Annotated in this window: 39 protein-coding genes and 4 pseudogenes; 11 read left to right on the top strand and 32 right to left on the bottom strand. The window is 45.9% G+C overall.

All coding sequences use genetic code 11. The annotated features are described in order from the left end of the window. Positions 1-221: 221 nt before the first annotated feature. The 6 genes from DW793_RS07535 to DW793_RS07510 all read left to right on the top strand — a co-directional run bounded on the left by DW793_RS07535 (position 222) and on the right by DW793_RS07510 (position 6,761). On the top strand, positions 222-1,511 hold the full coding sequence (locus tag DW793_RS07535; RefSeq protein ID WP_157864625.1) for a sensor histidine kinase: 1,290 nt from the start codon (positions 222-224) through the stop codon (positions 1,509-1,511). A gap of 118 nt (positions 1,512-1,629) precedes the next feature. Then, positions 1,630-2,220, top strand: a complete 591-nt coding sequence (locus DW793_RS07530; RefSeq protein ID WP_022127259.1) for an accessory gene regulator ArgB-like protein — start codon at positions 1,630-1,632, stop codon at positions 2,218-2,220. After that, positions 2,201-2,374, top strand: a complete 174-nt coding sequence (locus DW793_RS15920) for a cyclic lactone autoinducer peptide (protein WP_227220844.1) — start codon at positions 2,201-2,203, stop codon at positions 2,372-2,374. The genes DW793_RS07530 and DW793_RS15920 overlap by 20 nt, the downstream gene beginning before the upstream one ends. Next, positions 2,374-2,529: an AgrD family cyclic lactone autoinducer peptide gene (locus DW793_RS07520; RefSeq protein ID WP_022127260.1), complete on the top strand. Its 156-nt coding sequence runs from the start codon at positions 2,374-2,376 to the stop codon at positions 2,527-2,529. The genes DW793_RS15920 and DW793_RS07520 overlap by 1 nt, the downstream gene beginning before the upstream one ends. 34 nt (positions 2,530-2,563) lie before the next feature. Beyond that, positions 2,564-5,881, top strand: coding sequence for a lecithin--cholesterol acyltransferase (locus tag DW793_RS07515; RefSeq protein ID WP_022127261.1), 3,318 nt, complete (start codon positions 2,564-2,566; stop codon positions 5,879-5,881). A 16-nt stretch (positions 5,882-5,897) separates the two neighbouring features. After that, a complete protein-coding gene (locus tag DW793_RS07510) occupies positions 5,898-6,761 on the top strand; it encodes a hypothetical protein (RefSeq protein ID WP_022127262.1) in 864 nt (287 codons plus the stop codon). Between the two features lie 38 nt (positions 6,762-6,799). On the opposite strand, the gene DW793_RS14455 is transcribed toward DW793_RS07510, so the two are convergent. The 4 genes and pseudogenes from DW793_RS14455 to mobC form a co-directional block, all read right to left on the bottom strand. Beyond that, positions 6,800-7,039 carry a hypothetical protein gene (locus DW793_RS14455; protein ID WP_147337900.1) on the bottom strand — a complete coding sequence of 80 codons (240 nt, stop codon included), beginning with the start codon at positions 7,037-7,039 and terminating at the stop codon, positions 6,800-6,802. After that, the gene (locus DW793_RS07505; protein WP_015558960.1) at positions 6,999-7,592 is read right to left on the bottom strand and encodes a recombinase family protein; all 594 of its coding nucleotides are present in this window, start codon (positions 7,590-7,592) and stop codon (positions 6,999-7,001) included. Before DW793_RS07505 ends, DW793_RS14455 begins: the two co-directional genes overlap by 41 nt. 18 nt (positions 7,593-7,610) lie before the next feature. Beyond that, positions 7,611-9,200: pseudogene (locus DW793_RS07500) on the bottom strand (relaxase/mobilization nuclease domain-containing protein); the annotation flags it as partial. Further along, positions 9,098-9,769 carry a plasmid mobilization protein gene (mobC, locus tag DW793_RS15915; RefSeq protein WP_015558958.1) on the bottom strand — a complete coding sequence of 224 codons (672 nt, stop codon included), beginning with the start codon at positions 9,767-9,769 and terminating at the stop codon, positions 9,098-9,100. The pseudogene DW793_RS07500 and the gene mobC, both read right to left, overlap by 103 nt. A 947-nt stretch (positions 9,770-10,716) precedes the next feature. Between mobC and DW793_RS07490 the strand changes: the two genes are divergently transcribed. The 4 genes from DW793_RS07490 (at position 10,717) to DW793_RS15335 (ending at position 13,207) form a co-directional block, all read left to right on the top strand. Then, positions 10,717-11,148, top strand: a complete 432-nt coding sequence (locus tag DW793_RS07490) for a hypothetical protein (protein WP_118157525.1) — start codon at positions 10,717-10,719, stop codon at positions 11,146-11,148. A gap of 104 nt (positions 11,149-11,252) precedes the next feature. After that, the gene (locus DW793_RS07485) at positions 11,253-11,450 is read left to right on the top strand and encodes a hypothetical protein (RefSeq protein ID WP_038670326.1); all 198 of its coding nucleotides are present in this window, start codon (positions 11,253-11,255) and stop codon (positions 11,448-11,450) included. 93 nt (positions 11,451-11,543) lie between these two features. Further along, the gene (locus DW793_RS07480; protein WP_252967634.1) at positions 11,544-12,668 is read left to right on the top strand and encodes a recombinase family protein; all 1,125 of its coding nucleotides are present in this window, start codon (positions 11,544-11,546) and stop codon (positions 12,666-12,668) included. Further along, positions 12,629-13,207: a DUF4368 domain-containing protein gene (locus tag DW793_RS15335; protein WP_252967633.1), complete on the top strand. Its 579-nt coding sequence runs from the start codon at positions 12,629-12,631 to the stop codon at positions 13,205-13,207. Before DW793_RS07480 ends, DW793_RS15335 begins: the two co-directional genes overlap by 40 nt. Here the strand turns inward: DW793_RS15335 and DW793_RS15330 are convergent. From DW793_RS15330 to DW793_RS07450, 5 genes are read right to left on the bottom strand one after another with little or no spacing between them, the layout of a single operon-like run. Then, complete coding sequence (locus DW793_RS15330; protein WP_390624665.1) at positions 13,141-16,161, bottom strand: hypothetical protein; 3,021 nt, start codon at positions 16,159-16,161, stop codon at positions 13,141-13,143. The genes DW793_RS15335 and DW793_RS15330 overlap by 67 nt on opposite strands. After that, complete coding sequence (locus DW793_RS07465) at positions 16,065-20,174, bottom strand: YodL domain-containing protein (RefSeq protein WP_118157522.1); 4,110 nt, start codon at positions 20,172-20,174, stop codon at positions 16,065-16,067. Before DW793_RS07465 ends, DW793_RS15330 begins: the two co-directional genes overlap by 97 nt. Positions 20,175-20,177: 3 nt before the next feature. Further along, positions 20,178-22,223: a DUF4316 domain-containing protein gene (locus DW793_RS07460; protein ID WP_252969732.1), complete on the bottom strand. Its 2,046-nt coding sequence runs from the start codon at positions 22,221-22,223 to the stop codon at positions 20,178-20,180. Beyond that, the gene (locus tag DW793_RS07455) at positions 22,220-22,732 is read right to left on the bottom strand and encodes a hypothetical protein (protein WP_118157521.1); all 513 of its coding nucleotides are present in this window, start codon (positions 22,730-22,732) and stop codon (positions 22,220-22,222) included. The genes DW793_RS07460 and DW793_RS07455 overlap by 4 nt, the downstream gene beginning before the upstream one ends. Then, the gene (locus tag DW793_RS07450) at positions 22,725-24,749 is read right to left on the bottom strand and encodes a DNA topoisomerase 3 (RefSeq protein WP_118157520.1); all 2,025 of its coding nucleotides are present in this window, start codon (positions 24,747-24,749) and stop codon (positions 22,725-22,727) included. Before DW793_RS07450 ends, DW793_RS07455 begins: the two co-directional genes overlap by 8 nt. A 170-nt stretch (positions 24,750-24,919) precedes the next feature. Between DW793_RS07450 and DW793_RS07445 the strand changes: the two genes are divergently transcribed. Next, on the top strand, positions 24,920-26,017 hold the full coding sequence (locus DW793_RS07445; RefSeq protein WP_118157519.1) for a Fic family protein: 1,098 nt from the start codon (positions 24,920-24,922) through the stop codon (positions 26,015-26,017). A gap of 118 nt (positions 26,018-26,135) precedes the next feature. Here the strand turns inward: DW793_RS07445 and DW793_RS15325 are convergent, their stop codons facing one another. The 23 genes and pseudogenes from DW793_RS15325 to DW793_RS07340 form a co-directional block, all read right to left on the bottom strand. Continuing rightward, the gene (locus DW793_RS15325; RefSeq protein ID WP_252969730.1) at positions 26,136-26,801 is read right to left on the bottom strand and encodes a hypothetical protein; all 666 of its coding nucleotides are present in this window, start codon (positions 26,799-26,801) and stop codon (positions 26,136-26,138) included. Positions 26,802-26,816: 15 nt separating this feature from the next. After that, the gene (locus DW793_RS15320) at positions 26,817-27,668 is read right to left on the bottom strand and encodes a fibronectin type III domain-containing protein (RefSeq protein ID WP_252969729.1); all 852 of its coding nucleotides are present in this window, start codon (positions 27,666-27,668) and stop codon (positions 26,817-26,819) included. 5 nt (positions 27,669-27,673) lie between these two features. Continuing rightward, positions 27,674-28,252: a phosphoadenosine phosphosulfate reductase domain-containing protein gene (locus tag DW793_RS15910; protein ID WP_390624664.1), complete on the bottom strand. Its 579-nt coding sequence runs from the start codon at positions 28,250-28,252 to the stop codon at positions 27,674-27,676. 272 nt (positions 28,253-28,524) lie between these two features. Beyond that, positions 28,525-28,728: pseudogene (locus DW793_RS15905) on the bottom strand (phosphoadenosine phosphosulfate reductase family protein); the annotation flags it as partial. Between the two features lie 76 nt (positions 28,729-28,804). Then, the gene (gene dcm, locus DW793_RS07420; protein ID WP_118157517.1) at positions 28,805-29,860 is read right to left on the bottom strand and encodes a DNA (cytosine-5-)-methyltransferase; all 1,056 of its coding nucleotides are present in this window, start codon (positions 29,858-29,860) and stop codon (positions 28,805-28,807) included. Between the two features lie 84 nt (positions 29,861-29,944). Then, entirely contained in the window at positions 29,945-30,217 is a 273-nt protein-coding gene (locus DW793_RS07415; protein ID WP_118157516.1) for a hypothetical protein, read from the bottom strand. 18 nt (positions 30,218-30,235) lie between these two features. Further along, positions 30,236-31,138 (bottom strand): CD1107 family mobile element protein, encoded by a 903-nt coding sequence (locus tag DW793_RS07410; protein WP_118157515.1) that lies wholly within the window; start codon positions 31,136-31,138, stop codon positions 30,236-30,238. Continuing rightward, positions 31,119-31,430 (bottom strand): hypothetical protein, encoded by a 312-nt coding sequence (locus DW793_RS07405; protein ID WP_009983786.1) that lies wholly within the window; start codon positions 31,428-31,430, stop codon positions 31,119-31,121. Before DW793_RS07405 ends, DW793_RS07410 begins: the two co-directional genes overlap by 20 nt. A 10-nt stretch (positions 31,431-31,440) precedes the next feature. Beyond that, positions 31,441-34,218, bottom strand: a complete 2,778-nt coding sequence (locus DW793_RS07400; RefSeq protein ID WP_118157514.1) for a hypothetical protein — start codon at positions 34,216-34,218, stop codon at positions 31,441-31,443. 21 nt (positions 34,219-34,239) lie between these two features. Next, positions 34,240-36,683: pseudogene (locus tag DW793_RS15900) on the bottom strand (VirB4-like conjugal transfer ATPase, CD1110 family). Between the two features lie 63 nt (positions 36,684-36,746). Further along, positions 36,747-37,121, bottom strand: coding sequence for a PrgI family protein (locus DW793_RS07390; RefSeq protein WP_118157513.1), 375 nt, complete (start codon positions 37,119-37,121; stop codon positions 36,747-36,749). Positions 37,122-37,143: 22 nt separating this feature from the next. Next, positions 37,144-38,085 (bottom strand): VirB6/TrbL-like conjugal transfer protein, CD1112 family, encoded by a 942-nt coding sequence (locus tag DW793_RS07385; protein ID WP_118157512.1) that lies wholly within the window; start codon positions 38,083-38,085, stop codon positions 37,144-37,146. Further along, a complete protein-coding gene (locus tag DW793_RS07380; RefSeq protein WP_252969724.1) occupies positions 38,085-38,474 on the bottom strand; it encodes a hypothetical protein in 390 nt (129 codons plus the stop codon). The genes DW793_RS07385 and DW793_RS07380 overlap by 1 nt, the downstream gene beginning before the upstream one ends. A 45-nt stretch (positions 38,475-38,519) precedes the next feature. Continuing rightward, a complete protein-coding gene (locus tag DW793_RS15640; protein ID WP_290126979.1) occupies positions 38,520-38,654 on the bottom strand; it encodes a hypothetical protein in 135 nt (44 codons plus the stop codon). A gap of 133 nt (positions 38,655-38,787) precedes the next feature. Beyond that, entirely contained in the window at positions 38,788-39,003 is a 216-nt protein-coding gene (locus DW793_RS15300) for a Maff2 family mobile element protein (protein ID WP_117904712.1), read from the bottom strand. Positions 39,004-39,463: 460 nt separating this feature from the next. Beyond that, positions 39,464-41,333 (bottom strand): annotated as a pseudogene (locus DW793_RS07370) (VirD4-like conjugal transfer protein, CD1115 family); the annotation flags it as partial. Positions 41,334-41,466: 133 nt separating this feature from the next. Beyond that, a complete protein-coding gene (locus DW793_RS07365) occupies positions 41,467-41,940 on the bottom strand; it encodes a PcfB family protein (protein ID WP_118157511.1) in 474 nt (157 codons plus the stop codon). Then, positions 41,940-42,218, bottom strand: a complete 279-nt coding sequence (locus DW793_RS07360) for a hypothetical protein (protein ID WP_002851722.1) — start codon at positions 42,216-42,218, stop codon at positions 41,940-41,942. Before DW793_RS07360 ends, DW793_RS07365 begins: the two co-directional genes overlap by 1 nt. After that, positions 42,211-42,342 (bottom strand): hypothetical protein, encoded by a 132-nt coding sequence (locus DW793_RS15630; protein WP_290126977.1) that lies wholly within the window; start codon positions 42,340-42,342, stop codon positions 42,211-42,213. Before DW793_RS15630 ends, DW793_RS07360 begins: the two co-directional genes overlap by 8 nt. 54 nt (positions 42,343-42,396) lie before the next feature. Continuing rightward, complete coding sequence (locus DW793_RS07355) at positions 42,397-42,660, bottom strand: hypothetical protein (protein ID WP_002851718.1); 264 nt, start codon at positions 42,658-42,660, stop codon at positions 42,397-42,399. A 20-nt stretch (positions 42,661-42,680) separates the two neighbouring features. Further along, positions 42,681-43,094, bottom strand: a complete 414-nt coding sequence (locus tag DW793_RS07350) for a DUF6017 domain-containing protein (protein ID WP_118157510.1) — start codon at positions 43,092-43,094, stop codon at positions 42,681-42,683. Further along, positions 43,091-44,077 (bottom strand): hypothetical protein, encoded by a 987-nt coding sequence (locus DW793_RS07345; protein ID WP_118157509.1) that lies wholly within the window; start codon positions 44,075-44,077, stop codon positions 43,091-43,093. Before DW793_RS07345 ends, DW793_RS07350 begins: the two co-directional genes overlap by 4 nt. Before the next feature lie 15 nt (positions 44,078-44,092). After that, positions 44,093-44,377 carry a hypothetical protein gene (locus DW793_RS07340; protein ID WP_029534795.1) on the bottom strand — a complete coding sequence of 95 codons (285 nt, stop codon included), beginning with the start codon at positions 44,375-44,377 and terminating at the stop codon, positions 44,093-44,095. Between the last annotated feature and the right edge of the window lie 510 nt (positions 44,378-44,887).

Here is a 44,887-nt window from a genome sequence, read left to right as displayed (position 1 = left end):
CCCAGCGTCCCTTTGGGGATGCACAGCTCATCTGCTGCTGCCTTGGTGCCAATCTCCTTTGCGAGCTTTATTGCCTGCTTTTTAAACTCTTCATCATATTGTTTTCCTGTTCCCATTGATGACACACTCCTTTGTTTTTATTATACTTTGATTGTTTTGTATGTGTCAAGTTTTATTATACAGGATTACTATCTTAACTATGCAACAGGGAGATGATCGAGTTGCCCGTATTGATTGAAAATATCATTGAGATTGTCAATGTAGCAATTGAAATGATGTTGGTATTCTTATACTTTTCCTTGTTGAGTAAGGCAAAAGTTAATAAAGCAGTTCTTTATCTGTCGTATCTTCTTTCTACTGTAATACTGTCAGCGACAGTTTTGTTGACAGATAATATTTTAGTGTATCTGATTACAACCATTATTCTTATTAGCTCCATGTCCTTTATTTGTTATGATGATTCAATCCGTCATAAAATATTTTGGAACATATTGTTTTTACTGATTATATCTATATCTGAACCTATTGTGATTGGATTACTTTGCATTGCTAATATGGGAACACCAGATGAATTCTTAGAGTCTGGTTTAGGACGTTATCTCGGAATGGTAGGCACAAATATAATTTATTTATGGCTTATAGGATTGATGCACCGCATAATAAACAAAAAAATTCGTGAACTGCCGATAAAATATTGGATATTGATAATAGTTATTCCAATCATAAGTATTTTTCTTTTACAAACAATGCTTGATGGATTTGTTGGCAGCAACACTTATAGTTATGTTTCTTTGGGCGTTTCTCTTGCAGGAATTATCTTTATAAACCTTGCTATGTTTAATTTCTTTGAAAGTTTTGAAGATAAGATAAAGTTAAAATACCTTGAAACAATAAAGCAACAGGAACAGGAAAACTATAAGCTGCTTACCCTGTCATACAAGCAAGTACGAGAGTTTAAACACGATATTGAAAATCAATTTTTAGTTCTGAATGATATGTTGGAAAACAATGATACTGATTCTGCTAAGGAATATCTTGTCAAGCTAAGCTCATTTGTAAGGCTTGCTAACAGACTCTGCTATACTGGTAATAATGCCGTCGATTCTATTGTGAACATCAAGGGTTCTCTTGCTCAGACATACGGTATAGAGTTTATTTGCAAGGTCAATATCATAACAAATATCAAGGCAGACGAATTGGAGTTGTGCCGTATCATCGGAAACGCTCTTGACAATGCAATAGAAGGTTGCCAGAGAGCTGGTGTATCACATAAGCATATTTGGATAAGCCTAATGGAAGAACGAGAGAAGCTATTTATTGTCATTACAAATACATCAGATAAGGTAGATACATCTGTTTTAACATCAACAAAGAAAGAACAAGGGCTTCACGGCATAGGGATAAACAGTATCAAATCCTCCGTTGATAGATTGGGTGGGTTAGTAAGTTTCGATTATGATGACGGAATTTTTAAGCTGAACATTATGGTTCGTAATTGTTTACAAATTTAACTATTTGCATTTCGGGACAAGAAGACGACATTTGGGGACACTTTGAGACCTTTTTTCTCAAAACCTATTGAAAAAATTTGCAACTTGTGTTATGATTTTTGCAGGAAGTGATTCAGAAATGATTTCAAAACTTGCAAAAAGCATAGCACACTTTTTTGTGGTTCAGAACATAACGGAAGAATCCAAAGAGGTGATCTACGCATATGGAATGGAGCTGCTGATCTCTGATGTGCTGAATACCATTATCGTCCTGCTGATTGCTCTGTTTTCCCATACGCTGCCTGCGGTTGTTGTATTCATAGCCGTATTTATGGGGTTGAGACAGTTTGTAGGTGGGTTTCACGCTAACAGTCATCTTAGTTGTATGTTCACGCTTGTCATGGTGATGATGGTTTTCTCTTACGGCATTTGCAATGTAAGCGGACATATTACGCCAATATTCAGCATCAGTTTCATAATGATAGCATTACCAATCATTCTATGTATTGCTCCCGTTCCGCATCCGAATAAACCGATGTCAGAGGAAAAGAGTGTCAAGCTAAGGAAAAGAAGCTGCATCTTAGCTGTTACCCTATCCGTTGTCACGATTGCACTGCTTGTATTCCAATATCAAAAACTAAGCCTTTATGTATCAAGCGGAATGCTGCTGTCAGCAATCATGGCACTGCTCGGTCACTTTTTGAATCGGGGTGATAACAGTAAACGATGATAAGGAAAGAGAAAAACGGAGTATTTTGGCGATTGTAATTCTTGCTCTTGTAAGGCTGGTGCTGTATATCTCAAATGGCAGCGTTTGCGGTATTACGTTTTATCAACCGAAAGAGCCTGACTTATCTGAACTGTTTGAAAGGAGGGATTTGTAATGAAAAAGCTGATGAGCATAGCAAAGAAGGCTTCTACGGCACTGGCGGCTCTTGCGCTGGTGGTAGCTACCACATCAGTTCCGAGTGCTTGCTTCCATTGGTTCGCACAACCTGTAGAGCCAGAAGAGCTGAGAAACTATGTAAACAAGAAATAATTGGCAACTGTGTGTTGCAGAAAGGTGGTATGAAATGGTTAAGAATAAGATTTTGAAACGTATCGTGGCAGGTCTTAGCTGTATTGCGTTATCTACAACTATGCTTACGAGTTTACCTGCTTTTGCCGATGATTATGTTGACGAATATCAATATTACTCAACGTTAGATCCTAATGGTGAAGAGTACCAAGAATGGAAATCAAATCTGGCAAGTTCTGCTGTAAGTGTTCCCCAAAATAGAATGCTTAAAAGTATTCTCAAAAATAATACTTTAATAGCAAATGACTACATTGAGTTCAACACTGCAAGTAATGGTCACTATACTATTGGTACAATAGGAGGAAACCCTAACAGTTCAACTGATGATAATAAAAAGATGCTTTTCGGTCATCCGGGTGGAGGAACATCAAAAACAACAATTGTTGTTGGTGAAAGCATAAATGAGTTTACATCATCAAATGTAACTTATGATGCTGATGGTTCTAAAAGTGTTTCCAAAGCTTCTTATGATGGTGTTGATGTCACACAAGAACTATCTATTATTGAGAATTCGGCGACTGGACGAGATGATGTTGTTAAGATTAAGTATATCGTCAAAAATGATACAGAATACGCCAAACAAGTGGGCATAAGAATTATGATGGACACTATGCTCGGTGGTAATGATGCTGCGCCATTCAGAGTAAACGGATCTGATGTAACAACTGAAACCGTATATTCAGGTTCTAATATTCCGCAAATATGGCAAGCCTTTGATTCCGCAACTAATCCCGGTGTAGTAGCACAAGGTACATTCTACAAATCGGGAGACAGAAAACCTGATAAAGTACAATTTACTAATTGGGGAAATGTAACAAGTACGCTATGGGATTATGTGACTCAGCCAGGACGATCTAATGGAGATAGTGCAGTATCCATCACATGGAACAAAGATACTTTCACCAGTGGTGAAACACGAGAATTTGTTACCTATTATGGATTGAGTGAGTTAGAACAGAATTTAATTCCTCCGTTAGCATTAAGTGTATACGCTGATAATAAGGTTAGTATTTCCAATTTTAATTATGATGATATAAATGCAAATGTATATTTGGATAATATTGGAGATGGCGATGCGACAGATGTATCGATAAAAATCACTGCTGATAACCTTGAACCAAAGTATGGAACCTCACTTACACACAATTATTCGGTAATAAAGCCAAGTAAAAGCTATTCAATTCCTTTGAAATTTATAGTTCCAACAGATTCAAAACATAATTCTGATATAAATGCAAAATTGGATTTTGAATTATCATACAAAGTTGCCAAGACCGGTGATACAGAAGTAAAGCGAATAACCAAAAACATAACAATTCCTAAATTGAAAAGAGCCGTTGTAGTAGTACCGGGAATAATGGGAATAGATCTTGCAAAAACATCAAATGATGAAAGTGTATGGGGATCTTGGATTGAACAGCCAAGTAACTTTGATGATGTTAAAAAAATTCACAATGCGTTCCAGTCGCTCAAATGCGATTACTACGGTAATAGTAATATTGAATTATATCCTGTTAATAATTATGGATATGATGATACTTATAAAGGAATAATTGAATCACTAAATAATGATACTGATATTTCTGATAAGTATGATATCTTATTTTTCCCGTATGATTGGAGAATGGGAGCGCAAATAACGGCTAATAATCTTCATGATCTTATTAGTGATTATAATGAGGTAGTTTTTGTTGCACATAGTATGGGTGGTATTGTTACAGAAAAATACATTTCGGAATATGGTGCTGATAATATTTCTAAACAAATAACTGCCGGAACACCATTTTGGGGTGCGCCAACGATGCTTTGCGTTTTAAGCACTGGTGATTTATCATATATCATAGGAGGACTCGGGGTAGCAGAATCATTATTTACTTCATTTGAACTTCCAAGTGTTTTGGTGAATTTAGGCAGTTGTTATGATTTGTTGCCAAATAAAGATTATACAGATGACTGGCAGTGGATATATTCATATAAACGAACTTATGATCATTGGTATGATTATTTTATAGATAACGGCAATTTTACGTATTTTACATTTGACGAATTTGATGAGCTGATTTCTGATGATTATAATAATTATCTTTGGATAGATGGAAAATATAACCATAGCCGCATAAAAATATCCCAAAACAATACTAATAATCTGAAAAGAATAGCATTAGTAGGAAGTAATAGAAATACCATTTCAACTATTCAACATTGTCCTGGCGATAGAGGATTGCAATTCGTTCCAGAATATGGTATTGGCGATAGTGTAGTTCCAATTGAAAGTGCAACAATGAATTTTAATCACGATCTTTTGGATATAAAAATCTTTGATCAAGATCATATGGGGTTAATACAGAGTCAGGAATGCATAGATGAGATATTAAAAAACATAAAAGATACAAAATCATTTATGAAGCTGCCCATGAGAACAAAAATGGCAAATAACAATCTTACATCTAATGCCATAGAAGAAACCAAGACACTTTCAAATAAGCTTGCTATTTCAGGTTATTTTGATTTATTCTTTTCAAACGAAACCTGTTCATATTATTACACAAATTCAGAGGTTCATGAAGGGAATAATTTTAAATTTGACCCTTTAACATCAGTTGGCAATCCGATTTTACTGGCTCAATTTGCTGATGATAATTATGATTGTAAAATCAATTCACTTGCTGATCAAAACACTGATATTATGTGCAATATTGATGGAAACATCTATTTGTATACCAATATCTCTGTGAATAGTGGATCTGTATTATTCTTAAATTTATCAGATGGTTCATTTTTTATTAACATTGATCTTGATAATGATGGTGAAATAGATACAACTGTTACGCCAACTATCAATCCAGGGGTAATTCAAGATGATGAGAAATCACCTGAAATAACAGTAGAATCTTGCAATGCAGGTATTAGTAACTCAAATACTATAAATCCCAATATAGTTATAACTAACAACTCTGACAAGCCTTTAAAAATGAGTGATATAACTATAAATTATGTATTTAATGCAGACAATAAAGAAAACCTTGAATACCATTGCGACTGGCTTGCTGTAGATAATCAATACTTAGGTAATACTTCGGTTTGTGAATTTGTTAATGACGATTACGGAAATACATATGCAAAAATCAAATTTAATACCGATGTTGAACTTCAACCTAATAAACAGTTTGTAATCCATTTTAGACTAAATGCAGCAGATTGGTCTAATTGGGATACATCGAATGATTATTCAATGGGAACAGAACAGCTATTGCCAAATGATAAAATAATTGTTTTTTATAATGAACAGCTTATAAGCGGTGTCCAGCCTTGAAGTAGAGGTTGAAGCAATGAAAAAAACAATTATAATTATAATTATATCATTATTAGTTACGGCAGGCACTTTTGTTTTATCTAAGTATCACAACAGAGATAAAATGATGACTCAAATGAATAAAGATATACAAGATTATTATTATATAAGCTGTCCAAATGGAAATGAGCTTGACATCAAGCAAAAGAGCAGTAATGAATATCAATACTCTATTCTTAGTTATCCTTTTAGCACAACAGAATACACTAACAAATTTACATTCAGATTAAAAGTGAGTCTTGATCAGAAATTCATATTTGAAAAAATCGGCTTATTGACAGGCACAAGCGGAGTAAACGCAAATACAGACTTTCCTAATTGTCTTATTAAAGAAAATGATTCTTCTCAATATCAACGTTTTTTTCTCCCCACGCCAGAAGAAGATAATGATGTTTCAACAATCCTTGGCGAAGGCAAAATATATGTATCATTCAAGAATGCAATCAATTCATCAGATATATCATCTGTAATAGATGAATATAGTGAATACGGAACAGTGACATGGCTTTGGGTCGATACTTACAATGATTCTGATTCAACACTACCAACGATTCAAAATCCTCAAAATGACGAAAGAGGAGTGTATGGTATCCCGTTGTTCTATGCTGGCGAAAAGCTCATTTCACCATTAGATAAGTTTGTTAATATAATAAATGATAAACACGCTTATTTGGAAGACGAATTTGAAAACATAAGAAACGGTATTAATACAGGTAAAGATACTATTAAGCAATCTGATATTAATATTATAGGTATTGTTTTATTGTCCCAAAAAGATTTGAACCGTAGTGCCATAATAAACGAAATCGCCATAAAGGGAAATGTCTATGTAGTTAACTAAACTATAAATTTATTGTTATCTTGTTTTATTGCCAAATACTATATTTTTCGTTCCACACAAGTCTGAATAGGCATTGTGGGGCACACCACAACAGGCACAAACTCTATTGGAACTGAATAACCGCAAGCCCTCGGAAATGCTCTTGTAAGCGTTTCTGAGGGCTTTTTCTTTTCAGCGGTTAGAATTCCGCTCCGCAGGCTCGGATAGTGATGTGTGGCATTTCCGTTCGCCTGACGGTCAAGCTGAGGTCGGCTCGGTGATGCCGTGACGGAGTTCATACTCACGCACACGGCGGTAGAAAGTATTTGCTGACATATTCATTCTCCGCATAAAGTCCCTGCCCGTGATGTGCTTGGCTCTCCATTCCCCATAGAGCTGACCGAACCTCGTCCAGTCGGTGGGGATAGGCTTTCGCCCGGTGTACTTGCCCTGAGCCTTAGCGATCTCGATGCCCTCACGCTGTCGCTGTTTGAGCTGCTCACGCTCCAACTGTGAGAGTGCAGCGAACACGGTGAGCATAAATTTGCCCGCAGGAGTGTCGGTGTCAATTTTCTCCTTGTGGCTGATGAGCGTTACTCCCTTGTCTGTGAGGGTGTCGATGATGTTCAGCAAGTCCTTTGTGGAGCGTCCCAGACGGCTGATACTCTCGATGTAGAGGGTGTCACCCTCACGCACATAGTCAAGCATTGCCCTGAGCTGAGGGCGGTCGGTGTTCGCTCCTGACAGCTTCTCGGAGAAGATGCGGTCAACCTGATAACTGCACATGATCTCCTGCTGTCTCGCTGTTTCCTGATGCTCCGTAGAAACACGGATATAACCTATTTTGCTCATAGTTGTTGTTTCCTTTCTTTATTCAAGTGTATTTTTATTTCTATGTTTAGCCTGTGTCCTCTGACGGCTTTTCTCACGCTCACGCTTCATCTGCTGTTCGTTGATGTACTGGCGCACCTGTCGGGTGTACTTCTTCGCCGTTTCACGCTTGGTGAGGAATGCGGTATGCTCGACATTAAGCCTGTTCCACTTCGATTTCAGCTTGTTGGACTTCTCCAAAAGGTCAAGCATCGTCGGCGGTTTGCCGTCAACAGCATACTTCTTGATATGCTCCTTGATGTACTTGACCGTCTGCTCGTAGTCCTCGATAGTGGCGGCATTTTTCTTCTTGAAACGGCTCTGCGACCAGCCCGATTTGCCCTGATACTCCTTGTAAACAGGCTCCAGCTCGTCACGGTGCTTCATCTTTGCAATGAGCGTGTCGATAGCTGTAAACTTCTTTTTCAGATCGGCACGCTCAGTTGTGTGGTCATCGGAGTGAGGTGTATTGAAGAAGAATCCAGACAGCTCGCTGAATGACATAACGCCACCAGCTTCAAGGTCTGCGATGATTTCGTTTGCTCTGCCCATACCTCTGATAGCTTTCCACGGATCTTCTTTCTTTTCAGGTGCTTTACTCTCCGTAGGTGTGGGCTGTGGTGTCCGGGCAGACGGTTCAGGCTTCGGATTGATAGCAGTTGCGTTAAGCATATCAAGCTGTGCCTGCCGTCTTGCTCGTCGGGCTGCAAAGAACTTCTCCACCTGTTCCGCAGCAGCTTTTCTCTTTGCGGTTTCACTTGTTTCGGTGATAGTTTCAGGCTCGGCAGATTGTTTCGGCTTTGTCGGTGCGGTGACTGTCTGTGTCGGCTTCGGCTCGGTCTTTGGAACAACAGGCTTCGGCGCTTCGATAAGCATATCGGGAGTGACATTCGCCGCTGACAGCTTTTCCTGTATCTCCGCTATCTGCTCGGCTATGCGTTCGGGGGTGAAGTCTGCGCCCAGGGTGTCGGCTCTTGTAAACTTCTGTTGACCGTCACCTGATAAACGGAATTTCAGCTTGACCTTATTGCTTGGCTTGTAAACATATTCGATACTGCACTCCGAACATTTTTCAAGAAAATCCTTGAAGTCACGGCTGTAAAGCATGACCTCCGCAATCCTGACACGGAGCTTATCTTTCCACGACTTGCCCTCTTTCTGCATATTCCTCTCAAAGTGAGATACCCCATGTCCCTTTTCAGGCTCGGAGATAACAGATATACCGTGTTCAGCACATATCTCGTCCGAAATCTCACGCAACTCTGCCCACGCTCTTTCAGACTTTCTGCCTTGATTATGCTCGGTGGTAAAGCTCAGACCGTTATACAGATTTGTGTTGTTGAAAATGATGTGGCAATGCAGGTGCGACTTGTCATGATGAACAGCAATGACATACTGATAATCGCCTTTCAGATAACGGTCGCACAGCTCCTCTCCGATCTGCATAGCTTGTTCGGGCGTGACTTCACCGGGGGCAAAGCTCTGTATCATGTGGTAGGCAAGGATTTGGGTGCGTCCTGTTCCTGTGTTTCGGACGGCTCGGAAGTCCTCGCTTGCTCCTGCGCTATCGGCTCGGCAAGCATAAGAGTTGACATATAAACCGTCGATGGTCTTATCATCTCTTGTGATGTAAGCGATCGCTGCGCTGACTGTTGCCCTGATCGTATGGATAGAAGTGTATGCCAAATTTCGTTTACCCCTTTCTTTATCTCGGTAATATCCTCGGCATAGATGTGACCTGTGCTGTAAAGTCGGACAAGTATCTGGTTGATGTTTGCTCCGATGCGTTTCATCAGACGGTTACACTCGGCAATTTCGGAACGGTCGGGCGTGAGATCAACCCTCGCCCGAACACAATCACGGATATACTCGGTCTTGTTCTTGTAACCGTACTGCTCACACTTGGAAAGAATGTCCTGCATTTCCGATTCGGTGAAACGAACATTGAGGGTGTAGGACTTCTTCTCCTTCTTGCGTTTCAGGTACTTGCGTTCATCGTCGGTAAGCTGGCTCTCGTCCTTGTCGGCAAGGCACTTGTCAAGGTCGGCTCTGACCTCTTTGTCAAGTGCGTGATTGATTGCTCCCTCGTAGGTCATACCCTCAAACTCCATAGCCTTGTGTTTGGGCGGTCTTCCACGCTTCTTTTTCTCGGTTTTCATAGTGGTGTCTCCTTTGTTTGTATTTCGGCGTTAGCCGATTTTCTTGACCGCTGTGCGGTCGTTTCGGGGCTTGGGGTGTCCCTAACAAGCATTTGGTATTTTCGCTCGCTGTGCGGCGCAAAATACAATGCTTGTTATTTTTGTTGCGCTGTAGCGCTATTTTCCAGCCTGTGGGATTTTCATATCACTCAGGCTTTCGATGCTCCGTCAGCGAATTTGGAGCTATGCGACTTAAACTCTCCGCCGCTTAGGTCGGCGGTCATACTCGCTCACGCTCCTGCGTGATGCACTCAATATCATCACTCTTGAAATTGTAAACTGGCTCAGCGCAGTTATTGCGCAGTCTGGGCGGCAGTCCTATGAAATATGCTCCCATAAGTTAATACCAAATTATTGACCGCTTCGTTAAGTATACCGCAGAAAAATTTTATGATGAAAATGATATGCAGGGGTGCGTGTGATCGTCACAACGTCAAAGCCCTTCACTTTTCTACCGGTGTTTTTGAGAAAATGGCGTTGTTTTTCAGAAAAGTTTACACTTTGTTCATGACGGTTCTCCCTTGTGCCTAAATTCAACAGCATATTTCTATACAGAATGTGAATAGGTCACGGCGGCACTCGGATAAAACCCCCTCTATATATACAAGCACGTTCAATCAGGAAACGGGCATGATTTTTATAAAAATAGTTGCTCCGTGATAATAATTCTCCGTATTGAATAAATCAGAAATGGTGACCTATGCAGTATGCAGTCAATGTGATATGGCTCGGATTTGCAATGCTCGGTCTGCTTTCTGCAAAATTCCCCATAACAATTTCACGAATGAAGAAGTTTTATGGCGCACTCAACTTCTTGCGCAATGCGAATAGACTTTTGCTGTCCGAGAATGCTATAATATTAGCATAGGGTATTATCCCTAAATCCAATACATTGGGAGGTGATGAGAATGAGTAAGAAAGCTAAGACCGAGGTTGATGAGAAGTCCGCTGTTATCATTACGGATGCTGTTCTTGCGGAGAATCAGGCAAAGCTCGACAGCTACGAAAAGTCTATCAAAGCTGTGCAGGAGCGCAGGCGCAAGGTCATCATTGATAGCAAGCTCTACACCTACGATAAGCTCTCACAGCTTTACGGCGGTGCGGAGGGACAGGCACTTCTCGATGCTGTGACTGCGGAGCATACGCTGATCGGCAAGCTGACAGCAAGCGGTATGACCTATGAGCAGATTGGTGAGCTGGCTGACGATAGTTCTGCCGATGCTGACAACAGCTCGGACGAAAGCTATTCCGAAAAGTACGCTAAGCAGATGAGCTTTTCAGAAACAGATCATCCTATTCGGAGTAACATATATTCCGACAACAAAACGATTGCTGTGTAAGGGACGGCTCTGCCGTTCCGTACAGCACCTGTGCAGGCGTAACGCCCCTGCAACAAAAAGCCATTGCGTGTAGAGATAGATAATCGCAGGCGGAAAGGAGACACTTGCCAAGAAAAGATACAGGATTTACTTTGGCTGAGCTGAATGAGAGATATAAAGATAAGCCGACCAGCAAAGCCGTGTACGAAGTGGACGGTCAGCGTTATGCTGTGACAAGTCATTTCGTGGGTGAAAAAGACCTTGATAAGGTGCTTTATGAACTTGCTTTCAAAAGAGCGTTTCAGAAAACCGAAAAGAACTAAAAAGTTTTGAAAAAAGACTTGCCATATTCGGTTTTCTGCGCTATAATAGTTGTATCATCGAATATGGTTTGCTTTGATTGGAAAGGAGTTATTATGGCAAAGCAAACTACTTACAATGTCGGGATCTATGTGCGTTTGTCGCAGGAGGACGAACGTGCGGGCGAATCCCTTTCGATTGAAAATCAGAAGAAGATGCTGACGGAATATGTCAGCAAGCAGGAGGGGTGGAATCTTATCGAGATATGCGAGGACGATGGCTATTCGGGAACAAGTTTCGATAGACCAGGTATCAAGCAGATTCTTGATGATGCAAAGTCGGGAAAGATAAATCTTATCCTCTGTAAAGACCTTTCACGTTTCGGAAGAAATTATATCGAGGTCGGTCAGTATATAGATTACATTTTTCCTTCATTCAATATCCGCTTCATCGCCCTGAGCGACAATGTAGACACGCTTGACAGAAACAGTTCGGCAATGGATCTTATGCCTGTGATGAATTTATTCAACGAATGGCACGCCGCCAACACGTCAAAGAAGGTACGCAGTGTCATGGCAGCAAATTCTCGGCAGGGCAAGTATCTGGCGGCTTCAGCTTCTTATGGTTACATCAAGGCAGATGATGAAAAGCATACGCCCTTGATTGATGAAGATGCCGCCGTTATCGTAAGACGTATATTTGAGCAGAGGGCAAGAGGGTTAAGTCCGAAGCAGATCGCTATACAGCTTAACAAGGACGGCATCGCAACTCCCTCGGATCATCGTTATCAGCTTAAAGGCAAAGATAATCCCCTTGTGACTTCACATCTGTGGAATGATTGTATGGTGCGTGGCATTCTTAACAATGAGATTTATATCGGAAATCTCGCACAGCAGAGAGTGACAACGGTATCCTACAAAAATCACAAGCAGATACGCAAGGACAGGTCGGAATGGATAGTGATTGAAAATAATCATGAACCTATCATTTCAAGAGAGCTGTGGGACAAGGTTAGAGAGGTTGACGCATCGGTGAGTATCGGCAAGACAACAAAAGAAGGCGTGATTCTTCCGCTGTCAGGATTTATGTACTGCCCAGACTGCGGTTACAAGATGAAAATGAACAGAACCATGCACACCTCTAAGAAGCGTGGAACATATGAGACTGTCAGCTATCGCTGTGTACTTATGTTAGAAGCGGAATGGACGGCTGCACTCCTCATTCCATTTTGGAAAGAGTAATTTCACAGATTGTTGTTGACGATATTAGAGCAAAGGCACGACTTGCCGTTGAGGACGAGGACGCACTCCGTGAAGCCGTTAGAAAACGCAGACAGGCTACTGCCGATGCGGAGAGCCAGCATAACAGCAAGGAACTCCATGAGGGTGAGAAAAGGCTTGCACAGCTCGAAACGCTTATCAGTAAGACCTATGAAGAAAAGCTCCTCGGTACTGTACCCGAAGAACTCTGCGTGAAAATGCTGAATCAGTATCTTGATGAGCAGAAGATGCTGAGAGAGAAAGTCGCTGTACTGAAAGAAAAGTGCGAAACCGCTGAACAGGCTGAAAAGGATATTGACAGATACATTGAAAATATCAAGAAGTATGTCGATATTCAGGAGCTTACCCGTGAGACTTGTTTGGAGCTTATCGAGTACATCGTGATTGGTGATCGTCCCGAAAGCAAGGACGAGGACAGGCAGATTCACATCTTTTACAAGTTCCTTGACAAAGGGCTTACGGAGAAAAGAAACATTCTGCTTCCGCAGAATGTGGAGTAAATAATATTTGGGTGTACTTTTATGGGGTTCTCCTCACGGAAACCAAGCTCACCGAACGGGACATTACCGACCGCTACATCAAAGCTGCCGTTCTGAAAACGATTCTTCTCAAAACCCTGAATTGCAATATCCGCATCGGGATAGAGAGCCTGAGCAATTCTGCCCGATAAGCTGTCGATCTCCACGCCGTAGAGATGAGAGTTAGCCTGCATTGCTTCGGGCATACGTCCGAAAAAGTTTCCGATACCCATTGCAGGCTCTAATACGTTGCCGCCCTCAAAGCCGAAGTTGCCGAGTGCTTCATAGATACCGTCAATAACCGTGGGGCTGGTGTAAAACGCATCATTGACCGTTGAACGTGCCTGAGCGTATTCCTGCGGAGTCAGCAGCTCAGAAAGCTCCTTATACTCTGCGGCCCACTTATCGTCAGTCTTATCGAAAGCCTTAGCCAAAGCACCCCAGCCGACATATTTCGACAAGGTTTCCTTTTCCTCAGACGTTGCAGGACGCTTTTCCGCTTCAAGTGTTTTCAAAGTCTTGATAGCTTCGACATTGCCTCTGAACTTAGTCTTAGCACCGCCGTCACCGAGGTTATCATCGGTAATAGTGAAGTTATCGCCTTTATCGGGAGTAGGTGCAGGAACAGAGATTTCGTCAGTAATTGCTTCATCTGTATCGCTGATCTCAGGTGTTACAGTCTCACGCTCCGGCTCTTTTGTACGCTCCAAGCTGTCAATGAAATGAAAGCTCATCAGCATATCGCCGTTGTCGAGTCTGGAAGTCAGCTCACCGCCGTCAAATGTCCAGTTCTTTGCACGGTCAAACTCCATGTGAAGGTCTTTGCCCGTAGGTGCGCCGTTTTCATCGAGCTTTCTGGAAGTAAAATCAACGGTGCTTACGCCCGTGACGATTCTGCGTTCTCCGATACATTCAGGACGGAGATGATCGGTGATCTCAAACATCATTCCCGGCTTCAAAGCCTTTTTGAGCTGAGATAGGTTCTTGATTGTCGGAATATCAGTCTTTTCTGTTTCAGGAGCGACCGCAGTATTATCCGGTGTTACCTCAGCAACAGGCTCAGGCTTCACGGGTTCTGATTTTTCCTTTTCGGGTTCAGCCCTGCCAATGTATTCATACAGACCGCTGCTCAGGAGCTTATCATAAGAGATATTCTCCTCGATCTCAAAAGCACCGCTTCTGCGTTTGACCGTGCAATCGTCCGTATAATACGGCAAAGCCCCCGTCAGTGCAACAACCTCCGAAACCACGCCAGTAGCCTTGTTGCGAAATCGGTCACCGATTTCCACCTTATACGGCTCTGCGTTTTCCTCCGGAGAGCGTTCCGCTTTCATAGCCTGCCACTTTGCCTGCTGTTCAGGGGAGAGATAGGTATTGCTTCTCAGCTTTGATTCAACTGCGGTTGCAACATTGAACCACGAATGACGGAACTTCTCGCCATTCTCAAATGAAAAGACAAGCCCCTTGCTGTTGTAGTCAACAAGCGTGATCTTGCCGTCACCGCTATGACCGCCTGTTCCATACTCCTTTTTCAGAAAGTCAGCCAGTTCCTGCGTTGTGGGGTGATTCGGCTGGCTTCTCATTTTTTCATAGAACTCCTGCACACGGATTTTGCCGTCAACAAAGCCTGTCCCACGTTCAATTTCCGCATAGAGAGCTTCATAGACCTGAACACCGTCCACAACCGGACCTGCGGAAAACTCAGACTTCGGCTTCTGCGGTGCAGGCTTTGAAGTAGTCAGCGGTTCGGGATCACCAAACAAAGAAAGCTGTTCGCCCTCAATGTCAGGCTTCTCCCAAAACGGAACATCGTCATTCACGCTGCGCTGAATCTCGTCAATGATCGCTTCATCGGTGAATAACGGCTTGTCAATATCCTCTGATACCGCAGGAGCATCATCGACCGCCATAAGACCAAGTTCATAGGCTGCGCCATCAATCTCCGCCTTGTGATTTTCATAGGTGTCAATGGAGATAACACCCTCGGCATTGTCGATAATAACAGTCGCACCGAGGGAAAGTGCCTTTTCCTTGATCTCGTTAAGGCTTTCAGCATCGCCCTTGTATTTCAGAGTTACCGTAGGAACATCATCGGCAGGAGAAGAAGTATCGGAAATATCGGCGGCATCGCTCATAAGGTCAACCGTCTGTTCGTCCTTGCCAGTGTGCCTGTCAATGACTTCATTGGGAACGGAAACAAGGTCAGAAAAGTCAAGTCCTGTCAGTCCGTTTTCGATCATATCCTCTATACTGTCAAACTGCTCTGTATCGAATACTTCACCGTCAAATTCGTGAGTGATCTTGAAGTCCATAAGGTCAGCCGTCACCTGAATGGGCAGCTCATCGTCCGTCAGCGTGGTAAACGCAAGACCGACACTATGCAGATCGGAGAAATCCGCTTCTTCACGGTACTCAGCTTCGCAGAAATCGTTGATAAGCCACTTTGCCTTGTCGAGAGGAGTTTCAAATGTACGCTGGAAGTCCATGATCTCCACAGGCTTATCAGGATTATGCTCAAGCATTGCCGTTTGCAGGAGCTTCGGGAAAGTGGACAGCTCACGGTATGGCTCGATCTCCATTTTATCGCCACGATTATAGATACCGCAGACAGGTTCTCCGCCGTAGAACAGTTCTCCGACCTTATCGCCGTCAGCAATAGCCAGTTTCCATGTGCCGTGTTCCGTTTCAGCAGACTCGCAGTCCGTGCCGAAATATGTGTCAACGACCTGCTGTAACGTCTGGAGCTTTTCAGGCTCACGCTTCGGAGGATTCAGCTCAAATGCCTGTTCGATCAGGACGGAATATCCTGCATCACTGAGCTTTTTAGAATACTCGTCCTTTACATGGTCAGGGAAACCGACCATAGGCTGACCGTGCTTTGACAGCATACGCAGTCCGAGGACTTCCGCTCCGATCTCCGCATTTTTGCCGTACATTTCATAGAAGTCACCGACCTTGCGGAGCGATACCGGACCTTTGTCCTCCGGCTCTGCCTTTTCTGCTGTCTGACCGCCCTTAGACAGAATCTCAAAGCCCTTTTCTTCCATATCTGCCTGCCAGCCTCATAAGCGAATACATCGGAAGTTCCGAGCAGAATACCGCCGTAATCGGGTGCATCGAGGCCTTTGAGAGAAATGCTCTTTTCGCTGATCTTCTCGACTTCACGGCGTTTGCCCTCATACATGATAACGTCACCGACATCAAGATCAGCGACCGTAGGTGCAGACTTCTCCTGAGAAAGCTCTTTCTCTTTGAAGAACTCAGGCATTTCCGTAAAGCCGAAACTGTCGCAGAAATACGCTGTATCCTTGCCGTCAACGGAAATGACGATAACATCGCTTACTGAAAGAGAATGACCAGTGAAGTCCGCAGGGTGTGCTGTATTGAACTGAGCAAAGAGAGCTTCAAGGGTTGCATTACCCCTGAACTCTCCGACCTCGCCTTCATAGACAAGGCTGTAATCGTCTTTATTGAGCTGTACGCCGTCCTTTTTAAGCTGTTCCATAGCCTCAAAGCGGATACCGTGATATTCTTCACTGCTGGGAAGCTGATAGATCTGGAACTTGCCCTGAGCCTTTTCTACATCATCATAGGTGCGGATCGGGTGCTGTTCCTTGAAATCGTCAAAGATACGCTGTTCCTCTGCGGTTAGCTCTGAGTGTGCTTCAAGGAAAGGAACGAAAATGTCAAGCATTCTCTGCGCTCTTTCCTTATACTCAGGCTGATTGAACGGGTGCTGCGTATAGCTGAGTATGCCCTCGTTATATGTGCGGATATGGTCAATAAGCGAACCGCCGCCCGTACCTTTTCCATCCCCAATATCAAAGCGTCCGTCATAATTGAACTCCTCGCCGTTGATTATAGCGGTAATGGAGAAATCCGTCTTTTTATACCAGCCCGCTTTCAGCTCAGGGATATTGCGCTCCGAGTGCTGTTTCTCATCGAGGTATTCAAGGACAGCATTGCCGAGGGCAAAACTGCAATCAGGGTGTGCAAGAGCAAAATCGTGAACGATGTCGCTTTCGCTAACCCATTCATCACCGTCACCCTTGCCGAAGTGGAATGTCAGGCTGTCAGGCTGTTTTTCAGGCTGTTCAGCTTCAAAGGTCACATTATACTTTTCCTTTGCGATGATAGCAAACGCCTTTTCGGTCTGCACTTCATCACCGAGAATATCATAGAGAGCCTTTTTGATACGGTTGAGCTTCGGGATATTATCGCCATTTTCCCAATCCGCCATTGCAGCACCGTCAAATGCTGTCAGAAGGTCAGCTATCTTTTCATCGGAAATATCGGGAATAGCCTCCTGCAAATCGTCACGAACCCACCAAAAAGCGAGATCGTCAAATTCCTCATGGATACGGTCAATGAAAGCCTGTCCGATCTCCTCAAAGGAAACAAAACGCTCCATACCGCCGAAACTGCAATTATATCCGTCCTCAGTCCTATCCAAATGCAGCGAGTGACGGAGATTTTCGGCATAATAATAGGTGCGGTCAGAAATCTTGCCGTCCTCAAAGACGAACTCAATATCAGAAGACGTACCGCCCTCTAAAAGACCGAGAGCAAGCTCCTTGCGAATATCATCACCGTCATGGTAACGCTGGGCGAGGTCATAGAACGCAGGCTCACTCAGATGATAACCAAAAGCCGCCTTGTCGCTGGGCTGGTGCTTTTCAAGATACCCACGCTCAAACAGCGGAGATGCCATATCCTCCCACTCATCACTTGAAAGCGTATGCTCTGCAAGGAAAAGGGCAAGGTCAGCCTTGGGGAACAGCACTTCTTCCTCAGTGGGAACTCTGTTTTCGTTCTCTCTGTCGATGACCGCCTGCTTATGGGCAGTCAGAAAGTCTGCAACATCGGATTCCTGCAAAGCATTATGCAGAATCTCGTCATACGCCTGAATATCCTCAGCCGTGAAAGTCTCGTCAATGCTGTCGATCTGTCCTCTTGTCACATCACCCACGAACATCGCCGTAATAGCGGCCCTCTGTTCATCGGAAAAATCGTGCTGAGAAAAGAAATCCGAAAGCTCGATACTGCGGTCAAAACTGGACTTTGCTTCAAGCATATCCGTGAGCTTGCTGTTTTCGCCGTAGCGTTCAGCCGGAGCCTGAGCGATATATGCGTTCACAAGCGAGAGCATCTCGCCAAACTGTGCTTCATCGTATCTACTGTCAAAGAAATCAGCAAGGTCAAGCTGCATATCCTCAACGGCAAGGCGGTGAACTACGGGCGAAAGTGCGATATTCTGCTCCATAGACAGACCGAGGTCAGCCATTTTGCGGAGCATATTCGTCTCACGGACAGCGTTCTCCAAAGCCCTGTGAAATGCAGGAGCATTCTCCTTATCGACCGCAAATGCGACCTTGCCGTCACGGACAACAGCATGATAGCTCACGCTTGTTTCAAGGAAAGGCTTGACCTCTCTGAATTGTTCAGGTGTGAGCTTGCTCATATAATAATGAGTATCACGGTTTGCCCGATAATCACGGTTGCCGACTTCCTGTGCCTTATCGGGACTTGCGAACTGCTTACGCATATTCACAACCTCGTCCCTGATGTTGCGGACTGCGAAAAGATCAGCGTGAGAAACCGTCAGCGTTCCCTTGCCGGACGGATAGACTCTGCCCGAAAACTGCATACCACGGGCTTTCATGATCTCAGCCATTTTCAGCACAAGGTCACGGTCAGCGGAGAGGTACTCCTTCTGCGGGATATAACGATACTCCGCACTTCCGAAGATGTTTTTTTCGGGCGGAGAGTAAGGTCTGTTGGATTTTGTAATGCTCACATTGCCGAGGATATTTCTCAGCCAGTCGGTGTCCTTATCATTTACCGCCATACGAACAGTACCGTTCATTTCATAGGCATAGTAATTGATACCCGATCTTTCAAGTGTGCCTCGCACACGCTGAAAGTCTGCAAGCTGCATAGAGATCAGCGACTTGTCTCTGTTATCAGTCGCATCATTCCACATTCTGTTGCCGAATGTAACAATGTCAGCCACGCTGTCAACCTCCTTTTTCTCAGTCTCATGTTCTACTGCTTTTGGGATACCACGAAGCATATCATTCCAGTCTTTATATGTATCGGGAGTGATAACACGCTTCATGTCGGGATACTGCTCCTGCAAACGCTGGGCAAAATCATTGCCTGCGGTATCATTGTCGGAGCATAAAAATACATTCTCAGGGGAAATATTGTGACGGAGCATCGTGTCAAGCACGATATTCGGCTTCACGCCCATCATGGAAACGAGCCTGCAATCGGTCAGCTCTTTATTGTGCATTTGCAGATAGGAGAGCATATCAATAGCCGACTCAAAGAAAAAAGCCTTTTCTCCCGTGCCGCGGACTACTTCAAAGCCGTGTCCTGCTGCCGAGCCTGTTGCAATGCCTTTGAATTTATGGTCAGTTGATGTGCCGACCTTTTCAGCACCGATCACTTTGCCCTGATCGTCACAGTATTTGAAAAGAACATTGCCTGTCTTTTCTTCCTGGGCGATCACGCCCTGTCTCACAAGTGAAGCCACAAGGTCATAGTCAAGCCCTCTGGTCTTGCACAGGTACGCAAATACTCTCCGAGCATTATCAGCTTCGGCAAGGGAAAGCTCCCTTGCCGTTACTATTTTCGGCTTCTGTTCGTATGTGCGGGACGGAGTATAGTTGCGGTCAATGTGTTCGCCCGTGAGTGCTTCGACCGCATCAACAAAGCTCATATCCATGTATTCACGGAGAAAGCCGATGTTATCGCCGCCCTTGTCCTCGCTGAAACGAAACCACGCACCACGCTCACCCGAACCGTTATCCTTGATGTGCAGGCTATCGTGATCCTTCCACACATACTCTCTGCCGACTTTCTTCAAATCAAAGCCGTGAGCCATGAGGAACTGAGGAAGGTTGACGAATGCCGCCCTTTCTTTCTGTTCGTCAGTAATTCTCATCTATTATTCAAGCCCCTGATTCTTTCTCTTTTTGGGTGTCTGTTCTCTCTGCTGAGACTTCTGCTGTCCTCGACCGCTGATGCGTTGTGCGTCACGCTGCATCCTGCCATGGGAAAAGAAAGCTCTCTGCGAGTCATTCTTTGCAACGGTGACAGCGGACTTCTCACCGCCGAACACCGCAGAATGTTCCACGCCCTTTGCGGTCAGCTCTGCCGACTTCTTCCGAGCCTGCCCCTCATCCATACGCTGCGTAAAACGCTCCTGCTTCGGGAGTGCCTTGAAAAAGTCGGGATTGACATATTCCACGGCTCTTTCGCCCTTGACAGCACTCTCGATCTGCTTGTAGGCTTCGGCATTCGCCTTAGAGACTGTGACCGCTACCGTGTCATTCTTACGGACTACCGCTGAATACGGGATATTTTGCTTTTGCAGCTCTGCCACGATCTTCCGTGCAGTTCCAATAGGCTCAACACGGGTGTGCTTATCGTCCTTGCCGAGTGAAGCGTAGTATTCGGGATTGATCGTCTGATACTTGCCATTTTCGCCCTTACCGCCGTTCTCTTTTGTGGCTTCTGTATGGGCGATCTTGCCGATAGAAGCGTACATCACATCATTCAGGGCAGGAACATTAGCTTTAGAAACAGTAATGCCGACCTTATCTTCTCCCTTAGTAGCAGCGGAATATGCCACGCCTGCGGCAGTCAGTGCGGACATGACCTCGACCGCCTGAACTTCCGTCATAGTCTCCACATGACGATCACCACGGGGCAGTTCCTTATAATAATCAGGGTTCACCTTGAACCCACCGTCATCGGTAAGGACAGCATCGCCGTTATCCACCATAGTCATGAGCCATGACTCGACCTCGATCTCATCGGCGCTGTCAAGCAATTCAAGCTGTTTCCGCATCTTTTCAAGCTCTGCCGTGGCATTCTCTCTCATCTCCTGTGGAACAAAGGGATTCTCCGCAAGGTTCTCCATATTCTTGATACCCTCACGAAGTTCAGCTCTTGCCTTGTCGATGTCCTCCTTGCTGCCGTTGTTGATGATGCCGTCGATCATGTTGTAATCATCTTCCATCTGCATTTCCGCACTTGCAAGCGGCTGGTCAATGAGCTTGTCAGCGATCGAAGCGACCTGTGATCTGTCAAGCGTTTCGACCTCCTGCGCCGCCTGAACAGCACCCTCAGCAAGAGAAGGCATATCCATAGTGCCGTTCTGCACCATCTGTCCGAGCTTGTCGCCTGTGATAACCATAGAAGCATCGAGCTGGTCATTGGTCTGCTCCTCGTAGTGCGCTTCGGGACGGGCGAGCTTCATGATCTTGCTTTCCAGTGCGCCGATACGCTCATTCACGCCCTTGAGCTGTTCACCGAGTTTGAGCTTGTCAACGGCACTTGTTTCAGGAGCGTTATAGGTATCGAGGATAGCCTGCTTTTTGGCTTCAAGTGTAGCTTTCTTATCGCTCAGGCAGTCAACAGTCGAGCTGTTCAGCCTTGTCATTGCATCGGCAAAGGCTTCACGGCGCTCCTTGTTGAAGTGTATACCGAAGCTCTTGATTGTGTCATTGAGAGCGATCACACGGTTCAGCTTGTGTTCGATACGGTCACGCTTTGCGGTCAGGGTGTCGATCTTCTTCCACCCCTGATCTATCTTTTCCTGCCGCTTCGGGATCTTGACCTCACGGATAGCCTGAATACGCTTCTCGTTGTTAGCGATGAGAGTGCGGATACCCGGCAGATTGCCGATAGTCGCTTTGAGCATACGGTTGGTATCTTCGAGCTTATCTGCCTTTGCGGAGAGTGCTTCGATCTTCGCTTTGTTGCGGTCGATCCTGTCCGTCTGATTGGCGATTTTCTCGTCAATAGAGTCGATACGGCTCTGATGATGCTCCGCCTTTGCGTTCAGAATAGGCAGGAGCTTTCCCGACTTCTGAGCGCCGGACTCTTCCTGCTGCTGTTCCTGAGCCTTGTCCGTTTCAATGCGGATAAACTCACGGTTCTGGATAGCGGATACTTCGATACCGCCGATATACGGGAAATCTGTCACGGAGCGATCATCTCCCTGATCGTGTCGATAAGGTCGGTGTTGGTGCTGTCTGCATCGTACTCCATTGCATACGCACCGCAGATGTTTTCCTGAATACGGCGAGGGAGCAACCTCAGCTCACGAATGGGAGTGCCGATGAGCTTTGCCACATTCGGGAGGTCAGCGACCGCAAGTGCCTTGTTAACAATGTCATAGAATCGTGCGCTCTGAGAGCTGTCCATCATGAACTCATAGACGATAGTCTGCTGAGTCTCATAGTCAAGACTGCGGAGCGTTTCAATGGTGATGCCCGTGGACTTTGCGACTTCACTCAGCTCAATGTAGATAGAGCCTTTCTGCCACAGATTGTCGAGGGCTTCAAAGACAGCCTTCTTGTCCTCATCGTTCTTCACGGCGACCTGTTCAAAGACCGCTGTCATACTGTTCTTGATCTCATCGTCCATAGCGGAAATACTGTCCTCGGAAACACCGAGGATCTTTGCGACTTCCGCAAGCTGTTTGTTATCCATTCTTGCTACCCCTTTCTGTTTTCCACTGATAGTACATCTTCCCATTGTACGGATTCTCCACGATCTCAGGGCGGACGATCGTCTTTTTACCCTTAGATGTGTAGCTTGTGGACTTGCCGTCAAGCAGTCCCTTGACCTGGGCATCGGAAAGCTCCACGCCGTACACCTTAGCGATATTCATACCGCATTTGCCCTTGCAGTACCAGCCGAACTTACCCTTGACAACCTCAGCACCACACTTCGGGCATTTGCCGATAGGCTCACTACCGCCGTCAGAAAGAGAAACAGACTTATCGACAGAGCCGTATTTACTGCACATTTCAGTGATGAACTGTGTAATACCCGACATAAAAACCGCTTCGGGCAGACTGCCGTGTTCGATCTGCTGTAACTTCGATTCCCATTCAGCCGTCAGCTTTGCAGACTTGACTTCATCGGGAACGACCGTCACAAGCTCCTTGCCCTTATCCGTTGCCCTGAGCTGTTTGCCGACACGCTCCACATAGCCATTTTTCACAAGTGCTTCAATGGTCGCCGCCCTTGTAGCAGGAGTGCCGAGTCCCTTTTTCTCCGTGTCCTCGTCATAGTCCTCATTTCCGGCTCTCTCCATAGCGGAAAGAAGTGTGTCCTCAGTGTAAGGCTTCGGCGGAGAAGTGAAGTGTTCGCCCTTGCTTGCAGCAACCGTGAAGGTCTGTCCCTCAGATACCGCAGGCAGCGACTTTTCCTCATTCTTCTTGTCGGTCTGCTTTGCATAGGCTTTCCAACCCATTTCAAGCACCGAGCGGCCCGTTGCCGTGAACTCCGTACCGTTGCAGATACCTGTCAGCTTGACAGCTTCATACTTGTGTGCCGGAGCCGTTGCACAGATCAGCTTTGTGGCGATCAGCGTGAGGATATTCTTTTCACCCGACGGCAGAGAAGAAAGGTCAGCCGTAGCGATACCGCTTGTGGGGATAATTGCATGATGCCCCGATACCTTAGTATTGTTGATAACCTTTGAAATATCGGGAGTATGCGAGATACCAAACCCGAAATAGGTATCACAGAGCTTTGCCACATCAAGTGCCGTCTGCGCCATATCATCGCTGAGATACTGGCTGTCAGTACGAGGATAAGTGACGAGCTTGCCCTCATAGAGCGACTGCGTATAGTCGAGTGTCTGCTGCGCCGTATAGCCGAAAGCCTTGTTTGCTTCTCTTTGGAGCGTGGTCAGGTCATACAGCTTCGGAGCTTTATCGCTCTTGACCTCACGCTTGACCGAACTGATCGTGACCGACTTGCCGTCACAGGCAGAAACGAGCGAATCAGCGGCATTTTCATCGTCAATTCTTGCAGAAGAAAGAATGAACCCACCGCAGTTGAGGTCTGCCGTGTAATACTTCTGCTTTACAAAGCCGTTTACCTCAGCATCACGCTGAACGATCATTGCAAGCGTCGGAGTTTGAACGCGCCCGATATTGAGCTTGCCGCCGTAACGAACGGAAAACAGTCTTGAACCGTTCATACCCACAAGCCAGTCAGCCTTTGCACGGGCATAGCCTGCATTGAACAGGTTGTCATAAGCAGACATGGGCTTCATCGTTGTGAGTGCCTTGCGGATAGCCGACTCTTCAAGGCTTGATACCCATAAACGCTTCACAGGTTTGCGGCACCGAGCCATATTGTAGACATAGCGGAAAATGCACTCGCCCTCACGGTCGGCATCGGTCGCACAGATGATCTCCGACACATCAACTCTGTTCATAAGGTTTTTCAGCAGCTCATACTGAGCCTTTGTGCTGTCAGTCACACGGAACTGCCACTTTTCGGGGAGCATCGGGAGCTGTGAAAAGCTCCACCTCTGGTCCCAGCCGTTGCCGTATTCGTTCGGGAACTTCAAACCGACCAGGTGTCCGACACACCATGACACGACATAGCCGTTACCCTCGGTGTAGCCTTTATGTGTAGATGAAGCTCCGACCACCGCACTGATCGCACGGGAAACACTCGGCTTTTCACCGATGATCAAAATTGACATTATTTTCATTCCTTTCGATTTCTATTTCCCGAATTCGTGATTTTTTCGGATTTGGAAAATAGAATTGAATTTCAAAGATTTCCTCCTATCTTTTATCCCTAAATCGTTGACATTTCTCCTAAATAGTAGTATAATATAGGAAAGCAAAAGTTAGGAGTAGGAGAAAAACTATGAGAAAATTTGATTATTCAAAATTTGAAAGATGTTTGTGGGATAACGAAATACTCCGCTATCTCACGCAGATACACGAACACAAGGGCAGACAAGAACTGTTTTCCCGTCAGAAGCCTGTTGAACTGGAAAAACTTACCGAAGTTGCAAAGGTTCAGTCCGTGGAATCATCTAACCGTATCGAGGGTATCATAACGACAAGCACCCGTATCGGTCAGATCGTCAAGGAGAAAACTACTCCGAAGAACCGTGATGAAAAAGAGATTGCAGGATACCGTGACGTTCTGAATACCATTCACGAAAGCCACGATTATATTTCCATCACAAGCAACATCATTCTTCAGCTTCACCGTGACTTGACAAAGTACTCCGAATCAGGCTTAGGCGGCACCTATAAGATCACACAGAATTACCTGAAGGAGACACGCCCTGACGGTTCTGAGTTTATCCGCTTTACGCCTGTTCCGCCCTATGAAACCGCACCTTGTATTGAAGCGATATGCGAGAACTATAAACACGCTATCGAATCCGATAAGATCGACTCGCTTCTCCTTATTCCTGTTTTTATCCATGACTTTCTCTGTATCCATCCGTTCAATGACGGAAACGGCAGAATGAGCCGACTTCTGACACTATTGCTTCTGTACCGAAATGGCTACGAGGTCGGAAAGTATATCAGTATCGAGAAGCATATTGAAAAGACCAAAGGTGCATACTATGACGCTCTGGAAGAAGCATCAAAGGGCTGGCACGAAGAAATTGACGATCCTACACCATTCATCAAGTATATGCTGGGCGTTGTTCTTGCCTGCTATCGTGAATTTGAGGAACGAGTGCAGATCATAGGTGAATCTACCGCTATTGAAATCAAAAATGGCAAACCGAAAAGTGTTACTGTTAAAAGCAAAGCCTATGACATTGTTAAGGCGGCAGTTGATACGAAAGTCGGTAAGTTCACCAAGAAAGAGATTGCGAACATCTGCCCAAGTATTAGTGAAAAATCGGTTGAAGCTGCTCTCAGGAAGCTCATTGACGAGCAATACATTGAACGTCACGGAACAGGAAGAAACAGCTTTTATGCTAAAATTTCCTCCTAAAGTTTCTACTTCTCCTAAAAACGGCGCATTTTTAGGAAAAAGATGCTATTAGGTGAAAAATAGGAGTATCCGATATCTAACCTGCCGAAGCACATTCCCCATCATGGGGAGTGTGCTTTTATTCTTCTAACAACAGCCAGTAAAAATCTTCTTTTGTGAGATTACAGTATGTCTTTTTTTCGTTTTCCTCCTTACTGATATATCCAGCTTTGGTGAAAGCATCGTATATCATATTGACTTTCTTTGCACCTGCGCGAAGATGGTAGATAATATCTGACTTATAAAATGACTTGCGCCGAATCATCCAAATCAGCAGATTCTCCATGTCACCACGAGAAACACCTTTAATCGTAATACTGCTCAAAGGAGCGTACTTTTTGACAGGAGGCGGTACGACCTCTTTCCCGATACACTCCTTGTTTTCCATCTGCGGCAAAGGCTTCTCTTTCTTAGGCTGTTCGTCAGGAACCTCACACTTTTCAGCAGGAACTGCCTCACTGATAGTATGCTCTTTGCCAATGTCATAATGAACTGCGGTTACACTTGCCGGAGCAAGACAACCGTCATCAGGCTCGACATACTTAGGCTCAAAGCAAGTGCCGTAGTAGTTGTCCGCTTCCTCCTCATCATCGTCAGAGCTGATGTCGTCCTCGTCGTCGCCGTACTTCTCACGGAAACGCTCGTTGACCTCGCCATTGCTCTCACCGACCTTGTAGGAAAGATAAGCGATACCAGCCACAGCACCGAGTCCGATAATACCCTTGATGATCTTCTTTACATTCATTTTGATTACCTCCACTTAGTACACTACGGGATCGCCGTAGTTGATTTTCTTGATTGATTTGATGTTTGCTCCGAGGTCAAGACCATTCCAGTTGTAATAACCCCAAGAGCCTGAGAAAGCTACGCAGGACGGTAAGTTATAATCATCGTAGATAAACTCCACGATACATTTTCCGCTGCCGCCGAAGTTGTGATACTTGCCCTCGCCATCGTCGGCATAACCTTTGCTGTCGCAGATTTTCGTAGTGAACTGAGTGCCATTCTCAAGCTCGATCAAAAATCTGTCATTGCAGTAGCCATACCATACGCCCATAGCACAGCAATAATCACCGTAATCATCACGGCGAATACCCGTGCCAGTTATGGTATCGACCTTTGAGCCGTATATCGCACCTGAGCTTGGCATTGCCGTCAAGCCCGAAGCTCTTTCGCCGGCGAAACAGTTTGTCCAACCGTCCTCATACGGAAACTCATAAATGACCTCAACCGTTTCCGTCTTGCCGTCAGCGCTTGCGGAAACTGCGGCATATTCGTCCTTTTCTTCCTCAGAAAGAACAGGCTCGACTGTCACCGTGTACTCCGTACCCTCACGCAGTCCTGTTATGTAGCAAAGTTCATTGGATTTGAACTCAAAATACATATTGTCTGCATAAGCGTAATCATCATCGTGAGCTGTGCAGCTCACATAATAATCACGATCAGGCTCACCGTCCCAAGCCACTTTCAGGCAGGAAACAGAGATCGTCGAAACATTCAGGTCATTGACCGAAAGCTCCTGCACTTCGGGTTCTGCCGGAGTTTCTGAAAACTGCATGATAAAGCCCATTACAAGGCTCAGAGCTTTTCTCTGAAATTCAGGATTGAACATCGCTGTCACGCTCCTTTTGCGATCTCAGGAGCATTGTGGTCAGCAGATACGGCACTCCGATCAGAAGTGCAAGCACCGCCGACACCACTAGTATCACAGGCAGATGTTCCATTAAGGCTAAGTAGTCGATCACGATTTTTCTCCTCTTTCTCTTTTGCTTTCATCTCCTTAACGAAAGCACGGTATTTCGCTGTGTATTCATAGGATTTGCCGAAAATATGGACTGCCGCCTTATACAGATTCGGCTCATGTTCCTCGATGATCGCAAGCTCCTCGGTGATATGCTTGCTGAAAGGACACCCGACACAGCCCGTTCTCCGCAATCCGTATTCGGTGTAGCAGCGAGAGTGCGTCACACCGAACATTTCCTCATAGTCACGCTTGTCGCCGTCCGTGTACCAAAAGATCGGACGGAAGGTATTGCACCCCTTAGACTTGCACTCGGAAAAACAGGTCTTATACGCTGCTGAACGGATACCGCCCTCAGACTGCCTGATACCTGTAATGTCAAGGTCAGCATCGTGTTCCTTAACGATACGTTTTGCTGGCTTCTTCTTGCTGTATTCACAGCACTTATTGGATATGGGAAAATCAGGCGGATTCGCATGATGAACTCTTTGAGGAAACGGTTGCGATAGATCGAAAAACGGCTTATCTTCTGGATACCGTCTTTGTCTGAATAGCGTTCACCGCACCACCATTGCAGAGCTGTCTTGCACCGAGGATATTTCTGCAAGAGGACTTCCAAAGGCTCGTCCTCCCACTGAAAACCGTGTGCCTGCAAACGCATCATCTGTTCGGAAACATATTTCGACAGGAAAGGAACACCATACTCCTTAACGCAAGTCGGGATAGGCTTATCGGGCTTGACACGATCAATGGTAATGCCGTATTTCTGTTCAAGGAAGTCCAAATGCTCCTTTGTAGCGGAGTATTCAAGCCCCGTGTCTATCCAGAAATACTTGACCTTGCCGTCCTCATCGACTTTATGTATAAGGTCAAGGACAATATCGCTGTCCGAACCGCCGCTGATACTGCATACGGCATCATAAGAACGCATCAGGATACGCTGTGCCTTGCACATACTGGTATAAATGGTGTAGTTGTTGTTATCAGCACACTTGTTCAGAGCTTCATCAATCATTGTGAAGCCCTCCCAAGATGTGGGCGATCACATCGACCGTCCAACCGTTGCCGATACACTTATATCGCTGGGTATTGCTGATTCCTGCGGTATAGTTGTCGGGGAGAGTCTGCAAGCGTTCCGCTTCAACAGGCGTGAGCTTGCGTATCACATAGTCACCGTCGGGAAGGTCTATCTTATACAGACCTGTCTTAGCACCCTGACCGCCGCCGTTGGCAGAGAGCGTGACAGACTTGCCGACAACGGAGTAAATACGCTGTCCTTGTCCGCCCTTGCCGTAATGCCCGATACGGACAGGAGCGCATACAAGACTATCTTTCTGCACAGTAGTCAGACAGTTGGATTTGCCGTCCTCACGCACTTCAATATGCTGTTCAGTCTTTTCACCGTCAACGTATCTGCCACGCTGGGCGGCACCGACAGGAACAGCCACCATAGTCCGCTGTTTTCTTTCGAGTGTATTGTAAATAACAGCACCGTCATAAGAAGCAGTCATACAGTAGGACTTGTCCTGCCACGACATTCCATTCTCTAAAATATCAGCAAGCAAAATGCCCTTATCTTCGGGCTGCACCACATTCGGAATATTCGTCCAGTAGCAGCGTTTACGGTTCTGAGCCGACACAAGCGCCGAGTTGATCATAATAGGCTCTACACCGAGAACCCTTGTGATCTCGTCCTTGATACGCTGATGAACGGAGTAGTTGTTTTCGTAGAGGAAATACTTACAGCCGGATTCCTCTAAGGCTCTCACATACTCCTTAAAGAGCCTGAATCCTTCGCCGTTGCAGTCAACCTCTCTGTCCTTTTTGGCGATAGACCAGTAGGTGCAGGGCGAACCGCCGAGCAGAAGGTCATATCCTTGAAACTTCGTAAAATCGCCGTCATAAACATTCCCGTGATGAACGATTACGGGGAAATTGCGCTTTGAGACTGTGACGGCATACTTGTCGATCTCAAACGCATCATAGCACTCCACTGGTATGCCTGCCCTCTGTAAAGCAAGCATACCGCAGGAGATACCGTCAAATAAGCTGAGTACCTTCATTAGACAAATTCTCTCTCTTTTCTCATTGTCTTATGTTGTTTGTTCTGTTGTCGGGAACTTTGAATCCACTGGGTTCAAAGTTAATTATGCTTCGTAGTAGTCCTCACAAAGCTCGTTGTAGTTCTCCTGAAGCTCGTCAAACTCCTCACAGAGCTTGTCATACTTCTGCTGGATCACGGTCTTTTCCTGATCAAAGGTCTCCGCAGCGGTCAGGCTGCCGATAAACTGTCCTGCCTCGAAGCCACGGAGAAACCACTTCTTTCTCACACCCTCGACCGCCTTAACGGAGAGTCCTGCAATTCCGGCAGCTCCTGCCACCGCTGCCATACACACACCGATCTTCTTCATCTTGCTCATTCTTTTGTCCTCACTTTCTTAGATCTCATCGTCCTGATCATCGTAGAACTTCATATCGTCCTCGTCCTCAGTGATCTCGTTATCATCGTCATACTCAGGCTCGTCCTGCATAGCGGCCTTACTGTTTCCGCCGCCGTTCTTTTTCTTCATCAGGAAGAAGCCTGCACCGCCGACACCGATTAGAGCGATAGCGCCGAAAACGAGCATCATACTGTTCTTATTCATTGGCACAGGCTTTGCCTGAGCAGCGGAGTCAGTCGCATCTTCGCCGTCCTCAGCAGTCTCCTCTGTATCTGCGGTATCCGCACCGTCGCCGGACTGCACTCTGCCGTTAGCCTTTTCAGCCGCCTGAGCTGCCTGTTCGGGTGTGATCTTCTTTTTATCATCGCTCTCCTCAGCCCCGGCATAGAGAAGTGCATAGAGGTCATAATCGTCAACTTTGTTCAGAAAAAATACCTGATCTTCGGCATTTTCCGCAGAATAGTTGATAAGCACATAGAACACATGACCGTCCTTTGTAGTCACAGCGATAAACTGCATTTCCTCGCTGTTATACACGATTCTTTCGGACTTGATAAGGGTAGCGTTGCCGTCAGTATCATAGTAGGAATCACCGTAATAATCAGGCTCAACCTCAGTTGTTCCTGCTTCGGCAAGCTCACCCATGACCTCACGGAACTTCTCCATATCATCGGACTTATCATCAGAAACAGAAGAAGTCTCTGTTGTGACCTCTGCTCCGTTGGCACTTTCGTCTGTTTCTGTCTCCGAGGAATCGTCCTCAGAATGATCGGCGGAGGTAGTCTCCGCAACATCGGCAGACACCGCCTGTTCTGCTTCTTCTGCCGATGCTGTAATGCCGATACTCGCACACGCAAGCATCATTGCAGCAAGGACAGCACTAAAAAATCTTGCTTTCATTTGTATCCTCCTCGGAATTTGTATTGATTGATATTTCGCCGTTTGCAAGCGCTTCAAGCATATCGTCCGTAATGCCTTGTGAACGAAGGCGCATGAGTGTGTCATGCTCCTTTGTCACAAGACTGTTTACGTCCTTGATCTCACAGCTAAAAACTACGGCGAGCTGAGAGTGTTCAAGCACCCTCGCTTCGGACTCCAGTTTTGCAAGTTCCTCCTTATCGGATTGGATACGCTTTCGCAGGAAGTCCTGTCGCTGATGATTCTCAGCGATTTTCTTGTCTATTCGCTCCATAGTCCCTCCGTTAATACAGCACCAGTCGGGGATCAATATAGTCCCAACCGTAGCCGTCCGTGTCTATATAAATGTGGAAATTCACATTTCCTGCTGTTGTTTTTGCAAACTCCTGTCCGTCATTGATCGTATCGCCCTCAGAGAAGCCACTCAGAAGTATAGCATTTGCAATGGTGACTTCCGTATCACGCTCAGTACCGCCCGTGCCGTCATACCAATACTCCACATCGTCCTTGCGTATCGTGATCTTGTTATCGTCGGTATCAACATCGGTGATCTTGCCCTTGAATGGAGCTTTGAGCTTATCGCCATTGGTGCAGTACACCTTGATACCCTGATACAGACCGTCGCTGTCGGTGTTCCACTCCGTCATTTCATAGCCGAACTCTCGTTTCAGCGAGTAATCACGGATTGTAGCACCTGGAAGAAGATTGTGCAAGGTCTGATGATTGCCGTACATCGTTGCGGAATCCTCAGCACCGACCAATAAAGCGTAATACTGCAAGCGTTCATCGGAATGGGACATACTGCTGAGTTTGTCAGCAATGACCTCATCAAAGGTCTTGTTCTGCTTGACATTGTAGTAGAGCTTGCACTCCGTTTTCCACTTGTATTTCTCATAGTAGCCGTACATACAAACATCGTTCAGACTGCTGTTCCATATATGGGTATCTGTCGGGCTAACTAAGAACCAAGCATCTGTGCCGTCCCAACCCCAAAAGCTGCGGTCGTGACGCTCTCCGCCGTGCATAAAGAAAAATGTGTCGGTATCGTTGTCGATGTAGTAGAACGGGTGGCTTGTGCCGGAATACCAGCGGTGATCCATAATATAGAAGCCTGTTTCTCTGTAATCGTCTTGCGCATCAAGCACACGGTATCCGTCTGTAATGCAGAGATAACCATCATCGTCCTCATACTGCGATAATTCAGAGGTAATCGCTATCGGCTTGAAGCGGTATCTATACGGCTGCCCGTCATAGATATAAGCGTCCTGTTCGGCTCTGTAATATGTTCCCGATGAAGCGTTACCGCCGCCCCAATAGTTGTATGGGGAAAGCTCCTCCCAACGGGACTGATTATCATACCAATAGACGAACTCATACTCATCATTGAAAATTTCTTCAAGCAGATCTTCTGTATCGCCGTCAAATTCCCAATAGTAAATATCATCGTTATCGGCATCAAAATCATAGTAGTAAGCACACAAAAAGCTCCACAGCTTGTAGGTGTCGAAGTCATACACGGGATCAAAGTCATAGACCGAGGAACGCCCCCATACCCATTCATCAGGGGTATCGGAGAGGTCGCCCGTATTTGCTCCGAAAGCAGCAAGTCCGCTTTGCCAGTCAGCAGAACTGCCGACCTTGCGTATCTTCTGATTCAGGTTATAGGCAAGCTCCGTGTAGTATTTCTCCGCTTCACTCAGGTCATAGTCCTGAGCTGCGTATGTGCCGAGGGTAAAACCGCTGTGCGAGGAAGTCGCAGAGAACAGCATCGTGATAATGCTGAATACAAGCAATATCACAATGACAGGTATCGCCAAACAAAGAAAGAACTTTTTGACTTCGCTCTCATAGACATTCTTCACGAATTTCCAAGCGGCTTTCAGTGCTGCGGAGATCGTGTCCTTAGCACCTTTCTTCTTTTTCGGCTTTGGCTTTTTACGCTTCTTGTAGCTGTCATGCTTGTCTTTCAGTCGGGTTTCCTGCCTGTTCAGGCGGTTATTGGACTTCGACTTCTTGTCATTCAAGCGGTCACGCTGTTTCTCTTTTTTCTGCAAACGCTGAGGTTTGCTTACTTTCTGTGCCGCAGGTTCGACCACACGCCTTTTTGCAGAGTCAATAGCGTGGAGAAAATCGTTGTCCTGATCTTCGTTGACCGCTTTCTGCCAAGCTGATGCTTTCATTCGTCCTGCGGTATAGGTGGCAGGCTTCAATGCAAGCAGTCCCGGTCTGGTCAATTTGCTGATCTTCTTCTGATTGCGGAACTCCTTGACACGGAACTTGTTTTCTGTCCTGAGCTGTTTACGCTCAAATTTCAGCTCACGCTTTGTCTGCTTGTAGGCTTGCAGCCTACGCTTATTCATTGCCTTGCGGAGCTTATTGCCGTGGGCAGGCTTTTTCTTCGCCTTATATTCAGCCTTAGCACCTCTCAGAGCTGCTTTGTTCGCACTGAGCTTCGGCTTGCCTGTTTTCGCCTTATACAGCTTGTTATCAGCCTTTTTAAGCTGAAACTTTGCCTTTTCAAGTTTGTGCTGTTTCTTTGTTTTCAGATGGTGATGTGTACCCTTGACAGCATCGACCGCCGTGCGCCCCATAAGAAATACGCCACGGTGATAATCGTCAACCGCTTCACGGGTGTACTTCTGTTTGAGCTTGTTGCGGACTTCACGCTGGGCAGTATCCGAAACTTTCAGCCCGACCGTTTCAGTCGCAAGAGCCGTATCGACTGCCGTTTGTGTTACATCATGCACTGCAAAATTGACCGCACGGGCATTTGCTTTGAACAGCTTGCCCCTGACAGTTTTTGGCTGCCATGATTTGATCGTCCTTGTGACCGAGGGTTTATCGCCTGTGATACGGTATTTTGCGTTAGCGACTTTGTGAATGATACCCCTGCCGCCGTGGTGCGTTTTCTCACCACGGACGATATATGCACGGGTATGAAAGCGACCTCTGCTGTTTCCCTCACGGCGGAAGTCTATCTGAAACTGTTTTGACCGCTTGTTTACCTTGTCAAGCCGTGCCTGCGCTCTGCGGAGGTTATTTTCTTTTCTCTGTAAGCTCATAAATCCTCCATTCTTCGCAGTTTACGCACTTTCGGTCGGCTTCGTGGTCATAAGGCGATACATCTCTGTATCCGTCGGGAACTTATCCGTAAACGGCAGAAGCACCTTATCATAGCGGATCAGTCCTTCGCCCGGACCGCTGTTCGTGACATACTTCATCTGCTCTTTGGAAATGTGCAGCTTTTCGGCAAGAATATCACGGTCGCCTGCCGCCTGATTGAGCATATACACGAAATCCGAATTGTCAAAGATATTTTCTACTTCCTGCGATGAAAGCAAGTCCTTGACATTCTGCGTGATTCCCGTGGGAACACCGCCCCATTTACGGAAACGCTTCCAGATCTCAGCGGAATACTTCGCTGTCTGCTCCTCCTTGAGAAGCAAATGGAACTCGTCGATATAGTAGCGAGTGATCTTCTTTTTCTCACGGTTAGCGGAAACTCTGTTCCACACGGTATCCTGAACGATCAGCATACCCACTTTCTTCAATTGATTGCCAAGCTCCTTAATATCGAAGCAGATGATACGATTGCTCATATCAATATTGGTGCGATGATTAAAGAGGTTCTGAGAGCCGTTTACGAACATTTCAAGGGAGTTTGCCACTCTCAGAGCGACTTCGCCCTCCTCATGAAGCTCTCTCTGCAAATCGGAGAGAAGCGGCATCTTGTCCTCAGACGGCTCATTCTCGATAAAATGCTTGTAAATTCGCTGAACACACTTATCAATGACCGAGCGTTCCTCCGCAGAAAGCCCATAGCGTCCGCCGACAATGATCTCACAGAGGGAGATCAGGAAGTCGGACTTATTCGCAATGACCTCCATAGGATTGCTGAACATATAGTCATCAATGGTGATGTCCATAGGATTGATGTGCTGTTCGCTGTTTGAAGCGATACGGATAAGCTGTCCGTGGAGCGCCGACACAAGCGGAAAATACTCGCCTTCGGGATCGCAGATGATAATATCGTCCACGGTTGTCAGAAAGCAGTCAAGAATTTCACGCTTGACGCTGAAGCTCTTACCGGCACCAGGTGTACCGAGGATAAGCCCGTTCGGGTTTTGAGCCTTGACCTGTTGGCACGGATCATATTGCCTGATAAGGTGTTAATACCGTAATAGGTAGCCTGTCCGTCCTGAAACAGCTCTTTTGTAGTGAAAGGCACGAAGATAGCGATACCGCTTGTGTGCATCTCACGGCGGACTGGAATCTCGTTATAACACAGCGGAAGTGTGGAAACGAGTGTCTGCTCCTGTCTGTAATCGTAAGGGAACATCGTGCAGTTGTTCTTCTGGCAAGTTCTTTTGAGCATCTCAGAAAGCAGTTTCAGCTCTTTCTTCGATTTTGCATAAGCCCTCAGCGAAATGCTGATATGGAACAATCGCTCGTTCTTGCTGTTTAAGTCTGCAAGCAGTTTGTCAATGTCCTCGATATACATTTTGATCGCAGGGGGCAGAATGTCAGGATCATAGCCGGACTGCGAAGCCTTTTTCTGCTCGTCGATCTTCATCTGCTCAACATTGGTGAGCTTCTTTTTGACGAATTTCAGAGCATCTATCTGGTCCAGCGGTTCTACATGAATGTTCACGCAGAAAAGATTCTGCATTTCAAGGAAGTCCTTGAGTATCTCATCGGGCAGCTCTCCGGCAAGGATATTCATACCCCACACAGCGCCGTATGCATTGCCAATCTCAAAATCGCTCTTATTGAATTTCAGCGAGGGCGGACAGATGAAATCCTTTGTATCCATTCCTGCCCTCAGCATTTCGCCCCAATCGAAAAGAAATGGGGAATTGCGGTAAGGGTTCAGGGCATAATACAGAGCTTCAAGTCTCTGCTTGCCGTCAAGCACCTCAGCATCAACGCCAAAGGCTTTGAAGCCCTTGATTACGTCGTTCTTGATAGACATGAGCTTTGCCCGTGCCGCCTTATAACTGGTGCTTTCAATACCGAATGTCAGGAACTTTCTTGCACTTTGTCCGTTGCTTCCTTTCAGGAGCTTGTCGGTGAGCATTTCACTGTATTCCTTGCGGATCGCATTGAAATCATCGTCCTGTTCGGGTATCTGCACCGTTTTGACGAGCTTTGCCTTTGAACGGTTCTGATTTTCAAAGGTAAGCTGAAAACGAATTGTGTTGTCAAAGAGATTGATTACATCGCAATACTTGGAAAAGATATTGTTCTGCTCATCAAACTCAGCAATGGAGTAGTTGGCATCGTAAAACTGCACCGTCAGGGAAAAGAAATTCTCGCTGACCTGACACACGCCGTCCTGATACATACACAGGAACGGAATGGTGTTCTGCACAGTATTCTTACCGCCGTTTTCACTCCTGATCTCCGCCATTCTTGCGGAAAGTATCTTTTTCTCCTCTTTTGATAACTGAGAGGCAGGCTTGCCCATGATAACCTTAGCCGAGCTGCGGTCATCACATTTTTTGGCATTTCTCTTTCTAAAGCCCATTGTGACCTCCGTTTATTCCAAAGCGGAGACACCGAAAGTTATACTATTATATATGTGAAGCTGTTACTTCCTTTCGGCATCTCTCAGCTTCTTCTTGATTCTGTTGTATTCGATCTGTCTTTCGATAGAAACGAAAATGTTGGTTGTTCGGTAATATCGCTTTCTCGGTCGGGTGAAGTATTCACGCATGAACTTCACCTGTTTCTCCAAGAACACGCCGTTTTTCTTGTAAATGCCGCAGAGTATCGCAGGTGCAGCGACCGCACCCATAGCGAAGATCGCTCCCGACATTCCGATAGACGCTCTTGTGAGAAAGTACACAGGCGCACCAAGAACAAGACCGATACCGAAGCATATTACCTGTCTTTTTGTAAATCCCATGATGAACTTTTCCTTGATGTCGTTCAAGTCCTTTGGGATAGGAACATAATGTGCCATAAAACCTCCGATCTTGTTCCGGTCAGTGCGCATTAAACACGCTTTTGCTGATAGCTCCAGTACGGAGAATTGTGAAGATAAGTGCTGCGGTATAGCCGAGAAGCAGTCCCATTTGCAGGATAACGCCGTCTGTACTTGCGTTCAGGGCGACAATTGCATTGCTGAAAAGCGTCTTGAAAATACCGAGTGCCACTACGATAAAGAACCCCTGGAAAGAAAGAGCGAGAAGCTGTTTGATCCAGTTCTTACCGATAGAAGCCCATTCACCGCTGTCCATCATTGTAGCCATAGGGATAGGAGCGATTGATAAGTACATAAACACCTCAATAATTCTTGAAGCCAGTGTAATTACGATTGCCACTATCAGTATCAGCACCCCAAGATGAACGATCAGGGAAATAAACCACACCGTCATCAGCTCACCCAAGCTCAGACCGCTGAGTGCCGTCCTGTTGATAGAGAGTGTTTCGGAGAGATAGTCTCCGCTGCCGAAAAGTGTGGAAAGCCCATTGGAGCATACCGTTGTGCCAAACGAGAATAGTGCCGAAGCGATGTAATAGGTGTTGGCGACCAAAATTACACCGCAAAGTGCTTTTATGATCCATTTTATAAAAATAGAATCATCAAAGTCCTTGAAGTTATTTCCTCGCAGTACCATCTGTATCAGTTCATTCAGCAGGATAACTGTCAGAATGAAACCGCCGATAGGCACTACGACATTGTTGCAAAGCGTTTCGATCGTTGTCCAGATCGTTGTTCCGCCAGTACCGCCGCCAGTGAACTGTGACGGGTGCTGAGTTACGAAGTCATTGACAAGTCCACCGCTGCCGCCTGTTCCCGTTGTCTGCGAGAAAGTGTCGGTCAGGAGGTCGGAAATGCCGTCAAACTGAGACTGGATTCCGTCCTTAAATAAGTCTTTACACCAATCTTCCAGTGCATCGATCGCATCGCTGATAATTCCCATTATTCATCACCTCCAATCGTGGGAGTGACTAAAGGTCTGTCATATTTGACAAGCTGCCGAAGCTCCAGTTTGGAGGGCAGAAGGTCACGGCAGAAATAAGCAGAGCCGAAGTGATTGCCCTTAGTGTAACATTCCATGTTCTGCCGTGTATGATAGTCCACACGCCCGTCAAAGGAGAGCATCTGGATTTCGTTATTGAAAATCTTATATCTCGCCTTGCCTTGAATACTGTTCACAGGCAGGAGCAGAGCAAAGGGCTTTTGGAAAGAAAATGCTCGTTTCAGAACATCATTCTTTTTGCTGAATGGGGGATTGGACACAAGAATGTCCCAATGTTCGGGTTCATACCTGAAAAAGTCCTGTCCCTCCTTTAAGCTGCTTCGCTCCACTTCATAGCCTTTCTCCGAAAGAAACTGATAGAAAGCGCTCCATTCCTAATCGAACGGACACCATATCTTCTTGTCTTTCGGAAGAAACTCCAGTAACGGTTCTACCGCATAAAATGGTGTGTAGACCTCATCTCCTGCACTTGTTCGGTTAGCTGTCAGATAACCGATGTTTATTCCCATTCTGTCTTATCGCTCTTACCCACCACAGCCCACCGCTGAGCGACCTTTCATAATTCTATTGGAACGGCATTATTTATATAGCGTTCAGCCGAGGTTTACGCTTGTCTCTTTTCTTGATTAGCCGTGTGTCAGATTACACCGCACCCGTCATCATACCCTCAAGAACAGGTACGAGAATGATAGCGAGGAGGATCAGACCAAGACCAGCCATAAGCTGCTTCATGCCCTGAGACTTCGCACCGGGGTTATCGTTGCCGTAGCCCTCAAGCAGATTGACAACGCCCCACAGCGAAACACCGCCGCCGATCAGGCAGATAACGCTCTTGAGTACGGTGCAGGCGGTAGTAATAAAGGACGAGGTATCGACCTCGCCTGTGCCTGCTGCGAATGCCTGAGTTGCACAGGTAGATGCCATGATGCCTGCAACAGTGCAGAACATCGTTGCCTTCTTTGCACCACGGGTGAGCTTAGAGAGCCACTTGTGCTTAGGTGCAGAGGTAGTGGTTGCTGTCTCCATAGCGGTAGCATCGACCGCAGAAATATTCAGTTCGTTCATAGGTAAAAAGTCTCCCTCAAAATAAAAAAAGTAGTGTCCGCAGCTTCAACCGTTTCTCTTTTATTCGGTTTCTTCACTGTCTGAGTTAAAAGCCGACATATATCTCTTTTTCTTCGGTTTCCTCAGAATTTTGGGTATCAGCGGTTTCTGTTTCTGTTGCTGATACTGTTGTAACTTCCTTAACGGCGACCGTCATATCAACACCATACTCCGTGAACTCCTCCTGTCGAGACAGTCTCAAATGCATCGCCTTTTGGTCACTCACATATTTTTCGATGTTGAACCCCATCTCAGGATTATAGTCCAAAAGCATTGGATATTGCTTATGACGGGTAATGTCATACTTGTCCGAGAAGAACGGACGCACTCCTCGCACCTGCAAGATACATTTACCGCCGTCCATGACCGCCAGTTCGTCCTGACTTTTCAGCTCTTTTCCGAGCTTCTGATAGTTCATACCGTAGCTTTCCGATTGACCTCTGTTGGTAGAGGTATTGAAACTGTCGATCGTTTCTTTACCCAAGCTCTCTGAAATCTCTTTCAGCGTGGACTTCTCCTTACCGCCCAAAAACAGCATCGTATCACAGTTGCCCTCAATCGTATCTGCATTATCTTTATAGATAGCCTTTAGCTGGCTCTTAGCTTGCAAGATGATACTTGCCGATATTTCACGGCTTCGGATAGTCGCAATGAGCTTCTCAAACTGCGGTATTTCGCCAATATTGGCGAACTCGTCTAACAAACAGCGTACATGATAGTCCAGCTTTCCACCTGGGGAATTATCCGCTTTGGTGCAGAGTAGGTTGAAAAGCTGTGAATACATGATCGCTACAAGGAAGTTGAATGTAGCGTCTGTATCGGAGATGATTATGAAAAGCGCACTCAGCTCATCACCGAGCTTGTCAAGGTGCAGCTCATCGTAGGAGGTGATCTCCAAGACCTCATCTATTGCAAAAGGCGCAAGTCGGGTGCTACAGCTAATTAAAATAGACTTAGCTGTTTTTCCTGCGGCGAGCTTATACGCCTTGAATTGTTTGAGTGCAAAAGCACCCAAGCGCCGTTGTTCGGCATCGGGTTTTGTTTCAAAGATGTCACCGTAATCTGCCATGACTTCGGGATCTTCATGCTTTGTGCCGTTCAGCCAGCACTCCACGATCTCAAATTCAAGGTCGATACAGTTCTTAAACTCCTCATCGTCCTCACGGCACTCCGAATTGTTGATCATGTCGATCAGCGTTTCAAAGTTCCATTGATCTTCGGGGTACATAGCAAATATCAGGGCAATATACGCAGTATAAAGCAGTTTTTCCGCTTTTACCCAAAAGTCATCGCCGGACGGCTGCTGAGAGGAAGAAGTGTTTTTGATAAGCACCTCGACGAATTTGAGAATGTCCTTCTCACGGTTTTTCTTTGAAATGTATGCAAACGGATTGTAGTGCATACTTTTCGCAAAGTCGATTGTGTTGAACACCTTGATCTTGTAAGGCTCATAAACAGGATATATCTGCCATTTTTGTCTTTGAGATAGTTTCCCTTATCGTCCCTGCGGTACACAACTTTTCCGTCAACTCGTTTCGGGCGGCCCCTTTGGAGCATTCTTCCGCATTCGACCAGCACCGTGCCTTTCGGATCAGTCACCACATAGGAGGAGTGCATCTGCATCAGGTTCGGCTTGACGAAAAATCGTGTCTTACCTGAGCCTGAACCGCCGATCACAAGAATGTTCTTGTTACGGGCAAATTTCGGTGCAGAGGGCTTGCCCATAGTCAGGGATTCCGTCCGTGTGAGAATGACATTGTTTTCGGGGCAGGATAAGTCCATATATGGCTCAATATCCTTTTCACCGCCCCATACGGCAGAGCCGTATTCCTCGCCCTGGCGAAATTTCTTCTTGTTTTTCGACTTGACATAGAGGACTAACCTCATTACACCCGCAAGAACCAAGCCGAAAAGAAGATCAAACGGGTGTAAACTGGGAAAGATTTGTGCAAATGCCGCACCGAGATTGCCCATGAAGGGGAGAATTTTCTCCTGAAAACCGTCACCCTCAGCGGTCGATACGCAAAGCCGATCAGGTTGCCCACATAAGAGAAAGCTACATAGGGAACAGCCTTGATGATCAGCTTTTTGAGTTTTCTCGTGTCGATCTGCAATTCGCAGACCTTTCCTTTCTGTTGGTATCGGCACAAAAGTCTGCCGTAAAAATATCATCGCCCCTTGCCCGTGGAACGGGTGCAGGCTGGAAGTGGTTATAGATCACCGTCTGTTCTCCCTTGTTTTCTCTCTCTGTTTCTGTTTGCGGGGTTTGTTCCTGATCTTCTGAGCCTGCTGCTGCATCTGCTCACGGGTGAACTCACCACGCTTCTGTGTCTTGCCCTGTCCCTTGCCGACATACTCCGAAAATGCTCTCTTGAAATCCTCTGTTTTGGCAGCGGAAAAGAAAACATGATAGGTAGGCGGCGAGGTGCTTTTATCTCTTTTCAGAGCAAAATCCACATCGTATTTTCGTGCGGTTTCAGAAACCCCGATATTTCGGTCTGAAACCTCAATGCTGTCGAGCTTTGACGGGGACTTTGCCTGCAACTGCTTGAAGGTCATTCGTCCCTTTTTCTCTGCTTTGCCCGACAAAAACTCCTGCAATGCCGATTTCAGCACATCGGCGGTCATTTTCTCCGCCTTGATCGAAATGTCGATGGTTTTCTTCGCACCGTTCTCATAGTCGGACGGCATTACGCATCACCGCCAGACTTGACCTCGTAAACGGCATACGCTTCGGCAGACAGCCAGTTGTGGAGGTCTGCGAGGGCGGCTTCTGCTGCTTCGGGTGTCTTGTAGTTGCCCATTGGAATCTGATTGCCGCTGGTGTCAGTGCCGACCATCTCATAATCGGGCGTAACAATGCCGTTCTCGTCCGGCTCTGCATCTTCCCAATTCGTGACAACACCGATCCTCACAAGATTATCGTAGTTCAGAAACTCGCCATACTGTGTGGTAATTGTCTTAGCCATGATTTTTCACCTCTTTCTGTAACAGCTCATGGAGCTTGTTGTGATAATTCTCCTGAAGCTCGTCAAAAGAAGAAAACACGATGTCAAGTGTTTTTCTGTCTATCCTGTCACCGAGCATATCCATGACGATCGCTTCAAATTCGCTGTGAAATCTGTAAAACAGGTCGTTTACAGACTTTCAAGCGGCTTCGGAGTCAGTGTCCTGCTTCTCAGGATTCGGATTGAAATATCCGGTCTTGAGATACACAAGCCTGTCGGGGCAGTAATAGCGATGCTGATCGCCTTTACCGCAGGGGATCGCATAACCGAAGTCAACAGCTCCGGCAATAAGCCCCTTTTTCAGCGTAGCAATGCCGATACCGCTTGCCTGAGAGATCTCAGACAGCGATACATTCCTGCCTGTAAATGCAGGAGTTACCGCCACATTCTTCTTTGCAGCCATAGAACCACCTCCTTTCCCGGTCAGACAGCATAGCCGAAATCTCTTGCCACAGCCTGAACAGCCCATCGGTTTTCGCAGCCTTCGTTGAAATGATATGTCAGAACCTCATTGTAGAGGGAACTGATGAAATATCTGCGGAAGTCTTTGATATTATCTACTTGTGCCATTTTCAGGAGAACAGTCTCCACAATGTTGAGGTCAGCTTGCAGCAGCTTTGACTGTATCACAGCTCTGGGGAACGCCTGACCTCTGAGCGTTGTGTATGGTGCAGTGGAGCATATTTCGTCAACGATAAAGCCGACGATATTGTCTGCTTCCTTGTAGCCGTCATGACCGTCCTCAGTCAACCAGTAACCAAGCTCCCCATATTCGATGTTATCCCTTACAACTTCCGTGTAATATTCAACTGCTTCTGAGTTATATCCGTCAGTCACTCTCTCAGCAGATTTTTCAACACTCGGAATGTTGAAAGTTGCTTTGCCGCCGCAGGAATGATAGAGGATTTATCACACAGTAATTGATTTTTCTGTTTTGTATTGTTGTTATTATATTGTCCCTGATTTTCAGACAGCGGAGTTTCAGCAGGCGGAGTGTCCAGATACGGTTTTTCCACCCTCTGTTTTTCACCCATAGAAGAAACAGCAGCCTTTGCCTTGCCGCCCTCACGGATTGTAATAGCCTTGCGTCTGGTCTCAGCTTCAAGTTCGTCTGCTTCTTCCTTGCTGACAGGTTCATCGAAAAAGCTGTAAACATATTCAAAATGATTGTTTACGCTCTCGTTAGACAGGAGCTTAGTGCGAACAAGGTAGCCCTTATCAATGAGCTTGTTCACAGCGTTATGCACGGCAGTCTTGCCCTCTTTGCAGATAGCTTTCAGTCCTGACATAGAGAAATTCCAGCTATTCGGCAGAGAAAGAACTTTCAGCATAAAGCCGATCAGTTTGTTCCTGATCTTATTGGTTCTGAGGAGCTTTGCACTGATAATAGTGAAATTGCTGTCCTTCTTCACACGGTTCAGGGTAGCGTTATCTGCTGTAAATGTCTCCATTTCAATGTCATACTTCGGGATAGAATCGTCCAGTTCCGAGTATTCATAGAAGTCATAGAGATAGCTGATCCTGCCCGTAGGGGATTCGTTTGGCATCAGCAAGGTCTTTTTGACATATCCCCACTGTTCCAGTTCAGCAAGCTGGGACTTGATCGCTGTTTCTCCGTCCTCACAGATAGCCACAAGTCCGGCAATCGTGAAATTCCATGTAGGCGGAAGGTCATTGATCTTGCCGAGCAGACCTATTGAATCGCAGCCGATATTGGTTGATCGCACGAAGCAATTGCTCAGAACGGCATAACCGCCTGACCTATGTACTCGGCAGATCGTATCTGGTATTGTCTTTTTTGCTTTTGTTTTCTTGTCCATTTCTCCCACCTCTGCTTACGCTCCGTATACAAATTCCATGTTGGATATTCGCAGCTTATTGACCGCATAGACATGACCATACGGCTTCTGCACTACAAGGAGGAAACCTCTCTTGCAAAGCTCATACACAGCGGTACGAAGTTCATCAAAGGTGAACTGCGAAAGCTCACTGTAACGGCGAAGCTCATCGACCGTAACGTAATCAAAGTCTGAATGGTTGAGCATAGCCGTCAGCAGTTCATTACAGGCTTTGGCTTCAAAGTTGTAATTGAGCAGACTGATTTCAGTAGGGTTCGGCATAGAAAGACCTCCTTGACATAGTTCATCTGAAAAAAAAAGCTCCTCAGCGACCTGTTTTCATACAGGCTCAGTGAGAAGCGATGTGCATTATTCAATTTTTAGGCATAAAAATAGCGGACAGCGCTTCTGTTATGAAACACCGTCCGCTATTTTTCATTATTCAGTTTTGCTTGTCAACAGGCTTTCTACCGTTTGTTTTAGGTTTTCTACCAACTTTCTACCAACCTTGAAGGCGGTAGATTTCTACCAGTTTTTCTACCAAAAATCTGCATTTTGATGATTTTTCAGAAACAGCGCAGGTACGCAGTTTTCCATGTTTCTACCCTCAAAAATGCTGATTTTACGGTGATTTGGTAACACTTGGCGATAGATTACGATAATTGGCGATAAAGTGGTGATACTATATCACATAAACCGCCGTATTTCAAGTCCTACATGGACATATCCATTTCCGGTTCTTCCGATAATTCCTCGATTTCTGCGATTTCTTCATTTTCCGTATTTTCTTCT

Source organism: Ruminococcus sp. AM31-15AC, from assembly GCF_003462045.1.
Lineage (GTDB): Bacteria > Bacillota > Clostridia > Oscillospirales > Ruminococcaceae > Hominimerdicola > Hominimerdicola aceti.
Note: the sequence above shows the minus strand (reverse complement) of the source record. Positions and strands in the feature narration are given on the sequence as shown.

What these genes read in the sequence shown, in the direction of transcription:
- DW793_RS07360 (WP_002851722.1), bottom strand. Translation starts at nt 42,218, where the DNA reads ATGGCTAAGACAATTACCACACAGTATGGCGAGTTTCTGAACTACGAT.
- DW793_RS07505 (WP_015558960.1), bottom strand. Translation starts at nt 7,592, where the DNA reads ATGAGCAAAATAGGTTATATCCGTGTTTCTACGGAGCATCAGGAAACA.
- DW793_RS07480 (WP_252967634.1), top strand. Translation starts at nt 11,544, where the DNA reads ATGGCAAAGCAAACTACTTACAATGTCGGGATCTATGTGCGTTTGTCG.
- DW793_RS15630 (WP_290126977.1), bottom strand. Translation starts at nt 42,342, where the DNA reads ATGGATATGCTCGGTGACAGGATAGACAGAAAAACACTTGACATCGTG.
- DW793_RS07520 (WP_022127260.1), top strand. Translation starts at nt 2,374, where the DNA reads ATGAAAAAGCTGATGAGCATAGCAAAGAAGGCTTCTACGGCACTGGCG.
- dcm (WP_118157517.1), bottom strand. Translation starts at nt 29,860, where the DNA reads ATGAAGGTACTCAGCTTATTTGACGGTATCTCCTGCGGTATGCTTGCT.
- DW793_RS07515 (WP_022127261.1), top strand. Translation starts at nt 2,564, where the DNA reads ATGGTTAAGAATAAGATTTTGAAACGTATCGTGGCAGGTCTTAGCTGT.
- mobC (WP_015558958.1), bottom strand. Translation starts at nt 9,769, where the DNA reads ATGAAAACCGAGAAAAAGAAGCGTGGAAGACCGCCCAAACACAAGGCT.
- DW793_RS15325 (WP_252969730.1), bottom strand. Translation starts at nt 26,801, where the DNA reads ATGAATGTAAAGAAGATCATCAAGGGTATTATCGGACTCGGTGCTGTG.
- DW793_RS07445 (WP_118157519.1), top strand. Translation starts at nt 24,920, where the DNA reads ATGAGAAAATTTGATTATTCAAAATTTGAAAGATGTTTGTGGGATAAC.
- DW793_RS07510 (WP_022127262.1), top strand. Translation starts at nt 5,898, where the DNA reads ATGAAAAAAACAATTATAATTATAATTATATCATTATTAGTTACGGCA.
- DW793_RS07340 (WP_029534795.1), bottom strand. Translation starts at nt 44,377, where the DNA reads ATGCCGAACCCTACTGAAATCAGTCTGCTCAATTACAACTTTGAAGCC.
- DW793_RS07450 (WP_118157520.1), bottom strand. Translation starts at nt 24,749, where the DNA reads ATGTCAATTTTGATCATCGGTGAAAAGCCGAGTGTTTCCCGTGCGATC.
- DW793_RS07410 (WP_118157515.1), bottom strand. Translation starts at nt 31,138, where the DNA reads ATGAAAGCAAGATTTTTTAGTGCTGTCCTTGCTGCAATGATGCTTGCG.
- DW793_RS07385 (WP_118157512.1), bottom strand. Translation starts at nt 38,085, where the DNA reads ATGGGAATTATCAGCGATGCGATCGATGCACTGGAAGATTGGTGTAAA.
- DW793_RS07455 (WP_118157521.1), bottom strand. Translation starts at nt 22,732, where the DNA reads ATGGATAACAAACAGCTTGCGGAAGTCGCAAAGATCCTCGGTGTTTCC.
- DW793_RS07400 (WP_118157514.1), bottom strand. Translation starts at nt 34,218, where the DNA reads ATGAGCTTACAGAGAAAAGAAAATAACCTCCGCAGAGCGCAGGCACGG.
- DW793_RS15640 (WP_290126979.1), bottom strand. Translation starts at nt 38,654, where the DNA reads ATGGGAATAAACATCGGTTATCTGACAGCTAACCGAACAAGTGCAGGA.
- DW793_RS15330 (WP_390624665.1), bottom strand. Translation starts at nt 16,161, where the DNA reads ATGTACGGCAAAAATGCGGAGATCGGAGCGGAAGTCCTCGGACTGCGT.
- DW793_RS07345 (WP_118157509.1), bottom strand. Translation starts at nt 44,077, where the DNA reads ATGGACAAGAAAACAAAAGCAAAAAAGACAATACCAGATACGATCTGC.
- DW793_RS15320 (WP_252969729.1), bottom strand. Translation starts at nt 27,668, where the DNA reads ATGTTCAATCCTGAATTTCAGAGAAAAGCTCTGAGCCTTGTAATGGGC.
- DW793_RS07490 (WP_118157525.1), top strand. Translation starts at nt 10,717, where the DNA reads ATGAGTAAGAAAGCTAAGACCGAGGTTGATGAGAAGTCCGCTGTTATC.
- DW793_RS07365 (WP_118157511.1), bottom strand. Translation starts at nt 41,940, where the DNA reads ATGCCGTCCGACTATGAGAACGGTGCGAAGAAAACCATCGACATTTCG.
- DW793_RS07405 (WP_009983786.1), bottom strand. Translation starts at nt 31,430, where the DNA reads ATGGAGCGAATAGACAAGAAAATCGCTGAGAATCATCAGCGACAGGAC.
- DW793_RS07415 (WP_118157516.1), bottom strand. Translation starts at nt 30,217, where the DNA reads ATGAGCAAGATGAAGAAGATCGGTGTGTGTATGGCAGCGGTGGCAGGA.
- DW793_RS14455 (WP_147337900.1), bottom strand. Translation starts at nt 7,039, where the DNA reads ATGAACTCCGTCACGGCATCACCGAGCCGACCTCAGCTTGACCGTCAG.
- DW793_RS07530 (WP_022127259.1), top strand. Translation starts at nt 1,630, where the DNA reads ATGATTTCAAAACTTGCAAAAAGCATAGCACACTTTTTTGTGGTTCAG.
- DW793_RS07465 (WP_118157522.1), bottom strand. Translation starts at nt 20,174, where the DNA reads ATGAGAATTACTGACGAACAGAAAGAAAGGGCGGCATTCGTCAACCTT.
- DW793_RS07390 (WP_118157513.1), bottom strand. Translation starts at nt 37,121, where the DNA reads ATGGCACATTATGTTCCTATCCCAAAGGACTTGAACGACATCAAGGAA.
- DW793_RS15335 (WP_252967633.1), top strand. Translation starts at nt 12,629, where the DNA reads ATGGACGGCTGCACTCCTCATTCCATTTTGGAAAGAGTAATTTCACAG.
- DW793_RS07355 (WP_002851718.1), bottom strand. Translation starts at nt 42,660, where the DNA reads ATGGCTGCAAAGAAGAATGTGGCGGTAACTCCTGCATTTACAGGCAGG.